The organism is Bradyrhizobium sp. SPXBL-04, assembly GCF_051853035.1.
GTDB lineage: Bacteria > Pseudomonadota > Alphaproteobacteria > Rhizobiales > Xanthobacteraceae > Bradyrhizobium > Bradyrhizobium zhanjiangense.
This window is the reverse complement of sequence record NZ_CP182472.1, coordinates 4,644,103-4,696,510: the sequence shown is the minus strand read 5'-3', so window position 1 is coordinate 4,696,510 and position 52,408 is coordinate 4,644,103. Positions and strand designations below refer to the sequence as shown.

63 protein-coding genes and 2 tRNA genes (2 of these 65 running past the window's edge) are annotated in these 52,408 nt (G+C 63.2%); 41 read left to right on the top strand and 24 right to left on the bottom strand.

The window, feature by feature from the left end; translation table 11 throughout:
- From ACNJX8_RS22255 to ACNJX8_RS22240, 4 genes are all read left to right on the top strand, one after another.
- Positions 1 to 1,207, top strand: partial view of an AAA family ATPase gene (locus ACNJX8_RS22255; RefSeq protein WP_439356762.1) — the 3' end only. The gene continues 2,207 nt to the left of window position 1, outside the view; the window shows 1,207 of its 3,414 coding nt (coding positions 2,208–3,414); its start codon lies beyond the left edge, outside the window; the stop codon is at positions 1,205 to 1,207.
- Between the two features lie 202 nt (positions 1,208 to 1,409).
- Positions 1,410 to 2,351, top strand: coding sequence for a non-homologous end-joining DNA ligase (gene ligD, locus ACNJX8_RS22250; protein ID WP_439356761.1), 942 nt, complete (start codon positions 1,410 to 1,412; stop codon positions 2,349 to 2,351).
- A 39-nt stretch (positions 2,352 to 2,390) separates the two neighbouring features.
- Positions 2,391 to 2,573, top strand: coding sequence for a hypothetical protein (locus ACNJX8_RS22245; protein ID WP_128934033.1), 183 nt, complete (start codon positions 2,391 to 2,393; stop codon positions 2,571 to 2,573).
- Positions 2,545 to 2,676, top strand: a complete 132-nt coding sequence (locus ACNJX8_RS22240; RefSeq protein ID WP_256477664.1) for a hypothetical protein — start codon at positions 2,545 to 2,547, stop codon at positions 2,674 to 2,676. The genes ACNJX8_RS22245 and ACNJX8_RS22240 overlap by 29 nt, the downstream gene beginning before the upstream one ends.
- Before the next feature lie 208 nt (positions 2,677 to 2,884).
- On the opposite strand, the gene ACNJX8_RS22235 is transcribed toward ACNJX8_RS22240, so the two are convergent.
- Positions 2,885 to 3,097 carry a hypothetical protein gene (locus ACNJX8_RS22235; protein ID WP_128941616.1) on the bottom strand — a complete coding sequence of 71 codons (213 nt, stop codon included), beginning with the start codon at positions 3,095 to 3,097 and terminating at the stop codon, positions 2,885 to 2,887.
- Positions 3,098 to 3,314: 217 nt separating this feature from the next.
- Here ACNJX8_RS22235 and ACNJX8_RS22230 point away from each other — a divergent pair, with 217 nt between their 5' ends.
- The 3 genes from ACNJX8_RS22230 to ACNJX8_RS22220 all read left to right on the top strand — a co-directional run bounded on the left by ACNJX8_RS22230 (position 3,315) and on the right by ACNJX8_RS22220 (position 4,013).
- A complete protein-coding gene (locus ACNJX8_RS22230; protein WP_091887825.1) occupies positions 3,315 to 3,548 on the top strand; it encodes a hypothetical protein in 234 nt (77 codons plus the stop codon).
- Positions 3,542 to 3,769, top strand: a complete 228-nt coding sequence (locus tag ACNJX8_RS22225) for a hypothetical protein (RefSeq protein ID WP_091887823.1) — start codon at positions 3,542 to 3,544, stop codon at positions 3,767 to 3,769. The genes ACNJX8_RS22230 and ACNJX8_RS22225 overlap by 7 nt, the downstream gene beginning before the upstream one ends.
- A gap of 76 nt (positions 3,770 to 3,845) precedes the next feature.
- Positions 3,846 to 4,013 (top strand): hypothetical protein, encoded by a 168-nt coding sequence (locus ACNJX8_RS22220; protein ID WP_439356760.1) that lies wholly within the window; start codon positions 3,846 to 3,848, stop codon positions 4,011 to 4,013.
- A 107-nt stretch (positions 4,014 to 4,120) separates the two neighbouring features.
- Here the strand turns inward: ACNJX8_RS22220 and ACNJX8_RS22215 are convergent, their stop codons facing one another.
- Both ACNJX8_RS22215 and ACNJX8_RS22210 read right to left on the bottom strand, forming a co-directional pair.
- Complete coding sequence (locus ACNJX8_RS22215; RefSeq protein WP_091887822.1) at positions 4,121 to 4,423, bottom strand: hypothetical protein; 303 nt, start codon at positions 4,421 to 4,423, stop codon at positions 4,121 to 4,123.
- Between the two features lie 116 nt (positions 4,424 to 4,539).
- Positions 4,540 to 5,031: a hypothetical protein gene (locus ACNJX8_RS22210; protein WP_439356759.1), complete on the bottom strand. Its 492-nt coding sequence runs from the start codon at positions 5,029 to 5,031 to the stop codon at positions 4,540 to 4,542.
- Between the two features lie 354 nt (positions 5,032 to 5,385).
- Between ACNJX8_RS22210 and ACNJX8_RS22205 the strand changes: the two genes are divergently transcribed.
- Positions 5,386 to 5,682 carry an HU family DNA-binding protein gene (locus ACNJX8_RS22205; protein WP_008558895.1) on the top strand — a complete coding sequence of 99 codons (297 nt, stop codon included), beginning with the start codon at positions 5,386 to 5,388 and terminating at the stop codon, positions 5,680 to 5,682.
- Positions 5,683 to 5,726: 44 nt separating this feature from the next.
- Here ACNJX8_RS22205 and ACNJX8_RS22200 read toward each other — a convergent pair whose 3' ends face one another.
- The gene (locus tag ACNJX8_RS22200; protein WP_164939282.1) at positions 5,727 to 5,864 is read right to left on the bottom strand and encodes a hypothetical protein; all 138 of its coding nucleotides are present in this window, start codon (positions 5,862 to 5,864) and stop codon (positions 5,727 to 5,729) included.
- Positions 5,865 to 6,144: 280 nt separating this feature from the next.
- On the opposite strand from ACNJX8_RS22200, the gene ACNJX8_RS22195 reads away from it, so the two are divergent.
- Together ACNJX8_RS22195 and ACNJX8_RS22190 are read left to right on the top strand one after the other, a co-directional pair.
- Positions 6,145 to 6,282 (top strand): hypothetical protein, encoded by a 138-nt coding sequence (locus ACNJX8_RS22195; protein WP_008558897.1) that lies wholly within the window; start codon positions 6,145 to 6,147, stop codon positions 6,280 to 6,282.
- A gap of 490 nt (positions 6,283 to 6,772) precedes the next feature.
- Positions 6,773 to 6,970, top strand: coding sequence for a hypothetical protein (locus tag ACNJX8_RS22190; protein WP_249761396.1), 198 nt, complete (start codon positions 6,773 to 6,775; stop codon positions 6,968 to 6,970).
- Here ACNJX8_RS22190 and ACNJX8_RS22185 read toward each other — a convergent pair.
- Entirely contained in the window at positions 6,967 to 7,275 is a 309-nt protein-coding gene (locus tag ACNJX8_RS22185) for a hypothetical protein (RefSeq protein WP_439356758.1), read from the bottom strand. The genes ACNJX8_RS22190 and ACNJX8_RS22185 overlap by 4 nt on opposite strands.
- 198 nt (positions 7,276 to 7,473) lie before the next feature.
- On the opposite strand from ACNJX8_RS22185, the gene ACNJX8_RS22180 reads away from it, so the two are divergent.
- Positions 7,474 to 7,761 (top strand): hypothetical protein, encoded by a 288-nt coding sequence (locus ACNJX8_RS22180; protein WP_128934027.1) that lies wholly within the window; start codon positions 7,474 to 7,476, stop codon positions 7,759 to 7,761.
- A gap of 87 nt (positions 7,762 to 7,848) precedes the next feature.
- Here ACNJX8_RS22180 and ACNJX8_RS22175 read toward each other — a convergent pair whose 3' ends face one another.
- The gene (locus ACNJX8_RS22175; protein ID WP_164935006.1) at positions 7,849 to 8,013 is read right to left on the bottom strand and encodes a hypothetical protein; all 165 of its coding nucleotides are present in this window, start codon (positions 8,011 to 8,013) and stop codon (positions 7,849 to 7,851) included.
- A 262-nt stretch (positions 8,014 to 8,275) separates the two neighbouring features.
- Between ACNJX8_RS22175 and ACNJX8_RS22170 the strand changes: the two genes are divergently transcribed.
- The 5 genes from ACNJX8_RS22170 to ACNJX8_RS22150 all read left to right on the top strand — a co-directional run bounded on the left by ACNJX8_RS22170 (position 8,276) and on the right by ACNJX8_RS22150 (position 11,327).
- Positions 8,276 to 9,037, top strand: coding sequence for an SIR2 family NAD-dependent protein deacylase (locus ACNJX8_RS22170; RefSeq protein WP_439356757.1), 762 nt, complete (start codon positions 8,276 to 8,278; stop codon positions 9,035 to 9,037).
- Positions 9,038 to 9,235: 198 nt separating this feature from the next.
- Positions 9,236 to 9,865, top strand: coding sequence for a cold-shock protein (locus ACNJX8_RS22165; protein WP_164935008.1), 630 nt, complete (start codon positions 9,236 to 9,238; stop codon positions 9,863 to 9,865).
- Positions 9,866 to 10,082: 217 nt separating this feature from the next.
- Entirely contained in the window at positions 10,083 to 10,568 is a 486-nt protein-coding gene (locus tag ACNJX8_RS22160) for a DUF192 domain-containing protein (protein WP_128934024.1), read from the top strand.
- Between the two features lie 74 nt (positions 10,569 to 10,642).
- Positions 10,643 to 10,719: transfer RNA gene (locus ACNJX8_RS22155), tRNA-Pro, on the top strand.
- A gap of 251 nt (positions 10,720 to 10,970) precedes the next feature.
- Positions 10,971 to 11,327 (top strand): hypothetical protein, encoded by a 357-nt coding sequence (locus ACNJX8_RS22150; RefSeq protein WP_439356756.1) that lies wholly within the window; start codon positions 10,971 to 10,973, stop codon positions 11,325 to 11,327.
- Between the two features lie 250 nt (positions 11,328 to 11,577).
- Here ACNJX8_RS22150 and ACNJX8_RS22145 read toward each other — a convergent pair whose 3' ends face one another.
- Positions 11,578 to 11,895, bottom strand: a complete 318-nt coding sequence (locus ACNJX8_RS22145) for a hypothetical protein (protein WP_439356755.1) — start codon at positions 11,893 to 11,895, stop codon at positions 11,578 to 11,580.
- A 266-nt stretch (positions 11,896 to 12,161) separates the two neighbouring features.
- Positions 12,162 to 12,374, bottom strand: coding sequence for a hypothetical protein (locus tag ACNJX8_RS22140; protein ID WP_249761400.1), 213 nt, complete (start codon positions 12,372 to 12,374; stop codon positions 12,162 to 12,164).
- Positions 12,375 to 13,387: 1,013 nt separating this feature from the next.
- Here ACNJX8_RS22140 and ACNJX8_RS22135 point away from each other — a divergent pair.
- Positions 13,388 to 14,095, top strand: coding sequence for a hypothetical protein (locus ACNJX8_RS22135; protein ID WP_249761401.1), 708 nt, complete (start codon positions 13,388 to 13,390; stop codon positions 14,093 to 14,095).
- A 347-nt stretch (positions 14,096 to 14,442) separates the two neighbouring features.
- Here ACNJX8_RS22135 and ACNJX8_RS22130 read toward each other — a convergent pair whose 3' ends face one another.
- Positions 14,443 to 14,664, bottom strand: coding sequence for an RNA-binding protein (locus ACNJX8_RS22130; protein WP_439356754.1), 222 nt, complete (start codon positions 14,662 to 14,664; stop codon positions 14,443 to 14,445).
- 862 nt (positions 14,665 to 15,526) lie between these two features.
- Between ACNJX8_RS22130 and ACNJX8_RS22125 the strand changes: the two genes are divergently transcribed.
- On the top strand, positions 15,527 to 15,721 hold the full coding sequence (locus ACNJX8_RS22125) for a hypothetical protein (RefSeq protein WP_091894901.1): 195 nt from the start codon (positions 15,527 to 15,529) through the stop codon (positions 15,719 to 15,721).
- Positions 15,722 to 15,745: 24 nt separating this feature from the next.
- Here ACNJX8_RS22125 and ACNJX8_RS22120 read toward each other — a convergent pair whose 3' ends face one another.
- The gene (locus ACNJX8_RS22120) at positions 15,746 to 16,915 is read right to left on the bottom strand and encodes an OpgC domain-containing protein (RefSeq protein WP_091894900.1); all 1,170 of its coding nucleotides are present in this window, start codon (positions 16,913 to 16,915) and stop codon (positions 15,746 to 15,748) included.
- Positions 16,916 to 17,171: 256 nt separating this feature from the next.
- Here ACNJX8_RS22120 and ACNJX8_RS22115 point away from each other — a divergent pair, with 256 nt between their 5' ends.
- The 3 genes from ACNJX8_RS22115 (at position 17,172) to ACNJX8_RS22105 (ending at position 18,681) form a co-directional block, all read left to right on the top strand.
- On the top strand, positions 17,172 to 17,477 hold the full coding sequence (locus tag ACNJX8_RS22115) for an ETC complex I subunit (RefSeq protein WP_128933979.1): 306 nt from the start codon (positions 17,172 to 17,174) through the stop codon (positions 17,475 to 17,477).
- A gap of 205 nt (positions 17,478 to 17,682) precedes the next feature.
- Positions 17,683 to 18,174 carry an Lrp/AsnC family transcriptional regulator gene (locus ACNJX8_RS22110; protein WP_128944372.1) on the top strand — a complete coding sequence of 164 codons (492 nt, stop codon included), beginning with the start codon at positions 17,683 to 17,685 and terminating at the stop codon, positions 18,172 to 18,174.
- A 207-nt stretch (positions 18,175 to 18,381) separates the two neighbouring features.
- On the top strand, positions 18,382 to 18,681 hold the full coding sequence (locus tag ACNJX8_RS22105; RefSeq protein ID WP_439356753.1) for a DUF3551 domain-containing protein: 300 nt from the start codon (positions 18,382 to 18,384) through the stop codon (positions 18,679 to 18,681).
- 87 nt (positions 18,682 to 18,768) lie between these two features.
- Here the strand turns inward: ACNJX8_RS22105 and ACNJX8_RS22100 are convergent, their stop codons facing one another.
- The gene (locus tag ACNJX8_RS22100; RefSeq protein WP_439356752.1) at positions 18,769 to 19,797 is read right to left on the bottom strand and encodes an AraC family transcriptional regulator; all 1,029 of its coding nucleotides are present in this window, start codon (positions 19,795 to 19,797) and stop codon (positions 18,769 to 18,771) included.
- 87 nt (positions 19,798 to 19,884) lie between these two features.
- On the opposite strand from ACNJX8_RS22100, the gene ACNJX8_RS22095 reads away from it, so the two are divergent.
- The 4 genes from ACNJX8_RS22095 to ACNJX8_RS22080 are packed head-to-tail and all read left to right on the top strand — an operon-like array spanning position 19,885 to position 25,631.
- Positions 19,885 to 21,081, top strand: coding sequence for an isovaleryl-CoA dehydrogenase (locus ACNJX8_RS22095; RefSeq protein ID WP_439356751.1), 1,197 nt, complete (start codon positions 19,885 to 19,887; stop codon positions 21,079 to 21,081).
- A gap of 24 nt (positions 21,082 to 21,105) precedes the next feature.
- Positions 21,106 to 22,710, top strand: a complete 1,605-nt coding sequence (locus tag ACNJX8_RS22090) for a carboxyl transferase domain-containing protein (protein WP_439356750.1) — start codon at positions 21,106 to 21,108, stop codon at positions 22,708 to 22,710.
- Positions 22,711 to 22,714: 4 nt separating this feature from the next.
- Positions 22,715 to 24,718 carry an acetyl/propionyl/methylcrotonyl-CoA carboxylase subunit alpha gene (locus tag ACNJX8_RS22085; protein ID WP_439356749.1) on the top strand — a complete coding sequence of 668 codons (2,004 nt, stop codon included), beginning with the start codon at positions 22,715 to 22,717 and terminating at the stop codon, positions 24,716 to 24,718.
- 1 nt (position 24,719) lies between these two features.
- Complete coding sequence (locus ACNJX8_RS22080) at positions 24,720 to 25,631, top strand: hydroxymethylglutaryl-CoA lyase (RefSeq protein ID WP_439356748.1); 912 nt, start codon at positions 24,720 to 24,722, stop codon at positions 25,629 to 25,631.
- Between the two features lie 108 nt (positions 25,632 to 25,739).
- Here ACNJX8_RS22080 and ACNJX8_RS22075 read toward each other — a convergent pair whose 3' ends face one another.
- From ACNJX8_RS22075 to ACNJX8_RS22060, 4 genes are all read right to left on the bottom strand, one after another.
- Positions 25,740 to 26,666 (bottom strand): dihydrodipicolinate synthase family protein, encoded by a 927-nt coding sequence (locus ACNJX8_RS22075; RefSeq protein ID WP_439356747.1) that lies wholly within the window; start codon positions 26,664 to 26,666, stop codon positions 25,740 to 25,742.
- Positions 26,667 to 26,752: 86 nt separating this feature from the next.
- A complete protein-coding gene (locus ACNJX8_RS22070; RefSeq protein ID WP_439356746.1) occupies positions 26,753 to 27,736 on the bottom strand; it encodes a TRAP transporter substrate-binding protein in 984 nt (327 codons plus the stop codon).
- A gap of 24 nt (positions 27,737 to 27,760) precedes the next feature.
- Positions 27,761 to 29,026, bottom strand: a complete 1,266-nt coding sequence (locus ACNJX8_RS22065) for a TRAP transporter large permease (RefSeq protein WP_128933971.1) — start codon at positions 29,024 to 29,026, stop codon at positions 27,761 to 27,763.
- Complete coding sequence (locus ACNJX8_RS22060; protein WP_439356745.1) at positions 29,026 to 29,634, bottom strand: TRAP transporter small permease; 609 nt, start codon at positions 29,632 to 29,634, stop codon at positions 29,026 to 29,028. Before ACNJX8_RS22060 ends, ACNJX8_RS22065 begins: the two co-directional genes overlap by 1 nt.
- A gap of 209 nt (positions 29,635 to 29,843) precedes the next feature.
- Here ACNJX8_RS22060 and ACNJX8_RS22055 point away from each other — a divergent pair, with 209 nt between their 5' ends.
- Entirely contained in the window at positions 29,844 to 30,527 is a 684-nt protein-coding gene (locus tag ACNJX8_RS22055; RefSeq protein ID WP_128933970.1) for a GntR family transcriptional regulator, read from the top strand.
- 139 nt (positions 30,528 to 30,666) lie between these two features.
- Here ACNJX8_RS22055 and ACNJX8_RS22050 read toward each other — a convergent pair whose 3' ends face one another.
- Genes ACNJX8_RS22050 through ACNJX8_RS22040 form a run of 3 tightly spaced genes read right to left on the bottom strand, consistent with a single transcriptional unit; the run spans position 30,667 to position 33,595 of the window.
- The gene (locus ACNJX8_RS22050) at positions 30,667 to 32,025 is read right to left on the bottom strand and encodes a TRAP transporter large permease (protein ID WP_128933969.1); all 1,359 of its coding nucleotides are present in this window, start codon (positions 32,023 to 32,025) and stop codon (positions 30,667 to 30,669) included.
- The gene (locus ACNJX8_RS22045; protein WP_439356744.1) at positions 32,022 to 32,576 is read right to left on the bottom strand and encodes a TRAP transporter small permease; all 555 of its coding nucleotides are present in this window, start codon (positions 32,574 to 32,576) and stop codon (positions 32,022 to 32,024) included. Before ACNJX8_RS22045 ends, ACNJX8_RS22050 begins: the two co-directional genes overlap by 4 nt.
- A complete protein-coding gene (locus ACNJX8_RS22040) occupies positions 32,573 to 33,595 on the bottom strand; it encodes a TRAP transporter substrate-binding protein (RefSeq protein ID WP_439356743.1) in 1,023 nt (340 codons plus the stop codon). Before ACNJX8_RS22040 ends, ACNJX8_RS22045 begins: the two co-directional genes overlap by 4 nt.
- Before the next feature lie 313 nt (positions 33,596 to 33,908).
- On the opposite strand from ACNJX8_RS22040, the gene ACNJX8_RS22035 reads away from it, so the two are divergent.
- Positions 33,909 to 34,151: a pentapeptide MXKDX repeat protein gene (locus ACNJX8_RS22035; RefSeq protein ID WP_439356742.1), complete on the top strand. Its 243-nt coding sequence runs from the start codon at positions 33,909 to 33,911 to the stop codon at positions 34,149 to 34,151.
- A gap of 119 nt (positions 34,152 to 34,270) precedes the next feature.
- On the opposite strand, the gene ACNJX8_RS22030 is transcribed toward ACNJX8_RS22035, so the two are convergent.
- Positions 34,271 to 34,618 (bottom strand): DUF6481 family protein, encoded by a 348-nt coding sequence (locus tag ACNJX8_RS22030; protein ID WP_091894872.1) that lies wholly within the window; start codon positions 34,616 to 34,618, stop codon positions 34,271 to 34,273.
- Positions 34,619 to 34,881: 263 nt separating this feature from the next.
- On the opposite strand from ACNJX8_RS22030, the gene ACNJX8_RS22025 reads away from it, so the two are divergent.
- The 3 genes from ACNJX8_RS22025 (at position 34,882) to ACNJX8_RS22015 (ending at position 36,346) form a co-directional block, all read left to right on the top strand.
- On the top strand, positions 34,882 to 35,118 hold the full coding sequence (locus ACNJX8_RS22025) for a hypothetical protein (RefSeq protein ID WP_164935010.1): 237 nt from the start codon (positions 34,882 to 34,884) through the stop codon (positions 35,116 to 35,118).
- Positions 35,119 to 35,194: 76 nt separating this feature from the next.
- Entirely contained in the window at positions 35,195 to 35,407 is a 213-nt protein-coding gene (locus ACNJX8_RS22020; RefSeq protein ID WP_128933965.1) for a hypothetical protein, read from the top strand.
- A 183-nt stretch (positions 35,408 to 35,590) separates the two neighbouring features.
- The gene (locus ACNJX8_RS22015) at positions 35,591 to 36,346 is read left to right on the top strand and encodes a hypothetical protein (RefSeq protein WP_439356741.1); all 756 of its coding nucleotides are present in this window, start codon (positions 35,591 to 35,593) and stop codon (positions 36,344 to 36,346) included.
- A gap of 296 nt (positions 36,347 to 36,642) precedes the next feature.
- Here the strand turns inward: ACNJX8_RS22015 and ACNJX8_RS22010 are convergent, their stop codons facing one another.
- Positions 36,643 to 36,804, bottom strand: a complete 162-nt coding sequence (locus ACNJX8_RS22010) for a hypothetical protein (protein WP_164935011.1) — start codon at positions 36,802 to 36,804, stop codon at positions 36,643 to 36,645.
- 136 nt (positions 36,805 to 36,940) lie between these two features.
- On the opposite strand from ACNJX8_RS22010, the gene ACNJX8_RS22005 reads away from it, so the two are divergent.
- Positions 36,941 to 37,129 carry a hypothetical protein gene (locus tag ACNJX8_RS22005; protein WP_091894863.1) on the top strand — a complete coding sequence of 63 codons (189 nt, stop codon included), beginning with the start codon at positions 36,941 to 36,943 and terminating at the stop codon, positions 37,127 to 37,129.
- A 124-nt stretch (positions 37,130 to 37,253) separates the two neighbouring features.
- Positions 37,254 to 37,706 carry a hypothetical protein gene (locus tag ACNJX8_RS22000; protein ID WP_439356740.1) on the top strand — a complete coding sequence of 151 codons (453 nt, stop codon included), beginning with the start codon at positions 37,254 to 37,256 and terminating at the stop codon, positions 37,704 to 37,706.
- Positions 37,707 to 37,837: 131 nt separating this feature from the next.
- On the opposite strand, the gene ACNJX8_RS21995 is transcribed toward ACNJX8_RS22000, so the two are convergent.
- Positions 37,838 to 38,065, bottom strand: coding sequence for a DUF2171 domain-containing protein (locus ACNJX8_RS21995; protein ID WP_439356739.1), 228 nt, complete (start codon positions 38,063 to 38,065; stop codon positions 37,838 to 37,840).
- 125 nt (positions 38,066 to 38,190) lie between these two features.
- Here ACNJX8_RS21995 and ACNJX8_RS21990 point away from each other — a divergent pair, with 125 nt between their 5' ends.
- The 4 genes from ACNJX8_RS21990 (at position 38,191) to ACNJX8_RS21975 (ending at position 40,946) form a co-directional block, all read left to right on the top strand.
- Positions 38,191 to 39,474, top strand: coding sequence for a hypothetical protein (locus tag ACNJX8_RS21990; protein ID WP_439356738.1), 1,284 nt, complete (start codon positions 38,191 to 38,193; stop codon positions 39,472 to 39,474).
- 325 nt (positions 39,475 to 39,799) lie between these two features.
- The gene (locus tag ACNJX8_RS21985; protein WP_439356737.1) at positions 39,800 to 40,156 is read left to right on the top strand and encodes a hypothetical protein; all 357 of its coding nucleotides are present in this window, start codon (positions 39,800 to 39,802) and stop codon (positions 40,154 to 40,156) included.
- The gene (locus ACNJX8_RS21980) at positions 40,153 to 40,515 is read left to right on the top strand and encodes a hypothetical protein (RefSeq protein ID WP_439356736.1); all 363 of its coding nucleotides are present in this window, start codon (positions 40,153 to 40,155) and stop codon (positions 40,513 to 40,515) included. The genes ACNJX8_RS21985 and ACNJX8_RS21980 overlap by 4 nt, the downstream gene beginning before the upstream one ends.
- Positions 40,512 to 40,946, top strand: a complete 435-nt coding sequence (locus tag ACNJX8_RS21975) for a hypothetical protein (RefSeq protein ID WP_439356735.1) — start codon at positions 40,512 to 40,514, stop codon at positions 40,944 to 40,946. The genes ACNJX8_RS21980 and ACNJX8_RS21975 overlap by 4 nt, the downstream gene beginning before the upstream one ends.
- A 648-nt stretch (positions 40,947 to 41,594) precedes the next feature.
- Here the strand turns inward: ACNJX8_RS21975 and ACNJX8_RS21970 are convergent.
- Positions 41,595 to 41,816, bottom strand: a complete 222-nt coding sequence (locus ACNJX8_RS21970; protein ID WP_439356734.1) for a hypothetical protein — start codon at positions 41,814 to 41,816, stop codon at positions 41,595 to 41,597.
- A 54-nt stretch (positions 41,817 to 41,870) separates the two neighbouring features.
- On the opposite strand from ACNJX8_RS21970, the gene ACNJX8_RS21965 reads away from it, so the two are divergent.
- Positions 41,871 to 42,194: a hypothetical protein gene (locus ACNJX8_RS21965; RefSeq protein WP_128955989.1), complete on the top strand. Its 324-nt coding sequence runs from the start codon at positions 41,871 to 41,873 to the stop codon at positions 42,192 to 42,194.
- A 247-nt stretch (positions 42,195 to 42,441) separates the two neighbouring features.
- Here ACNJX8_RS21965 and ACNJX8_RS21960 read toward each other — a convergent pair whose 3' ends face one another.
- Complete coding sequence (locus ACNJX8_RS21960; protein ID WP_439356733.1) at positions 42,442 to 42,648, bottom strand: hypothetical protein; 207 nt, start codon at positions 42,646 to 42,648, stop codon at positions 42,442 to 42,444.
- A gap of 35 nt (positions 42,649 to 42,683) precedes the next feature.
- Between ACNJX8_RS21960 and ACNJX8_RS21955 the strand changes: the two genes are divergently transcribed.
- Positions 42,684 to 43,103 carry a hypothetical protein gene (locus tag ACNJX8_RS21955; protein WP_439356732.1) on the top strand — a complete coding sequence of 140 codons (420 nt, stop codon included), beginning with the start codon at positions 42,684 to 42,686 and terminating at the stop codon, positions 43,101 to 43,103.
- A 486-nt stretch (positions 43,104 to 43,589) separates the two neighbouring features.
- Here ACNJX8_RS21955 and ACNJX8_RS21950 read toward each other — a convergent pair.
- Positions 43,590 to 43,666 (bottom strand) — tRNA-Arg (locus ACNJX8_RS21950).
- A 405-nt stretch (positions 43,667 to 44,071) separates the two neighbouring features.
- Here ACNJX8_RS21950 and ACNJX8_RS21945 point away from each other — a divergent pair.
- The 3 genes in view from ACNJX8_RS21945 to ACNJX8_RS21935 are tightly spaced (at most 50 nt apart) and all read left to right on the top strand, a layout consistent with a single transcriptional unit that may run on beyond the window.
- Complete coding sequence (locus ACNJX8_RS21945; RefSeq protein WP_439356731.1) at positions 44,072 to 49,276, top strand: alpha-2-macroglobulin family protein; 5,205 nt, start codon at positions 44,072 to 44,074, stop codon at positions 49,274 to 49,276.
- 11 nt (positions 49,277 to 49,287) lie between these two features.
- On the top strand, positions 49,288 to 51,396 hold the full coding sequence (gene pbpC, locus ACNJX8_RS21940) for a penicillin-binding protein 1C (RefSeq protein ID WP_439356730.1): 2,109 nt from the start codon (positions 49,288 to 49,290) through the stop codon (positions 51,394 to 51,396).
- Between the two features lie 50 nt (positions 51,397 to 51,446).
- Positions 51,447 to 52,408, top strand: partial view of an ArnT family glycosyltransferase gene (locus tag ACNJX8_RS21935; protein WP_439356729.1) — the 5' portion only. The gene runs 781 nt beyond the window's last position; the window shows 962 of its 1,743 coding nt (coding positions 1–962); it begins with the start codon at positions 51,447 to 51,449; its stop codon lies off the right edge, out of view.

The following is a 52,408-nucleotide window of genomic DNA, read 5'->3' as shown; positions in this document are numbered from 1 at the left end:
AAGATGGCGGCGGGAACTCGAACTGCAAGTCGCCCTCGGTGTCGCCCTGATGGCTGCAAAGGGCTGGGCCGCACCGGAGGTCGGGCGGGCTAACGCGCGGGCACGAGACTTATGCGAGCGCCTCGGTGACACGTCGCGGCTTTTCCCTGTTCTCTATGGGGAGTGGGTTTTTCACGTCGTGAGGGCAGAGCTCGAGGCTGGTCGAAGTGCAGGCGAAGATTTACTCCGCCGCGCTCAGGAACAGAACGATGCTGCCGCCGAAGCCATCGGCAACCGCATCGTCGGAACCGCTGAATTGCTTCGCGGCGAGCTAGTGGCTGCGCGCGCCCATCTAGAGCGGACGCTCGCTCTCTATGATCCGGCCGCCCATCGGTCGCTTGCCTTCCTGTTCGCACAAGATCCAAGTGTTGCAGGACTGTCCGTTTTATCCTGGGGATTGTTCGCCCTTGGCTATCCCGAGCAGGCCCGGGCGAGGAGCGAACAGGCATTGAGAGACGCGACGGAATTATCCCACCGCAACACCCTCGGCTATGCGCTGCTTTACGCCTGCATCCTGTCGCAGCTCCGCCAGAACCACGACGAGGCCCGAGATCGGGCGAATGCGCTGGTCGCGCTTGCTGCCGAGCAGGATTCCCCACATTTCCTCGGAGCCGGCATCATCATTCGCGGCTGGACGCGGGCCGAGGCTGGGGATTTTGACGCTGGTATTGCGCAGATCCGAGAGGGACTTGCGATGTGGCAGGCGACCGGAGCGGGCTTCCTGGTACCCTATTTCCGAAGCCTGCTTGCTGAGGTCCACGGTCGGTGCGGCGCCGTGAACGAGGGTTTGGATCTCATTACCGAAGCGGTCGACCGCGTCGAAGAAACCGGCGAGCGGTGGTTCGAGGCCGAGCTCTATCGGATAAAAGGCGAACTGATGCTGTGGCTGCCGAGGCCTGACCCGACCGCCGCGGAAGCACAGTTCGGGCATGCGGCCGCAACTGCGCACCAGCAAGGCGCCAAGCTCTGGGAGTTGCGCGCTGCGACACACCTTGCACGACTTTGGATAGAACAGCGCCGGCGCGGCGAGGCTCACGATCTGCTTAGTCCGATCTATGGCCAGTTCGCTGAGGGCTTTGAGACACCAGATCTTCGGGCTGCTAGAGCAGTACTTCAAGAGATCACTGCCAGCTCCGAGAAGAACCCGATCCCAGGTCCCAGCGGTTGATTCTGCATACGAGCATCGCAGCTCCCTGGCCAAGTCGGCCGCGCCGGAGACCGCGTCCTAGTTGTCCGCCAAACTCCGCCCAACCGCAGCCAGAATTTCGGAACGCGGAGATCGCCTCGGCGTTTGCGACTCGCAAGTAAGGCAGGTGCACTGCCCGCCGTTAGCTCCCAACGCCTACCGCGGGCTCTCGTGAGTTGCGTCAGTGGCGAAGCGTACCAAGGCACCTCCGGCCAAAGCGCCGGAAGCCGTGCCCATGCCGGGCTTCATCAGCCCGCAGCTGGCGACCCCGAAGATGAAGCCGCCTTCGGGGGCTCGCTGGATTCACGAGATCAAATATGACGGTTACCGCATCCAGCTCCGGATTGACGGCGACGACCGCAGAGCCTTGACGCGGAATGGTTTGGACTGGACGAACAAGTTTTCCACCATTCCGGGCGCCTTCGACATCCAGGGGCAGGCGATCGTCGATGGCGAGGTCGTGGTCATCCATGAGGATCGTCCCAGCTTCGCCGAGCTGCAGGCCGATCTCGCGAGGGGCGATCAGGATCGACTGTTGTACTTCGCCTTCGATCTCCTGTGGCTCGATGGGCAAGACCTTCGGAACTTGTCCCAGCTTGCCCGCAAGGAGCTGCTGAAGCAGCTGATCGAGAGCCACAAGCTGGAGAAGCCGATCGTCTACAGCGAGCACCATGTCGGGGACGGGCAGGCGTTGTTCGAGGCCGCAAGCAAGCTCAACTACGAAGGCATCATCTCGAAGCGGGTTGACGCGCCGTACCGGTCGGACCGGGTCGAAGCCTGGCAGAAGATCAAGGCTGTCCAGCGCGAGAAATTTCCCGTGGTCGGGTTCATCAAAGATCCCTCCGGCGTCGCGGCGCTATACCTCGGCAAGCAGGAGGGCAAAGAGCTGCGCTACATGGGCAAAGTCGGGACCGGCTGGTCTCGAACCAAGTCCGCGGAGATCCGCAAGGCACTGGAGACCGTGGTCAGCCCCAAAACCAAGCTCACCAAGCCCGTCAGTAAGCCGAAGGCCACCTGGGTCGAGCCGAAGTTCTACGCTGACGTGGAGTATCGCGACATCACATCCGAAGGGTTGTTGCGCGCCAGCTCATTCAAGGGGCTGAGCAAAGGAACGCGCCGTTCCTAGCTGCGTTTTAGCTTCCACAGTATGCGTGGAGTACCGGCCGTGAAACCGGATCGCGTGAGGGCAGCCGTCAAGCAGGCCCAGGCCATTCTCGCAAGCTATGTCGAGCCGGGGGCGCGCGACGGCAACAAGACAATCAATGATCTGCTGGATGTTCTCGATGACGAAGAGCTGATCGAGGCCATGGAGAGGGAAGATGCGCAAGGCACTGGCAGAACTGAGTGAGGACGAACGTGACGTGTTGCTTTATCTGGCCGACCTCGGCACTGCAGCATGTCTCTCGGGCCTGATCGTCAGCATCCTCAAGCTCATAGGCGATCTGTTCTGACAAAGCCTGATTGCCCGATCTGGCTTGGCATCGGCTTTGTGTGCGAGAGCCATCCCGGTCGCGCTCGGAGTCCTTTTAGGAGGCCTCTAATAGTGGTCGCTGGCCAACAAGCGGGAGCCGGCCGGACTTGCACCGTGCTCGTCGACCTCATGAGTTCGAGCAACATGGGTTCGAGCAAGTCGGCGTGGGGCGACCACGGGAAAGTCCGCTAGCGAACAACGCCTGCCGCATCGTCGTCCTCGTTCGGCAAGAGCCAATCGATCGCAAGCAGGCCGGCCTCAAGTAGAACGAAGGCAACAATGCCGCCGAGCAGTCCGAAGAACACAATCGAGAAGGTCGCGAGCATGATCGCGCAGAAGACGTCGGCAAGCACCTTGTAAGTGCGTTGCGCCTGGTCCTGCGTGGGCATGAAGTACGGCATCCGGCTCCTCCAGCATTTGGGTCAGCCTAGTCAAAACGAGCGGCGATTGTCTGTTCCCGATGGAAGGTAGGACTACCCGCGCACTCGCACGCGTGCATCCGTTCTGGGCGGTGCGACGTAAGGGCGGCGCAATTCCTCCTTCTCAGTCCAACGTCGGACTCGACTTTCCGTTCCGTTTTTGTTCTCATGGACCATATTCAAAATCGCGGGGCTGAACATGCCGGACCTGGACGTTGTCAGGCGGGAGATCGAACGGATGCGCATCCGGATGGGAAGGCAGAGGAAGGAGATCCTCCAATTGCAGCGGGCGGGAGTCGGGACGGCCTCGGCCGAAGCGCTGCTGTCGCGGATGGAAGCGAAGATTGAAAGTCTTTGCGCCCAGCGGGACGCGCTGAAGAGCGCGCAGCCGCGCCAGACCAAGGGCAGGGTGCTCGGCGGGAGGACATGGTGAGCAGGCGTTGGTTCGACGATGAGAGAGAGCTATCGCCCTTCCTGACCGCGCTCGAGGATGTTCGCCGAAGAGCGACACGGGAAGGGTGGTGCTATGCCCACGTCCAGGCCATCATCGTGGCCATCGACCAGTACGCGGAAGCTGCGACCGGTAACCGCGAGTATTTCCTGAACAAGCCGGTTTCAATTGGTGAGAGCCGGAAGGCCGGGGACGTTCGGTGAGGGACGGTTCTACTGCGGGACAGGCCGAGCGGTTACGGCGGTTGAACCCCGCTGACGACCGACGCGACCTATTGCCATGCTTCAAGGCCTGCTCAGCGCGATCGCGGAGATGCTCCTGTCTGCCGCATGGAGCGCCACCGCCCGATTTTTCGGTCTGGAAAACGTCGTCGAAATCGTGACGGCGGTCTTCGGGCTCGGCTGCATCGTGATTGGCTTCACGGTGTTCGTGCTGGGCGGCCAGTGAATGTGGGAAGGCTCGCCCACCCGGATCGCATCTTGCGATGCGATCCGACCTCTCCCTAGGGGAGAGGTGCTCACGGCCCGCACCGATTCAATCAAAACGCATCCGCTTCAGGCTGCGATCCGTTGCTCGACCGGCGCCGTCAGGTATTTGAGCACTTCTGCGTGCTCGAGGTCAGGGACCGCGATGGCCGTGTGGCTGTACATCGCATGGCTCCGCGAGTTTGCAATCTTGTCCAGGATCTCTTTGCCTTTGATGACGTGGAGGCCCATGCCGTCACCAGAGGGGAAGATCGCGAGCACGACGTCATAAGCTGCGATGACGGCTCGCAGCGCTTCGGCCTTGTCCTCGGCGATATCGACAAAAACGCGTACATCAGCCGCGAGTTCACGCAGCTCGTTAAAATCCAGCACTGTGAGGATACTCCAACGCAACGATACTGATGCGAGATTGGAGGCGTTAGGTTACCGAAGTCTCAACAAGGCGTGCCCAGTCACAAGTTTCACGATGAGGTGACTCGTCGTGCTCGCTAGCGCCTGGCTTCGTCTTTGCGAAGCTTGGCCTCCGCAGCCTCGTCCACGAGGTTCAAGGCGAGGCCGTCATAGCTCAGCTTGAGCTCACGGCCGACGATCCATGTCCATCCCGCGTGGACCTTGATCGGCTGGGCGTTGAACTGGTCGGAGATCGATTTGACGGCGGCTTCCTGCGGCCCCGGATTGTTCAACTCCGCATGGACACGCCAGATCGGGTGCTTGGCGTCAGCGTCGTCACTGTGGACCGTGACCTTGGCGCCATTGATCTCGCATTCGAGGGTGTACGAGCCCGGGATCTGGCGGCAGAGGTAGCGACGTTGACTGACGAGCTTGCTGGTCTCGTCGAACGTCATCCCGGGCGAGAAACCGAAGATGTCGGATTTCTTCACGAGTGCCAGGGACGCGGGCTTCAAGAAGCTCGGCTGGATGGCGACGAAGGCGGCGATTGCAACAACGATCAAGCCGGCGATGACGATAGCGACCTTCATGAGTCCCCCACGAGAAACCTTTCGACCATATAGCAGCCGCGGCGCTCTATCAGGCCGGCAAAAGCGAAAACCCCGCCTGGGGGAAGCGGGGCTTTCTGGTGGGGTGAAGCTTAGGGACTTCAATGAGTAAGACGCGCCAGGGGGCAAATGGTTCAAAAAGAATCGGCAAATGCTGCAACATCTTTCACAGGAAGTCGGGAACCCTAGAGAACCCCTGCTTGCGTTTTGGGCCTCGATAGGCTCTAAGCCCGGTCACTTCATGACCTCTGGCATGAATTAGAAGCGCGCCTCCGCGGTCCGGCCGCGTCCACAGCAGAGTTTACGCACGCGCATCCCTTCAAAGGAATTCAGAACATGGCGAAGATGACGAAGACCCAATTGATCGATGCAATTGCGGAAGGCACGCAGCTGTCGAAGAACGACGTGAAGTCGGTGATCGAATACATGGCGACGGTGGGCTACAAGGAGCTCAACGAGTCCGGCGAATTCGTCATTCCCGGCTTCGTCAAGATGTCGGTGGTGAACAAGCCCGCGACCGAAGCCCGGATGGGCATCAATCCCTTCACCAAAGAGCCGATGCAGTTTGCGGCCAAGCCGGCGAGCAAGTCGGTCAAGGCCTCGCCGCTGAAGGTGGCCAAGGACGCCGTCTAAGGCGCCGGCGAGGCCGGGGCCACTTCGCGCAGCATCGCAACGGATCAGCGGCTGAAGTCGAGGTGGTGCTCGGCGACGGCAATGCCGAACATCACCACGACGATCAGGAGAAACCACAGGGCCCGCCGGCCGTCGCCTGCCGCGCAACCGCGGCTGACAAGAAAAACCCCGCGCTTTCGCACGGGGGCTCTCTTGGCCGACGGCGTTGGGATTTCAGCGCCTGGCCGCCGGCTACGTTCGTAACGTAAGGTTGAAAATCCAAAAAGCAACAGCGCCGCGATGACGGAGTATGTTCGTCAGGCGGCGCTGCCGTATGACTGGGCCCTGAAATCCCCAACCTCCATGGGTCCCGCGCAGCGCGGAAAAGGTTCAAGCCGCCGTGCCCCTGTGGAATTTCGGGGAGGGGCTGGACTTTTTGTTCTCATTTTGTTCTAGTCAATCATCTTCTCTTGGAGGTGATTCATGACCGTCGAGAAACAGCGCGAAGTGATCAGGCTCTGGAACGAGCTCAGGAAGCTCGAAGGCCCGGCTGCAGAGGAGCTGCGCATCCAGATCCTGGAATGCTTTTCGGAGAAGGGCAAAGCAAAGCGGGCGGCGTGAGTGGATCGGCGAGAGTGGACGCAACGTGCGACGGAACGAACGTGTGAAGTCACGCGTTCGTGCAGCATGACGTGCCCGCAATGCGCCAAGCCAATGACGGCAAACTCACCCAACAGCTTTCGGTGCGAGTCGTGCCGCGAGATCGTCATCATGTTCACAGTCGCCTCTAAATTCTTGCCGTCGAAAATTTTGCCGCCGAAGAGTCCTGTGCCGGTGGCGGCGCCCGCTTTCATCGATCGTTAGGATTCGCGTCTCTCTGATTTTTCCGACTCCGATTTGTTCTTTGCGAACGAAAGGGAGTCGAAGCTGGAACAAAGGCGGTCGCGCGGCGCACCGAGATCTTGGCGCAACGTCTAACGAAACCTTGTCCGAAAGCCGATAACCCTATTCGGTTAGGTTAAAAGCCCAATCGCGTTGCGCTTGCCGCTACTTGGGATAGGTGTGTGGCAACGACAATCAAGAAGCGATTTTGCGAAGAAGCCATTTTGTCATGACGCCATTTTCAGAGCCGTCCTTTCATCAAGGCGATCGCCACACCTACCGGCGCGTCGCCATCGTCGGCACGCTCTTCTGTCTCGCTTTCGTGGGGATCAGCTTTTCGCTGCGGCCGCAGGCCGAGGACACCCGTGTCGCGGTCAAGGCCGATCGGTTGGTGCGCACGGCAGGGCAGGCGCTGCACGCGAACTAGCGCTTCTCGCCCCAGATCCGGTCGTTCGCGGACGTATCCCGGAACGTGCCGCCGCGCGTCGCGAGCGCCACGAAACCGGCATAGCCGCACAGGTTGAGCAGGACTTCGAGCCACGCGGGCATGTCGGGCCTCTTCTGCCTGAAGACGACTTCAACGTGTGCGCGAAAATCTTGTTCCGCGCTCACAAAGAGAAACGTCTTTCGGTGCCGCGAGGAAGGATCGAACTGCCGGCCGAAGGCCGCAACGCTGGCAGCCGCTATGGTCTGCTGCATCTCTCCTGCGAAACTAAAAAACCCCGCCAGCACCGCGGAGGATGCTGACGAGGTCTTCGTGCTGTCGCCTCAACCCGGATGGCGGAGGCTTCCGCACTTACGATGTCAATCCGCGCCGCGAGCGTTCGTTCCCGCGGGTTCATTGTTTTTTGACCGTTTTCGGTTCCGCACTGCGCGCAACCATCGCAGGCCCTCGCGGTTATTCCGCGAGACGCGCGAAGGAGGAAAATCATGAAGAAGACACTGGCAGTTCTGGCCACCGTCGCAGCCGTCGGCGTAACCGCGGTCGCGGCGCCTGCGCCAGCCGAGGCGCGCGGCCGCGGCATCGGACCGGGCCTCGCATTCGGCCTTGCCGCCGGCGCAATCACGGCGGGCGCGGTCGCAGCATCGCATCCCTATGGCTATTACGGGCCGGGCTACGGCTATTATGACGACCCGGGCTACTATTACGGACCGGGTCCCTACGCCTATTATGGCGGCGGACCGTACTACCGGCACCACTACTGGCGGCACTGGTAGCGAGTTTTAAAGCTAGCGAGTTTTAAAGCGAAAAGCCCGGAGCGAGGCTCCGGGCTTTTTTCGTTCGTGTGCACGTGACGTCACGCCCTACGGCCAGAGCGAGGGACGTTCGACCTTGCGGGCATTCTCGAGCGTCGACACGAAATATTCCTCGCGCTCGCGCTTGAACTTCTCCTGGGTGGCGCGGAAGGCGGCAACACGGGTGGCGATCTCCTCGCGTTCGCGCGCTTTGCGTTCTTCATCTTCGGTCATATCCATCCCCTCTGTTCGCACCTGTTTCCACTGACCTCGAGCACTGCCGCCGCATCGCGCTGCGAGTCGGATTCGATACATCCATTGGGGCTCCCGAATGGGGCGTCAATGGGGAGGAGGCATTGCAGGATTGTGATATGCGATGGGCGGCAGGAATTGCCGAGTCTGTTTCTCTTCGCTCTTTTCGCCACGGTGGATAAGAGCGTCAATAATCTTGGCGCTTGTGCCATGCAGAGAGCGCAAAACACATCGGGAGCAACGCGTGATAGCATTGGACCTTGGCAGCGGCGTTGAACGGCTCGGCGACATGATCGCCGAAGCCAAGCGAATCGTGCCGTTCACCGGTGCCGGCATCTCGACCGAATGCGGCATCCCTGACTTCCGCTCGCCGGGCGGAATCTGGACGCGCAACCGTCCGATCCCGTTCGAAGAGTTCGTGGCGAGCCAGAAGGCGCGCGACGAATCCTGGCGCCGGCGCTTTGCGATGGAGGAGGTGTTCGCGGCGGCAAAGCCGGGACGCGGCCATCGCGCACTGGCCTCGCTCTACCGCGCCGGCAAGGTTCCCGCCGTCATCACCCAGAACATCGACAATCTGCACCAGGCCTCGGGGCTGGCTGCCGAGCACGTGATTGAACTTCACGGAAATACTACTTATGCGCGATGCATCGGATGCGGGCAGGCCTATCAACTCGACTGGGTGAAGCGCCGGTTCGATGCGGAGGGCGCCGCGCCCAATTGCACCATGTGCGACGAGCCGGTGAAGACCGCCACGATTTCGTTCGGCCAGATGATGCCCGAGGATGAAATGCAGCGCGCAGCTGCGCTGTCGCAGACCTGCGACCTCTTCATCGCCATCGGTTCCTCGCTGGTGGTGTGGCCGGCAGCGGGCTTTCCGATGATGGCGAAGAACGCCGGCGCACGACTTGTGATCATCAATCGCGAGCCGACCGAGCAGGACGACATCGCCGACCTCGTGATCCATCACGACATCGGCGAAGCGCTCGGGCCCTTTGCCGGCAATTGAGGCATCAATTTGATTCGCGGCTGTGCAAGCTGTTCATAGGTTCCGGCGAATCTCTTTTTTGTCTATGCCTCGCAACCGGGAGTGTTATCTTTTGAGTCGAAAGATTCGCGTCGCGTCGAATTGAGAACATTCTCTTAAGACGCGTGATTCGAGCGCCGCCAAAATGGCGGGTTGCATGGCAGTGTGGGGTCCGGGGTTATGGGGTCGTCGGACGGATTTGAGTCCAAGAAGGTCGGAGTTCCCGTGGGCGAGCACGGCAGCGGTCGCGACAGCGCGCTCAGCCCCTTCACCGGACTGGGTGAAGGCAGCGCCAACCTCGTCGAGGTTCACGGCGTCATCAAATGGTTCGACGCCTCAAAGGGCTACGGCTTCATCGTGCCCGACAATGGCTGGCCCGACGTGCTGCTGCACGTCACCGTACTCAGGCGCGACGGCTTCCAGACTGCTTACGAGGGCGCCCGCATCGTCGTTGAGTGCGTCCAGCGCGCCAAGGGCTATCAGGCATTCCGCGTGGTCTCGATGGACGAATCCACCGCGATCCATCCGGCGCAGATGCTGCCGCCGCGCACCCACGTCACGGTCACCCCGACCAGCGGCCTGGAGCGGGCCCAGGTCAAATGGTTCAACCGGCTGCGCGGCTTCGGCTTCCTGACCTGCGGCGAGGGCACGCCCGACATCTTCGTGCACATGGAGACACTGCGCCGCTTCGGCATGACTGAGCTGCGCCCCGGCCAATATGTGCTGGTCCGATTCGGGCCCGGCTCCAAGGGCATGATGGCGGCCGAGATCCATCCCGAGACCGGGTCGCCGGGCTTGCAGTCGCACTAGAGCCTTATCGGTTCTGATTGATTCAGAACCGAAGCTCTAGATTCTTGTTTTGACGCGTTTTCTTCACGCGAACCGGTATCCACTTCGCTCGAAAACGCTCTAAAGGCATCAATTCCCGCAATCGTGAGCAGAGGCGTGCCGGCCAGCCAGCGCGCCTCTGGCTTTTCCGGCGACTGTTGCGTAAGGACTGTTCCAGTCCCACGCCCCGAGAGTCCCCATGAATTCTGATCGAAAGGCCGTCTGGTCCGTTGCGAAGGGCTGTCTTGCCGCCATCCTCGTCGTTGCCGGCATGGCGGTCGCAATCGGATCTGTCCGCGCCGCGAGCTTCCAGCCGCTCGAGATCGTCACCAGAAACGGCGTGCAGGTGTTCTCGGTCGAGATGGCGACGACCGAGCAGGAGAAGCAGACCGGCCTGATGTACCGCAAGGAACTGGCCGACGGCAAAGGCATGCTGTTCGACTTCAATCCCGAGCAGGAAGTGTCGATGTGGATGAAGAACACCTACGTCTCGCTCGACATGATCTTCATCCGCGCCGACGGCCGCATCCTGCGCATCGCCGAAAACACCGAGCCGATGTCGACCAAGATCATCTCGTCCCAGGGGCCGGCCCGGGCGGTGCTGGAGGTGGTGGCGGGAACAGCGCAGAAATACGGCATCCGTCCTGGCGACCGGGTCGCCCATCCGCTGTTCGGCAGCAAATAGGCGCCCGGGAACGGCGTCATTGGCGCCTTGCTGGCGCGCCGGGAAGCGTGTATCGACGGGGCTCGCCGGACATTCGGGGTATAGCGCAGCCTGGTAGCGCGGCAGTTTTGGGTACTGCAGGTCGTTGGTTCGAATCCAGCTGCCCCGACCAATAAAATCAATCACTTAGCGTAATATTTTGCAGCTTTGTCTTCCCAGATTTTCCGATTGGGAAGATTATGGGAAGACTGGAACGCCGGTTGATATCGCGGAGATCTCGGACCTGATTGCCGAGGGACGGAAGTTCACCTGGGACAACTTCGCGGAAAAGAGCCCTCGCCATGGTGGCGCCGACATACTTTCCATCGCGTGGCTTGTCTGGCTGGACCGCGTGAACGCGGTCACCCACAGATGGAGCCCTCTGTGATCAGCTCGATGATCGTAGAAGGCTCTAAGATGGTCCTGGTTGGATACCTTGACGATCGTTTTGACCGTGCCAAGAAGCTGCTTCTCAATGGCCTGGAAGCTGTGCTGGTTCGCGCGAACCGAACGATCCCCGCGTCAGATCGTGTTGTCTCGCTGAGCCACAACTCGCCTGAGCAGCAACAGGCGCTTGAAAAGCTCGATGAGCTCGTCGCCGCCGTCAAAGAGACGAACGATTTTCCGGGCGAGCCAGAGGAGAGGGAGCAGATCGTCGCCGAGTTATCTGCCGGCCGTCGGTTGCTGGAGGCGGCGCGAGTGCGCGTCGCTGCGTGCGCGAGACACTTGCTCCAACCTTGAAGTGGATCGGAGAAAAGGCGGGCGGGGCGGTTATCGACAAGCTGGCCGCAGACGTTTGGCAATACCTTGCCCACCTTCACATCTTCTAAGTGAGTCAATTTGACTCAGGAACATCGCGTCCGCCGGTTCTCATGGTGCCCTCGGGTCAGAGGGGGCAGATCATGGATGCGGTGTCGACGGTGGGATGGATCGTCCTTGCGGTCGTTTTCGTGGGAGTTGTGGCCGCCGCCGGCCGGCGAGGGTGAGGGGCCTAAAAGTAGGGCCAGACCACTGAGCGGCCTGTTTTGGTGTCGAGCACCTTCACGCACTCATCGGCGCTCGCGGTATCGTCGCAAACCCACTTGAAGCGTCCGGGAGGGTATTTCGACATCTTTGAGAGTCCGCCCTCGTACGGGAGGTCATGGGCTTCATATGCCTGTTCGGCGAGCTCCAGTGCCCGATAGATCCCCCCTTTGTCGATCGTGTTGGTTCTACCCGCGGTCCAAGGCGCATCATGTACAGCCCTGTTGCACGCCTCCACGTAGAGCTTGGCCTTTGCCCGCCTGATCTCCGGCTCGTGCTTGACCATGAGTGCGACTCCTTGAACGGAGCCTATCACGAAAGAAAACGCGGGACCGAAGCCCCGCGCCCTTCTTCTGAGCCTAAATGCGCCTCTTCAGTGGAGGGGACTTCGGCTGGCTGAGAGCCTTCCTGAGCCGAACCTCTGCGTCGCGTAGCTGCTGCTCGGCTTTCCACTTCTCGATAATGGCGTCGAGCGCCTGTTGGCCCGCCCGATTAATCCTCATTTGACCTCCTCATCTGAATGATTGGGCCTCCTATAGGGTGCACGGGAAGTCAGAAATCAAGCAACATGACGATCGCGCCGATTGCGAAATCACGTGTTTGGGCTCTGCGCGAAGCCCGCAAACGCCGATACATGCAGTCCGGCTGGTCCTGGAGATAAGGAAGGCCCGCCAGCGCGGCGGGCCTTCCGTTCATCGCCTCGCGGTCGTGCGCAGCCAGCCGCTGCCGGTTGCGCTTCCTGTGCGATCGGCGCCGGCGCTTCATGGCTTGCCCCCATTCCGTAGGCGTCCCGGAAGCGCGTGCGCGTGGTCCGAGATGATCTGCGTGACGCGGTGCATCCCATCGATGGCCATACCCGCATCAGGTTGCGCCAACATCACGACGAGCAAATCAAAATGCTTCAGGAACTGGAGGATCTAAGAGAGAAGGTCCGGCTCGGCGAGGCCGCACGAGTGTTGCACCAAGCCTTTACGGTCCGGCCCTTCTGGTGCCCCAGGTAGGAACGCTGCAGCCTGGTACCGCATTCGGCTGGTATGGAGCGGTTCTCTGTACCTTTCATAGTGGCCGCCGCATTCATCATCGGCGTCATCGCTGGCTATGCCATTAGGGCGCTCATTTCCGCAAGGCATCGAGCAGCGGCCCGCCGCCGGCGCCGTGATTTCAAATGACGCATAGTGGGTAGCCATGCAGAAGCCGGCTGCAGCCCCAAAGCCGGCGAAGCGGCTCCTGAGTCGCGGCAGATCAAAGGACCAATCAATCCACCGCTCGTTGCCCCGCGTTGCCCTTGCGCTCGCCCCGCTGATTTTCTTCCATCCGCGTCCAGGGGGCGCTCGGCGCGTTTTAGTCTCTCGCCGCCCCCCGTAAATTTCCCAATATCGCTCGCATCGAGCTCATTCGATCATTGCGAGATGAGATCGTCGAAGCCAAAGGGATGGACTGAGGCTGAGCGGAAGCGGCTTGCGTGGCTGGCGCGTCGTCGCGTCGTATCGGAGATAGCGGCGGCGCTCGGTCGGCACACCGGCTCCGTGAGGCGAATGGCGCGCGCAATGGGACTTATTCTGAAAAAATAATCTAGCCCACCTTCTAGCCTTATCCTTGCGCCCGGCCTCGGTCATACCCGTGAATAGGTAGGATAAGCGGGAATCCCTCTGCTTGTATACGCCGCCGCGTGTCATGCTCCGTCGCGAGTCGCGGGCGGATATATGACCGAAAGTGCTATCTTCTCCAGGAAAGCAAGGCGGATGTGGGGGCTCGACTTACATGGCTGGGAGACGGCCATGCTCATATCACTGGGATTTGCCGCACTGGCCGCCGTCGCGGTTGGGATAGCAACCACGGCTGTAGTGCGACTGCAACATCTCGAAGCCGAAGAAGCTACGAGACAACTGGAAGCCTACAAATCCGAGGCCGCGACAAAGATCTCGGCAGCCGATGCCAAAGGACAAACCGCCGAAGCGGAGGCGGCAAAGGCGCAAGCGCAGATCGAGGAAGCGCGAGCGCGCCAAAAAGAGGCAGAGCTGAAGCTGGAGCAATTGCGTAAACAGATCGCTCCGCGGCGCTTGAACCGTGAAGAGTTTATCAGCGATCTCAGTACACAGCCCAAAGCACCGACTGAAGTCATGTACCTGCGCGATGATCCGGAAAGCTTCGAGTTTGCGCAGGAGATTGCCTTCGCGATGCAGGAAGCGGGATGGGAAATCACATCGAGGCGACCAATCCCGCCCTCCATGGACCCTGACGCCATAACCGCGATGTCTGTTGGCGGACAACCTTCGGGAGTGACCGTGGTTACCAGTTCCCTGGGAGAAGGAGAAATCACTGCGAGCTTTAACGCGATGGTTGGGCGACCTTGGGTGAAAACTGCGTTCACCGTGCTGTCGAATGCTCTTCAGAAATCGCTCGGCGGAATAGCAACGAGCGCGGGCGGACCAAATAGCCCCGCTCCTGGGACGCTTCGAGTCGTGGTGGCTCCGAAGAAACGCTAACGAAACTCCCCTTGCTCGCGGGGCGGTTGCTCTTGGTAGCGATTCAGGATGGAATCGGGGACGGAGCGAGCACCGGTCCACATCACTGCGTGCCGACGCAGATGATCTCGACGGTTGCCGGATCGTAGGCGCTGCCCGCCAAACTGACGGCGTAGAATGGAAAGGCGCTCCCCGAGCGCCCGGAGGGGGTGCTCGTCCATTGTCCCGTAATGGCCGCCTTGTCCACCGGAACTGCCTGCTTTGGTACTGCAGGTCGTTGGTTCGAATCCAGCTGCCCCGACCAGTTCCGACATGTACCCCAAGAATGCCCAGGCCGATGCCTCTTGCCTCGGGATTCGGGGGCCGCCTCAAGACAGCAGCCAATCGACGAGGCGCCAGGCGAACCAGGCGAGGGCGCAAATCCAGCCCAGCATCGCGATTGCCGCGAGGCCGAGTCCGCCGAGTGCGAGCAGCGAGCTTCCGGCCTCCGGCGTCTCGACGCGTTCCTCAGGCGTATCGACCTGGCTCACGGCCTCCGCTGGCCTTGCCTTCTGCCGTTCATTGATCTCTGCTCGTTCGTGGAAATTCACCGGCCGCTCCAGTTCACATGGACGTGAGACGCCGTCCGTGCAGGCGGGCGCACGCTGATCGCGGACACTCTCGGATGCCCCGGACAGGCGGGAAAAAGCTGCAACGCGTGGCGTAGTGATTGGTTGCCGTCGTCTGGGCCGAAAGGCGCGGCGGAAGCCTTCGCACATTCTCCTTTCAGCGCGACTTCGGCGCGATCTTTCAAGCCATTGCAGCCCTCAGAGCAGCGCAGAATTGCCGGACGCTCATCGAACCTTCTACGCGGCGCCACAGACATATGCGTGTTGGGGATTTCAGCGCCCAATGCCTAAACGGACGCCGCCAAGCGATGATACTCCGCTTGCGCGGCGTTGCGCTTTTCAGGCGTCACTTTTTCAGATCTGGCCCGTCAGCTCGAGGCGTGCCAGCCGGCTGGAAACGGCACGAGCGGCCAGACTGTCTCGTTGTCGTTGGCGGCCTTCGGCGGCTGCTGGGACGGTGTCTTTGCGATCGGGACAGACGTTGTCGATCGCAGCGCCAAGCGCAGACATGCACATTGCAAATTCATTGTGGTCGTCCTGGCCAGTCAATTCTTTTGAAAATATGTGTCGGCTTAAAAACACCGCGCGTCCTCAAAACCGCGCGCTCTCAAATCGCGCACGCACTCTAGAAAGTCGACGCCGGCTTTCAACCAATCTCGCCGTTTGCGCAAGAGAAGTAAGGTTGATCGGTTAGGTTAAGGGCGACCGGTTGTTGCGGGCGCCTTAGTCGCTGTTATCAGATCGAGCACGGCTCGCGATGGGCTGCCTGAAATCCGTGCTCACACAAGATCACTGTTCGTGGCAGCGCGCGTAGCAGCCGAGCTCTGCGCCAGTGAGTTCTGCCATGTCTTCCGATCGCAACTCCAAAACCGCCGGTCCGCAGTCGAGTTGGACCGAGATTTGGCATCTCTGGACCGTGATCGTGCCGCGCCGCTCGATCAACGGACAGCTCGTCTACGGCAAGGTCTGGCGCCGCCACGACGGCCGCGACTGGATCTACAAGAAGTTCACCGAGTTCGACGGCGAAGAGGCGGCCTGACGCGGCATCGGCGCCGCGTCACCATCAGGCGGCCTTCGCCGCAGCCGGCTTTGACGGCGGCGGCTTCAACGGCTTGTCCTGCTTCTTCGACCACGAGATGTAATAGGCTACCGTCGTCATGATCGCGACGCCGGCGATGCTGACGAAGAGCTGCGCGAACAGCGAGCCTGAGCTCATCGACAGCTCGAAATGGCCGACGAAGGATAGGAACACGCCGACGCAGAACACCGCGAGCGACTGCTGACCGCAGACGATCAGCGGATCGAACACCTTCCACTCCAGGCCCGGCCATTCCTTCGGCACGAAGCGGATCACCAGGATCACGATCACGACGAAGTGGATGAAGCGGTAGGGCGCGAGGTTGGTCTTGTCGTTCGGGTTGAAGGCCGAGAACAGCCATTGCGGGAGCATGCCGCCCAAGGTCGGGAAGCGGCCGGCCATGGTCATGATCAGCGCGAAGGCGAGATAGGCGAGGCAGAGATAGAGCGTGATCGGCGCGTTGATCAGCGTCATCGAGCGCCGCGCGCCGCCCATGGCGCACCAGGCCCCGAACACGAACAGCACCTGCCAGCAATACGGGTTGAAATACCACTGGCCGGCCGGATAGGCCGTCAGATTCCAGCCGAAATGGCGCGCGGCCAGCCACAGCACGATGGACAGCGCCATCGTCACGTCGGGCTTGCGCAGCATGAACCAAAGCACTGGCGGGAACAGTCCCATCAGCACGATGTAGAGCGGCAGCACGTCGAGATTGAGCGGCTTGAAGCGCAGGAACAGACCCTGGCGCAGCGTCTCGGTGGCGTTGTCGACGAGGCCAGCGACGTTGAACTCGTTGATCATCTCGGAATCGCCGAAGCGCAGCGCGAGATAGCTGATCGAGGCGATGTAGATCACGAACAGGATGATGTGGGCGACATAGAGCTGCCAGACCCGCTTGGTCAGCCGTGTGGCGCCGACGACGAAGCCGCGCTCCAGCATCATCCGCGCATAGACGAACGAGGCGGTGTAGCCGGAGATGAAGACGAACAGGTCGGCGGCGTCGGAAAAGCCGTAATTGCGCGTCGTGACCCAGTTCACGACGTTGTCGGGGATGTGGTCGAGGAAGATCGCCCAGTTCGCGACACCGCGAAACAGGTCGAGCCGGAGGTCGCGCCCCTTTTCGGGAAGCGTTGCGCTGATGTTCAGGAAGGCCATGCGACGGGAGCTTTCGGAAGGAACAAATACGCTGATGTCGGGGAGCCAGTGCCGCCGGGCGGGGTCCCGGCGCGGAAGGCGGGTACGCAATTGTCACGGTGCAGCATAATGACTATACCCGTAGGTAGGGCACCCGGGGAGCCGGAATCACCGAACACTTCCCGAACGGTGTCTCTATACTATCCCTGAGATTTCCACCAACTGCCACCGTGACGCATCCAGTTCGAACGAAAAGACGAAGAGGCCCGGACCACCCATGACCGCACGCATTTTCAAGCCCGCCAAGAACGCGATGCAATCCGGCCGGTCCAAGACGAAGGAATGGCAGCTCGATTACGAGCCGGAGCAGCCGCGTTCGGTCGAGCCGCTGATGGGCTGGACCTCGTCCGGCGACATGAAGCAGCAGATCACGCTGCGCTTCCACAGCAAGGAAGAGGCGGTCGCCTATTGCGAGCGCAAGGGCATCGCTTACCAGGTGATCGAGCCGCAGGAGGCGGTACGCCGGCCGGCCGCCTATGCCGACAATTTCTCGTTCCGCCGCGGCGAGCCCTGGACGCATTGAGGGCCCAACCCGGCGCCAAAGACTTCCGTCATGGCCGGGACAAGGCCTGGCCATGACGGCGGGAAGATATTCCGCCCACACATTATAAACCTCGCATCCGACCATCCCACGCCGCGGATCAGCTACCACGCCGGCTCCGGCCCTTGGCAGCTATTCCGCCGCATGCTTCGCTGCCGCACATGACAAGCTCATGGGCGAGGTGGGTATGGCGGGGCGTGACCAGCTCGACGGCGTCGATCTGAAGATATTGTCCGAACTGCAGCAGGACGGGCGGGTTCGCAACAATGAGCTGGCGCTGCGGGTCGGGGTGTCCGCACCCAACTGCCTGCGGCGGCTGAAATCGCTGTTCAGCCGCGGCGTGATCCGGGCGGTGCGCGCCGTCATCGACGAGCGGCGGCTCGGCTATGAGGTGGTATCGTTCGTCTCGATCCAGCTCGGCAGCCAGGCCCAGCCCGTGCTGGAGGCGTTCGAGAGCTCGATTGCCGCGATCCCGCGCATCCAGCAGTGTTGGCGGATTTCGGGCGACACCGACTATCTCCTCAAATGCGTGGCGCCAAGCGTCGAGAGCATGCGCCAGCAGCTCCTGCATTTCGCTGCGATGCCGAATGTGAAGAACGTCCGCAGCTTTCCGGTGCTGGGCGTCGCGAAGGACGTGCCTCTGCCGTTGCAGGAGGTCGCCGCGGTATCGGCGGGCTAGCTGCGTTCCAGGCGCCGCCACACGCCCGACGCCAGCACTATGATGCTGAGTAAATCACCTAACTGTGACATGTGATTTCGGAAGTCCTGCGATGCGCTGAGCCGTGATTGTCGGCTCGGGACCGCCGCCTAGATCCAAGGTGTGAACCTCGGCCTGCATCGCGTGCCGAGGACTCTTTTGTGGGACCCTGAGCCAGGAAAAGACACCATGACCTCGACCTCGAAGACGTTTGTCGCATCCGCTGCGACGCTGTTTGCATCCGCGTTTCTCATGATGACCGCACCCGCCGCGCGTGCAGACGATTTCTGCATTACCAACGGTGCCCAGGCCGCTCACGGTTGCGGTTATCCGACCATGGAAGCCTGCCGGGCCGCTGCCGGCGGCATCGGCGGCACCTGCTCGCAGAGCGGTGGTGCGAAGACCTCGAATGACGCGCTGGCCTACCAGCCCAAGCAGACGCGGTCGCGTGCCAAGCTTCGCCCGGGCGCGCAGACCAACTCGAACTAACGGCTGAATTCGAACCGGTTTCGAAAAACACGGCCTCCGGGGGTCATCTCGGGGGCCGTCATTTTGTGACAGTGAGGCGACAGTCCCTCAGCGATACCGCCCGCGAAACTCGCGCGGGGAGGCGCCGGTCCAGGTACGGAAGGCACGCGAAAAACTCTTCTCGTTGCGGAATCCGGCAATTTCCGCGATCCGCTTGATCGGCGTGCGGCCGCGCATCAGCTCCTGCTTGGCGAGCTCGAACTTTGCCTCTTCCTTGAGTTCGCGCAGCGAGGTGGCCTCTTCGCGCAGGCGCCGATGCATGGTGCGGGTGGACAGCGCCAGCTCGCGCGCGACATCCTCGGCGCCGAGACTGCGTCCGCGCGCGTTGCGGAGCACCCGGCGCACGCGCTCGACAAGAAGCCGGTCGCGCCGATAGGGCAGCACCGTCAGCCGCAAAGCGCCTTTGAGCATGTTATCGAGGTCGGCGGCGCTGCGCGTGAGCGGCAGCGAAAGATAATGCTTGTCGAAGATGATCGCGGTGCGGTCGGCGTCGAAGCGGATATTGCGGCAGAAGATGGTCGGGTAGACCGAGACGTGGCTGGGCTGGGGGTAAGGAAATTCCGCCGCGCGCAAGGCGATCGCGGAATCGACCGCCCAGCAGGAGAAGCCGAGGACGTAGCGGAGCAGGGTGACGAGGCAGAATTCGCGTAAGCCGCCGAGATCGCGCAGCTCCCGGATGGAGACGACCGCAGTCTCCTCGCCAACTGCCAGATCGAGCACGACATCCTCGGTGAGCAGGCGGTGATGCCGGCACCAGCGCTTGAGCGCCACCTCCAGCGTCGGCGCCGTGATCGAGGCGCGGCACAGCATGCCATAGGTGCCCCATGGCAGCCGGCGCGAGAACCAGCCGAGCGCCTCGTCGTCGAGCTCGCGCATGGCATGGCCCGCCAGGGCCTCGAACTGGGCGGCCGTGATCCGCCCATCCGGAGAATTGACAAGGTCCGGCACTACCTGACCCCGGCTCAGCGCCTCCGCCGGATCGCGGCCGTATCGTTCATAAGCGGCGACCACACCGCGGACGAAGGCGGCAGGGGTCATGGCACGGCGCGGGATCGCGGTGGCGGCTTGAAAAGGCATCGGAATTCCCTCGGAAAATCCTCGCCAAGTTTGGCGGAAAATGCAACCTTTTCGACCGCAAGAGCGCCGGGGCCGCGCTAGGTTCGGATGCCAAAATACGGAGGAATCGCCTTGAACATCCCGAGCATCGACTTCGATCTGGGCGAAGACATCGGCATGCTGCGCGACACGCTTCGCGCCTTCGTGGAGGCGGAGATCACCCCGCGCGCTGCCGACATCGAGAAGGCCAATCTATTCCCCGCAGACCTCTGGAAGCGCTTCGGCGACCTCGGCCTGCTCGGCATGACCGCGCCGGAGCAATATGGCGGGTCCAACATGGGCTATCTCGCCCATATCGTCGCCATGGAGGAGATTTCGCGCGGCTCGGCTGCCGTGGGGCTCTCCTACGGCGCCCATTCCAACCTCTGCGTCAACCAGATCCGCCGCAACGGCAACGACGCGCAGCGCCAGCGCTATCTGCCGAAGCTGATCTCCGGAGAGTATGTCGGCGCGCTCGCGATGTCCGAGCCCGGCGCCGGTTCCGACGTGGTCTCGATGAAGCTGCGTGCCGACAAGCGCGGCGATCGCTACGTGCTCAACGGCTCGAAGATGTGGATCACCAATGGCGGCGATGCCGACGTGCTCGTCGTCTACGCCAAGACCGATCCGGAGGCCGGTCCGCGCGGCATGACCGCCTTCCTGATCGAAAAGGGCTTTAAAGGGTTTACCCACGGCCAGCATCTCGACAAGCTCGGTATGCGGGGCTCCAACACTTATCCCTTGTTCTTCGACGAATGCGAGGTGCCGGAGGAGAACGTGCTCGGCAAGATGGGCGAGGGCGTCAAGGTGCTGATGTCCGGCCTCGACTATGAGCGCGCGGTGCTGTCAGGCGGTCCGCTCGGGATCATGGCGGCCTGCATGGATGCGGTGGTGCCCTACATGCACGAACGCAAGCAGTTCGGCCAGCCGATCGGCGATTTCCAGCTGATGCAGGGCAAGCTCGCCGACATGTATTCGACCTGGCAGGCCACGCGCGCCTATGTCTACGCCGTGGGGCGCGCCTGCGACCGCGCCGACCACGCGCGCAGCTTGCGCAAGGATGCGGCTGCCGCGATCCTCTATTCCGCGGAAAAGGCGACGTGGATGGCGGGCGAGGCGATCCAGGCGCTCGGCGGGGTCGGCTACACCAGCGAATTCCCGGTCGGACGTCTGTGGCGCGACGCCAAACTCTACGAGATCGGCGCCGGCACCTCGGAGGTTCGCCGCATGCTGATCGGCCGCGAGCTGATGGCCGAGACGGCTTAAAGCGTTCACCTCATTGGAATCACCATGCCGCTTCATTCCAGCATCGATCCGTCCTCATCAGACTTTGCGCGCAACTCCGAGGCCATGCGCAACCTCGTCGCGGACTTGCGCGAAAAGCTCAGCCAGGTCGCCGGCGGCGGCGGTGAGGCCTCGCGCAATCGCCACACAGCACGCGGCAAGATGCTGGCGCGCGAGCGCGTCGACCTGCTGGTCGATCCCGGGACGTCATTCCTGGAGCTGTCGCCGCTCGCGGCCTATGGCCTCTATGGCGGCGACGTGCATTCGGCGAGCGTCGTCACAGGGGTGGGGCGCATCTCGGGCCGCGAATGCGTGATCGTCGCCAACGACGCCACCATCAAGGGCGGCACCTATTATCCAATGACCGTGAAGAAGCATCTGCGCGCGCAGGACATCGCGCGGCAAAACAACCTTCCCTGCGTCTACATGGTCGATTCCGGCGGCGCCTTCCTGCCGCTGCAGGACGAGATCTTTCCGGACGAGCGGCATTTCGGCCGCATCTTCTACAACCAGGCGCAGATGTCCTCACAGGGGATTCCGCAGATCGCGATCGTGATGGGCTCCTGCACCGCCGGCGGCGCCTACGTCCCGGCGATGTCGGACGAGAGCATCATCGTCCGCAACCAGGGCACCATCTTCCTCGGCGGCCCGCCGCTGGTGAAGGCTGCGACCGGCGAGGTGGTGAGCGCGGAAGAGCTCGGCGGCGCCGACGTGCATTCGCGCCAGTCGGGTGTGACCGATCACTACGCCCAGAACGATGCGCACGCGATCGGCATCGCGCGGCGTATCGTCGGCACGCTGAAGCCACCGACGCGACCGAACCTCAATATGCATGCGCCGCGCGAGCCGCTGTTTGCGGCCGAGGAAATCTATGGCGTTGTCCCGGTCGATGGCCGCAAACCGTTCGACGTGCGCGATATCATCGCCCGCATCGTCGACGGCTCCGAATTCGATGAGTTCAAGAAGCTCTACGGCACGACGCTGGTGTGCGGCTTCGCGCACATCTGGGGCTTTCCGGTCGGCATCATCGCCAATAACGGCATTCTCTTCAGCGAGAGCTCGCTCAAGGGCGCGCATTTCATCGAGCTGTGCTGCCAGCGCGGCATTCCACTGGTATTCCTGCAGAACATCACGGGCTTCATGGTCGGCAAGAAGTACGAGGCCGGTGGCATCGCGCGCGACGGCGCCAAGCTGGTGACGGCGGTTGCGACCGCCTCGGTGCCGAAATTCACTGTCGTGATCGGCGGCTCCTACGGGGCCGGCAATTACGGCATGTGCGGCCGCGCCTACGCGCCGCGCTTCCTCTGGATGTGGCCGAATGCGCGCATCTCGGTGATGGGCGGCGAACAGGCCTCGATGGTGCTGAGCCAGGTCCGGCGCGACAATATCGAGTCCAAGGGCGATAGCTGGTCGAAAGAAGAGGAAGAGAAATTCCGCAGCCCCATTCGTGCGCAATATGAGAGCCAGGGGCATCCCTATTACGCGACCGCGCGGCTCTGGGACGACGGCGTGATCGATCCGGCCGACACGCGGCTCGTGCTCGGGCTCGGCCTTTCCGCGGCGTCGAATGCGCCGATCGAACCGACGAAATTCGGCCTGTTCAGGATGTGATGCGATGGACCGCTCGAAGCTCTACCGGCGATTTCGCACGCTCCTGATCGCCAACCGCGGCGAGATCGCCTGCCGCGTCATCCGCACTGCGCGGGCCATGGGCCTCCGCACGGTCGCGGTCTATTCCGAGGCCGACCGCGACGCGATGCATGTCGCGCTCGCCGACGAGGCCGTGCTGCTCGGGCCGGCGCGTGCCCGCGACAGTTATCTCAGTGTCGAGCGGCTGATCGAGGCCGCGCGCAAGACCGGAGCGGAAGCTGTGCACCCCGGCTACGGTTTCCTGTCGGAGAATGCCGAATTCGCGCGGGCCTGCTTCGATGCGGGGCTGGTCTTCGTCGGCCCGACCGCCGGGATGATGACGGCGATGGGCTCGAAGTCCGGCTCGAAGGAGTTGATGGAAAAGGCCGGCGTGCCGCTGGTGCCCGGCTATCACGGCGAAGCCCAGGACGAGGCGACGCTTTCGAAGGCCGCCGAGAGGATTGGCTTCCCCATTTTGGTGAAGGCGTCGGCCGGCGGCGGCGGCCGCGGCATGCGCATCGTGCGTTCGGCCGCCGAACTTGAATTGGCGATCGTCAGCGCCAAGCGCGAGGCCAAGGCTGCGTTCGGTGACGATCGCATGCTGATCGAGAAATACGTCGACAATCCCAGGCATATCGAGGTGCAGGTGATCGGCGACAGCCACGGCAATCTGCTCTCGCTGTTCGAGCGCGAATGCACGCTCCAGCGCCGGCATCAGAAGGTGATCGAGGAGGCGCCGTCGCCGACGCTCAATCCTGCCCAGCGCGAGACCGTCTGCGCCGCCGCGCGAAAGGCGGCGGGCGCGGTGAACTATGTTGGCGCCGGTACCATCGAGTTCGTCTCCGATGGCAAGGATGTGTTCTTCATCGAGATGAACACGCGCCTCCAGGTCGAGCATCCCGTGAGCGAGCTGATCACCGGCATCGACCTCGTCGAATGGCAGCTGCGCGTCGCCTTCGGCGAAGCGCTGCCTTTGAAGCAGAACGAGATCCGGCTCAACGGCCATGCGATCGAGGCGCGCGTCTACGCCGAGAACTCGACCAAGAACTTCATGCCGTCGGTCGGAAAGATCTCGACCTGGCGTTTGCCGGCGGAGACCGGGGGCTTGCGCATCGATGCCGGCTATCGCGAGGGCGACAGCGTATCGCCCTATTACGATGCGATGCTCGCCAAGATGATCGCGTGGGCGCCGACGCGGGACGTCGCGATCGAGCGGCTGAACCGGGGGCTGGAGGAATCCGACGTCCGCGGCATCGTCACCAATATTCCATTCCTGTCGGCGCTGATGACGCATCCAAAAGTGCGCACCAATGCAGTCGACACCGGGTTCATCGAGCGCGAACTGGCGGTCCTGACGCAGGCCGCACCGGCCCCCGGCGAACTCGAGCTGTGCGCCGCCGTGGCCGCTGTTATCAACGAGGAGCAACAGGCCTCACGCGCGCAGGCGAATTCGCCCTGGCAGACCTTCGGCTGGCAGCCGGTCGGCCGCCGCCAGCGCAGTTTTGCCTTCCGCGTCGGCCACGGGGCGGAGCAGAAGATTATGCTGAATTACGGCAGTGGCCCCTCGACGCTGCTGATCGGCGAACGCGAGCTGGCGTTCACGATTGCGCAGCACGACGGCGGATTCGATCTGACGCTTGATGGCTTGAAATCTTCCGTTGCGGCCGTGATCGACGGCCATGAGCTGTATTTGCGCACGCGCAACGGCCGCTTCGACCTGCACTGGGTTGATCCGTTCGGCGGCGAGAGCGAGGAGCATGCCGGCGAGGACAAGATCGCGGCGCCGTTGCCGGGCACCGTCGTCGCCGTGCTGGCCGAGGAGGGCGCCAAGCTCGACAAGGGCGCGCCGATCCTCACCCTCGAAGTGATGAAGATGGAGCAGACGCTGCGGGCGCCCTATGCGGGCGTGCTGAAGTCCATCAAATGCAAGGTCGGCGACATCGTGCAGGAGGGCGTCGAGCTCGCCGTGGTCGAGCCTTCGGGAGAGTAAGATGAGCGACCAAGTCCGCATCATCGAGATGGGGCCGCGCGACGGGCTCCAGAACGAGAAGACGCCCGTGAGTGTCGAGGCCCGCATCGCCTTCATCGAGGCGCTGGTAGAGGCCGGCCTCCATACAGTCGAGGTCGGTGCCTTCGTCTCGCCCAAGGCGATCCCGCAAATGGCGAGCTCGGACGCCGTGCTGCGCGGCGTCAGTCACCTGACGGATGCCGAATTCCATGTGCTGGTGCCGAACGAAAAGGGCTATGATGCCGCACGTGCTGCGGGCGCGCAGGTCGTCTCGGTGTTTGCGGCAGCCTCTGAAGGCTTTTCGCGCGCCAACATCAATTGCACGGTCGCGGAGTCCATCGAGCGGTTCAAGCCCGTGCTCGCGCGCGCCAAGGCCGACGGCGTTAGGGTGCGCGGCTATATCTCCTGCGTGCTCGGCTGCCCGTTCGACGGCGAGATCAAGCCGAAGGCAGTCGCCGATCTCGCCAACACGCTATGGGAGCTCGGCTGCTACGAGATCTCGCTCGGCGACACCATCGGCGTCGGCACGCCTGATAAAGCGAAGCAGATGCTGCGCGCGGTAGCCGCCAACATCCCGCCCGCAAATCTGGCGATGCATTTCCACGACACCTACGGCCAGGCGCTCGCCAACCTCTATGCGGGGATGGAGGAGGGCGTCCGCGTCATCGACGCCGCCGCCGGCGGCCTCGGCGGCTGCCCCTACGCGCCCGGCGCGACCGGCAATGTCGCGACCGAGGACGTCGTCTACATGCTCGAAGGCATGGGCATCAGGACCGGCGTCGATATGGACAAGCTGCTGGCGGCGACCAACGAGATGAGCGGCGTGCTGGGCAAGCCGCCGGTGAGCCGCGTGGCATCCGCGCTGAACGCCAAGCGGAAGCGCGCTGTTTCCTAGTCCTCGTCATTGCGAGCGTAGCGAAGCAATCCAGCGTCCCTCCGTGGAAAAATTCTGGATTGCTTCGTCGCAAGAGCTCCTCGCAATGACGACGGAGAGAGCTTTCGCCTAAGCCGCCTTCAGGCCCACATCCGGCAGGCGCGGCCGGTTCTTCAGCGCCTTGGCCATCATGGCCTCGATCTCGGCCTTCTCCTGCGGCAGCAGCGCCAGGCGAGGCGGGCGCGTCAATGCCGTGCCGCGGCCCATGATGTGCTCGCACAGCTTGATGCACTGGACGAGGTCCGGGCGTGCGTCCAGATGCAAGAGCGGCATGAACCATTCGTAGAGCGGCATCGCCTCCGCGAAGCGGCCCGCCTTGGCGAGGCGGAACAGCGTCTCGCCCTCGCGCGGGAAGGCATTCGACATGCCCGAGACCCAGCCCACGGCGCCCATGGCGACGCTCTCGACGATGACGTCGTCGAGGCCTGCGAATAAGACGAAGCGGTCGCCGACCATGTTGCGGGTGTCGATGAAGCGCCGCGTGTCGCCGGAGGAATCCTTGAAGCAGACGACCGTGTCGACGTCGGCGAGCGAGACCAGGATGTCCGGGGTGACGTCGTTCTTGTAGATCGGCGGATTGTTGTAGAGCATCACGGGCAGGTCGGTCGCGGAGGCGACAGCGCGGAAATGCGCGGCGGTCTCGTGCGGCTTGGAGGAATAGACCAGCGCCGGCATCACCATCACGCCGTCGATGCCAACGCGCGCGGCTTCCTTGGCAGTCTCGACTGCAAACGCCGTGGTGAATTCGGCGATGCCGCACAGCACGGGCACACGGCCGGCCGCAACCGACTTCGCGGCCTCCATGATCGCGACCTTCTCCTTGCGCTCCAGCGAAGTGTTCTCGCCGACCGAGCCGCAGACGATCAGGCCGGAGACGCCGTCGCGGATCAGGCCATCCATGACCTTGGCGGTCGCATCGATATTGAGCGACAGGTCGTGATTGAATTGCGTGGTAACGGCCGGGAAGACGCCTTCCCAGGAAACGCGGCGGCTCATGATTTCACTCCAGGTAAATTTGCAAGGTAGATTGCGCCGGCGGGGGCTGGATCCGCCGGGTGTTGTGAAGAGGATGGCGGCTAAGATCAGAGCGTCGCGCCGACCTTGCGCAGTTCGGCGAGGACCGGGGCTTTGGGCAGCCAGATCTTGTCGAACTCGGCAATGACGGCCTCAGTGTCCTTGGCATCGACTTGGCGGATCGGGATCGGCGCGTTCTTGAAGTTTTCGATCAGCGCTGGCTCATTGCCGGCGAGCTCGTCGATCTGCACATCCAGCGTCGACCTGATCGTCTTGGTGATCAGCTCGCGGTCAGCTGCGGGCAGCGACTGCCAGACCCGACCGGAGACGACCGCCGCCATCGGCATGAAGACGGCATTCATCTGAAGGATCACCTTCGACACCTTGTCGAAGCGCTGGTTCCAGGAGAATTCGAGATCGGCCTCGAGGCCGTCGACCTGGCCGTTGGCCATGGCGTCGAACACCTGCGGCGTCGGGATCGGCGTTGGCGCTGCTCCCAGCGAGGAATAGAAATCGCGATAGACCGGCGTCGGATTGATGCGCAGTTTCATGCCGCGAATGTCGGCCAGCGTGTTCAGATCCTTTGACGAGAACACCGCGCGCATGCCGGTGATGCCCCAACCGAGCCCGATCGTGCCGGTCTCCTGCGGCAGCACCTCGAACAGCTTCATCGCCGCCGGATGCCGCACGAACTTCGCGACTGCAGGCGTCGAGCGGACGATGTAGGGCGCGTTGATCGCGGCGATGTGCGGCACGCGCGAGCCGAGCTCGGCGGCCTGGATGAACCCCATGTCGAGCGCGCCGGACTGCAATTGCTGCATCATCGCCGGCTCGTTGCCGAGCTGGCCGGAATGGAACACGCTTACGGTCAGGCGGCCGCTGGTAGCGGCCTTGAGATCGTCGCCGAATTTGAGCGCGGCCTTGTTCCAGGAATGGCCGTTGGGCGTGATCAGGCCGAGGCGGAATTCCTTGGCCTGGGCGAGCGCCAGCGACGGCGCGAACACCGATGCGGCGGCACTGGCGGCGAGAAAGCGGCGGCGTGAAAGCGGCATGGTCGGGGCTCCTTTTTGATGGGCCTATTTGACGAGGATCAGCGAGAGCGACGGGTAGAGCGAGAGCAGCACCAGGAGGACGCAGGCGATGACGAAGAAGGGCAGCGTCACCATGAACATCTTGCCGGGCTTGGCGCCGGTGACGGCGGCTGCGACGAAGAAGCAAAGGCCGACAGGCGGCGACAGCAGGCCGAGCACGAGATTGATCACCACCACGACGCCGAAATGCCGGGGGTCGATGTGATAGACGTCGGTCGCGACCGGCAGCAGGATCGGCACCGTCATGATCAGGCCGGGAATGCCGTCGATCACCGTCCCGATCACCAGCAGGATGACGTTGCAGATCAGCATGAAGCTGACCGGGTCCTTGGCGGCCGTCTGGATCCACGCGGCAGTCTCCTGCGGCACCTTGCCGAAGATCAGGACCCAGGAGAACACCGCCGCGGCCGCCACCAGGAACAGCACGATCGCCGAATAGATGGCGCTGCGCAGCATCATCTGCGGCAGCTGGGAGAACTCGAACTCCTTGGTCCAGAATTTTCCGACCAGTGCTGCTGCGACGGCCCCGACGGCGGCGGATTCGGTCGCGTTGGCGAGACCGCCGAGAATGGTGCCGACGATGACGATCGGGATCAGCAGTGTCGGAGACGTCCGCAGGATCGTCATGATGCGCTGACGCGGCGTCTGATAATCCGCGCGGGGATAGTTGTAGACGTAGCCCATCAGCGCGATGACGAGGCAGAACATCACCGTGAGGATGACGCCCGGCACGATCCCGGCGATCAGCATGTCGCTAACCGAGACCTGCGCCAGCACGCTGTAGACCACGAACATCACCGAGGGCGGGATGATCGGCCCGAGCATGCCGCCATAGGCGGTCAGTCCCGCGGCGAAGGTCTTGTCGTAGCCCTTCTTCTCCATCTCCGGCACCATGATCTGGGCCATGATCGCGACCTGCGCGGTCGCAGAGCCCAGGATCGAGGAGATGAACATATTGGCGAGGATGTTGACGTAGGCGAGCCCGCCCTTAAACGAGCCGACGAATGCCATCGCCATGTCGACGATGCGCCTTGTGATGCCGCCGCCGTTCATGATCTCGCCGATCAGGATAAAGAGCGGAATGGCGATCAGGCCGTAGCTGTCGACGCCGCCGAACAGCTGGAGTGGGTAAGACTGGAACAGCACCGGGTTGCCGGATGCGGCGATGTAGACGAGGCCGGCGAGGCACAGGCAGAGGCCGATCGGCACGCCGACCAGCATGAACGCCATGAAGGCCGCTGACGTGATCATCAGTTGACCCCGTCCAGCTCGGAGAGCTGAAAGCCCTTCGGTGTGACGCGCGGGACCAGCCCGAGATCTTCCAGCAAATTGGCGAGGCCGTGAATGGTCATCGACGCCGCGAAGATCGGCAGCGTCAGATAGAGTATCCAGGTCGGCCAGTTCAGCGTCTGGGTGTGCTCGGTGTATAGGAAGTTGAAGGTTTCGGCCGCGAGCTTACGCCCGTCGAAGCCGGCGCGGGCGAGACCTACCGGGTCCATCCAGAGCACGCAGGTGACGATCAAGGCGGCGCCAAACACGACGACGAGGCCGGTCGAGATCACCTTGGCGAGCTTCTGGTGCTGCGGCGAAAGCCGCTCCGTCAGCATGGTCACCGCGAAATCGAGCCGCAGCCGCGTCATAACGGAGGCGCCGATGAAGGTCAGCCAGACCACGCAATAGACCGCGGATTCGTCGATCCAGTAGATCGGGAAATGCGAGTAGCGGGTGACGACGTTCACCAGGATCAATCCGGTGAGCAGGTACATCAGGCCCATCAGCGCGAGGCGCTCGACCGCGAGCAGGGCGCTGGACGCGCGGACAAAGAAGCGTCGAACGCTGAATGCGCGTGTGGCCGGCATCGTCTGCTCGATCATGGAGGCCCCAACCCCGAGATTTGTCGTGCTATCGCCAGGTGTATAATTTATACATTTGGGGTGTCAAACGGAGATTGCGGTCATTTCGGCGGCAGTCCGCGCTCTTGCTGGGCACCGGCTTTTGCTGGGCCCTTCAACATGCAAGAGAGGGACCGCTTCGGCCGGATGAGTCGCGAAGGAAGACAGAAGGTGAGATGAAACAGCCTCTGAAGCATCGCACGCTCTCGGCTGCGATCGTCGACCAGCTCAGGCAGGCGATCCTCGACGGCACATATCCGGCGGGATCGCAGCTGCGGCAGGATGCGCTTGGCGATGCCTATGGCGTCAGCCGTATTCCCGTTCGCGAGGCGCTATTCCAGCTAGAAGCCGAGGGGCTGGTGCGCATCGTGCCGCAAAAGGGCGCCATCGTCTCCGAGCTGTCACTGGATGAGATCAACGATGTGTTCGACCTGCGCCGGATCCTGGAGCCGCGCCTTCTGGCGCAGTCCGCGCCGCGTTTCACCGCTGATGATTTCGACGGGCTTGCCGACATCCACCGGAGCTTCGAGAAGGCGATCAAGGCGAGGAACGTCAGCGAATGGGGGCAACTCAACGCCGACTTCCACATGGCGCTCTACGTTCATGCCCCGCAGCCGCGCACGCGCGCGATCGTGCTATCACTGCTCCAGACCAGTGATCGCTACACGCGTCTCCAGCTCTCCAACACCAAGGCGATGGGGATCGCCGAGAAGGAGCACGCCGAGTTGATCGCGCTGTGCCGTGCGCAGAAGATCGAGGAGGCCTGCCGCTTCCTGGAGCGGCACATCGAGGCCGTGCGCAAGGATCTGTTGCAGGTGGTGGCGATCGCGCCGAAGCAACGCCGGAAGGAGAATTCGTAGGGTGGGCAAAGGCGCATTTGCGCCGTGCCCACCATCTGTCCGCAGTCGCATTCACGAGTGGTGGGCACGCTTCCGCCTTCGCTCTTCGAGCTACGGCGGACAAGCCGCTTTGCCCACCCTACGGCAATTGCGATTGTCTCTACCTGCTCCCGTCCGGCCCCATCACTAGATCAGGCAGCCAGGTCGATATCTCCGGCACGAAGCAGAGCAGCAGCACCGCGGCCATCATCAAGAGCACGAAGGGCAGCGTGCCCCAAATCACCTCGCTCAGGGAAATGTCGGGCGCGACGTTGCGGATGACGAAGATGTTGAGGCCCACCGGTGGATGGATCAGCCCCATCTCCATCACGATGGTCATGACCACACCGAACCAGATGATGTCGAAATTGGCGGCGCGGAGCGGCGGCAGAATGATCGGCGCCGTCATCAGGATGATCGAGACCGGCGGCAGGAAGAAACCGAGCACCACGACCATGACGAGGATCGCGAACAGCAGCTCCCAGCGCGGCAGGTGCATCGCGACGATGGATTCGGCGACCGATTGCGAGATGTGCAGATAGCTCATCACGTAGGAATAGAGCAGCGACATGCCGATGATCATCATCAGCATGGTCGATTCCCGGATCGTCGACCGCATGATCGGAGCAAGATCGCTCGGCCGCCACACGCTGTAGATCGCCGCGATCAGCGCCAGCGCCAGGAGGCCGCCGAGGCCGGCGGTTTCCGACGGCGTGGCGTAGCCGCCATAGAGCGCGATCATGACGCCGGTGAGCAGCAGCACGAAGGGAATGACGCGCGGCAGCACGCTGAAGCGTTCAGCGAGCGTATACTCGTCGCGCGTGAGGATCGCGGCCTGCGGTCCGCCGTTCTTGTAGATCGCTTCGGCCGCCTTGTATTCCCGGCGGAAGCGGATCACGGCATAGGCGCCGAACAGGGTGACCAGCAAGAGGCCGGGCCCAATGCCGGCGAGGAATAGCCGCCCCAGTGACTTTTCGGCGGCGACCGCGAACAGGATCATGGTGATCGAGGGCGGCAGCAGGATGCCAAGCGTGCCGCCGGCAGCGATGATGCCGGCAGCAAAGCCGCCGGAATAGCCGCGCTTGCGCATCTCGGGGATGCCGGCCGAGCCGATTGCCGAGCAGGTCGCAGGCGAAGAGCCCGCCATCGCCGCAAACAGTGCGCAGGCGAACACGTTGGCGACACCGAGCCCGCCGGGCACGCGATGCAGCCAGGCATGCAGCGCCGAATAGAGATCCTGGCCGGCGCGCGACTTGCCGATCGCGGCACCCTTGAGGATGAAGAGCGGGATCGACAAGAGCGTGATGGAAGCCATTTCCTCGTAGACGTTCTGCGTCACCGTATCGAGCGAAGCGGCGGGCATGTAGATGCCCATGAACACGACTGCGACCGCGCCAAGCGCGAACGCAATCGGCATGCCCGAAAACATCACGAGCAGCGTCGCGATGCCGTAGGCGAGGCCGATACCGAAAACGCTCATGGACGCTTGGCTCCTGCGAAAGGCAGCGCAAGCTGCACGATGATCTGGACGCAAAGCAGGCTCATGCCGAGCGCCATCAGCGAATAGGGGATGGCGAGCGGCGGCGACCACATCGAGTTCGAGACCTGACCGTCGACATAGGCTTCATGGGCCAGCGTCCAGGACTTCCAGGTGAAGAAGGCGCAGAACAGGAACGTTGCGGCGTCAACCAGCCAGAGGCGGACCTTGTTCGCGAACGGCGAGAGCAGGCCGACGAAGGCCTCGATGCCGATGTGGCCGCGGTTCTGCTGCACGTAGGCCGCCGTCATGAAGGTCGCGCCGACCAGCAGGAACACCGCGGCCTCGTCCTGCCAGTAATTGGCGGCCTTGAACAGAGCGCGGCTCAGCACGCTGTAGCTCAGGATCGTACACGCCGCGACCAACGCGATCGCGGCGAACACGATGATGATGCTGTTGAGGACGGCGAGACCGCGATCGATCGCCGCCGCAAGGCCCGTCCTTGCGGCAGCGTGCGCCTGGTCATCACGATCCGGAAGCGGACCGTGGCTCATGCCGCGACGTCGGTGGCGAGCTTGAGCAGGTTCGCAGCGGTCGCTGTCTTGGCGCTGTAGTCCTTCCAGGCGGTGTCACGGGCGATATCGCGCCACTTGCCGACGGTCGCCGCATCGAGCACCGAGACCTTGGCGCCAGCCTTCTCATAGACCTTGGCGACCTCGATGTCGTCGTCCTGCGCGCCCTTGCGACCGAAGGCCTCGAGCTCTGTGCCGACCGCGAGCAGGATGTCCTGATGGTTCTTCGGCAGCTTGTCGAAGATCGCCTTCGACATCATCAGCGGCTCGAGCATGAACCAGTAGGAGGCACCCGCGCCTGAGGTCAGCGACTTCGCGACCTCTTCGAGACGGAACGAGATCAAGCTGGTCGAGGACGTGATGCCGGCATCGCAGGCGCCGGTCTGCATCGCCGCGTAGATTTCGTTCGATGGCACCGACAGCACCGAGGCGCCTGCGGTCTGGAGCACCATGTCCATCTCGCGCGAGCCGCCGCGCACTTTCATGCCCTTGGCGTCTTCCGGCGCGACGATCGGCTTGGAGCGGCTGGCGACGCCGCCGGCCTGCCAGACCCAGGTGAGCAGGATGATGCCCTTGTCGGCGAGGAAGTCGGTCAGCGCCTTGCCGACCGGCTCCTTCTTCCAGCGCAGTCCCTGGTCGTAGGTGGTCACGAGGCCCGGCATCAGACCAATATTGGTCTCCGGCAGCTCGCCGCCGGCATAGGGCATCGGATAGAGGCTGATGTCGAGCGCGCCCTTGCGCATCGCGGAGAACTGCGCGTTGGTCTTGATCAGCGAGGAGTTCGGATAGATTTCAGAGGCGATGTCGCCATTGCTGCGCTTGGCGACTTCGGCGGCGAACATTCGGCAGAGCCGGTCGCGGAAATCGCCCTTGTCGATGGTGCCACCCGGGAACTGGTGCGATATCTTCAGCGTGGTGGCGGCCTGCGCCGTACCGGTGCCAAAACGAAGAATGGCGGGTGCGGCGACGGCAGTCGCGATCAGATGGCGGCGCGTAAGCATGGTGTGATCCCCTTGGACGTTCTTGTTTGGTGATTTGGGTCGGGTCTGGTCTTTGAGACCGGCGCGTAGGCCCATCCTAGCCGGTCTTTCACCCGATGATCTCTCATCTGATAGTTCGAGACCGAATGTCGCGGCAAGTGCCGGTCGTGCTGCGCTGCACACTTCCGATCCGCGCGGGACGACGCCAGCCAAAGGATGGCACGGGACCGCAGAAATTTATCGGCGAGCGCGTAACAACGCTGCGTGGCAATCCGTCGAGACAGGATAGCGGCATCCGTCGCTGACAAACACCATCTCGAAGGGAAGACTGCTCATGACCATTCGCACCCGCATCGTGCTCGGCGTTTCGGCTGCCGCTCTGTCGCTTGGTCTCGCACTGTCGCCGGCCGCCTTTGCTCAGGACGAGATGGGCAAGGACGACGGCATGATGAAGAAGGACACGATGTCCAAAGACGGCATGAAGAAGGATACGATGTCCAAGGATGACGGCATGAAGAAGGATCACATGTCGAAGGACGGAATGAAGAAAGACGACGGGATGATGAAGAAGAATTGATCCCCGTCCTCGTCGCGCAACGCTAGCCTGAGACGAGCCGCGCGATTTCGAATTCCGGGTGCGGCCCCCACGGACCGCCCCGGAGTGGTTCAATTTCAATTGAACGTTACTTTTGAGCGTTACTTGCGCTTGGCCTTGCGGGCCGCGTAGCGGGCATCGCGCTTGGCCTTCTGCTCGGCTTCCAGGGCTGCCTGCCTTTCGGCGGCTTCCTGGGCCTCGCGTGCAATTCGCGCGGCCTCGGCGGCCTTGGCTTCTTCCTCGAGGCGCTTCTGCTCGGCCTTTTCGGCTTCGCGCGCAGCCTTTGCCTCGGCACGCTTGGCCGCGAGGGCCTCGCGCTCGGCGCGGCGTGCCGCAACGGCCGGATCATCGGGACCCGGCTGCGACTTGAACTTGTTCAAAAGATTTTTGCGGGCGTCCTGTGCCGCCTTTTGCCGGTCTGCGAAGCCGGGTTCCCTGAATCCACTCATTACGAGCCTTGTCTTCCTCGCTTTCAATCCTACATCAGTGCCTGTTGGTACGTCGGCTGGGCATAGCAGGCGCCACGCGACGCAGAAGCGTGTACATCGGCGCGCGTCGCGAAGCCACCCATAATCGCAGCCGACCAGGTCAACGAAAAATCGCCAGCCCCGACGATCTCGTAGCCCGGAAAAACTGCCGAATTGTGATGTCCCTCATAAGGGAGCATGCGGCGCGGCGCCTAGCGTCCGCCCCAACGAGACGGAGCACGGGCATGACGATCTTCCGACCGAGCCTGAAGGCGCTCGCAGCGGCCTTCGTGGTGGCAGCGCTGGCCGGCGCCGCGTTGCTGCTAGCCCGTCCGCAGCCGATCGAGAGCGCCGTTCTCGGTGCGGATTGGGAATGCACCCAAACAGCGTTCGTGCTCACAACCTGTGCACCACGGGTCCAGGAGGCAATTCCGGCCGTCGAGACCTCGCGCAAGGATGCGATCCGGCAGACCCGGGGCTGAGCGTGAGAGGCTGACCGGGATGTGACGGGCTGCCGCAGAGGTGATAAAGCCAGTCCGGTTGCGCAATCAGGTAGCCATGCCCAAGCCTGAACCGGGCCAGAAGCCCAAATCCCCTAGAAGACCTCCACCCCCTGACAGCCGCCGCGGCGCGATTGCCGGCTTGATCATCGCGCTTCTGATCCTCGGCGTCGGCTGGTGGCTTGCCCGCGACCTCACCTCGGCAAGCAAGATGCAGGACTGCCTGATGTCGGGGCGGACCAATTGCAATGTGATCGAGCCGGCGCGCTAGGAGCGGTCCAGCGCGACCCTCTGCTGCCCTTTGGGGTCGAAAAATTGGCCTGATCTTAATCATTTGTAACGGGACTTAGCCGATCAAGCAGGTCAGTTATGTCGGCCGGCATCAGCCCAGCGTGAGGCGAATCGTCTATCGCGCCAGGGACCACGGCAATCGAGAGTAGGGGGTCAAGCACGCATGAGTGCGTCCAGCCGCATGAAGATCATCATTCCCTTGGTTTCGGCCATGTCGTTGCTCGCGCTGTCGGCGCAGGCGCAGGAGGCCAGACCGCCGAAGGAGGCCGGCCAACTGCCGGCAAGGCCGAGCGCAGGCGCGCCGTCCCAGACCAATCAGAACATGCGCAATGGTCCTCCGCCGCAGCAGGCGGCCCGGCCCGCGCTGCAGCCCCATGCCGGTCCCGGTCCGCGCAACGCCGGCGGTCCGCCGCCGGGACGTTATGCGCGCGGTCCCGCTCCGGCGCGCGATTGGGGCGGACACGCCTATCGCGGCAATCTCGCCTGGGACGGCGGGCGCTGGCGTCACGAAGTCCGCAACGGTCGATCCGGCTGGTGGTGGGACGTTGGCGGCGTCTGGTATTATTATCCGCAGCGGATGGCGGGCCCGCCGGCCTACATTTCAGAGGACTACATCGACGATGAGCCGGTGGCCTATGCCCCACCTCCGGTCGCCTATGCGCCGCCACCTCCGCCTCCGCAGCCGGCCGATCCCGGCGCAAGCGCACTGGGCGGCGCCATCGTCGGTGGCGTGCTAGGTGGCCTGCTCTCGGGCAACGCAACGGGAGCTGCCGCAGGCGCGGTTCTCGGCGGGGCGACCGGAGCAATTGCCGGCGCTACAGCCGCATCTCAGCCCGGTTATTACTGGGCGCAGGACACTTGCTATTACCGCTATCCGAACGGCCAGTATGTGCAGGCCGATCCCCGCGCGTGCTATTGAGCTTTCCAAGCTGGATCTGAAGCAGCAGAGGCGGGCCGAGGCCCGCCTCTTTTTTTACGCGCCGGCGATGGCTTCAAATTAGCGCTGGTACTCGTTCCCGCCTCGCGCAAGTCTCAAAAGAAAAAACGTCGGGATGATTCGCGGGGGATGTGGGACATGCTGGATGCCATCCAGATCAGCGTGGCGTTGTGGGCCATCATCGTTTGCGGCGGGATCAAACTCTCGCAGATGCTGCCCCATTTGTTCTAGCGCACGGCCCCTGTCGCTCGCTCGCGGCAGGCTCGGCGCCTTGCGCGTCAAGACACCAGCCAGTTGAAGAACGCCATCGCGGCCCAGACCAGGCCGCCGATCCAGGCCAGCATCACGATCGTGATGGTGCCGAGATAGGCGATGCCGAGCAGGTCGGACCTTTGTCGTTGCGTCGGGACGACCACTTCGGCTGCTGCTTTGTGTGTCATGACCTGAACACCACCGTGGAGCGTTGGAGCGCTGTTTAGCGGAGATACGGGGTGCAGGCTGTGACGCAGTTCACAGACCCTCAAACGAGCCTTGGATGCCGAGGAAGTACCCCGCAATCATACGGGCGAAATTGCCATGCGCTTGTCCAGATCGGCCGGTTATAGGGTCAGCCTCATGTGCAGCAAGTACGATCCACAGCACGAGGCCGAGGCCGCGATGAGGCGGGCCGCAGCGTCCGAAGGCGCCGATCGGCAACGCCTGATCCAGCTGGCCCTGGCCTGGCACCAGCTCGCCCGCGATCGGCGTGAGGAGCGGACGGACTAGCCGCATTGCGGCCGGCAGCCTCATTCGCGACGAGAAAAACCCCGTGCTCGGGGGACAAGCACGGGGTCCTTCAAAGCCGACCGGGGCTGGTAGGTCGGCACCACCTTATTTCGCCACATCCAACGTGCCGGTGGTGGTCTCGTTCCACGACGCCAGCATTTTTCACAAGGATTTAGCCCGCTTCATCCTGAACAGGATCGACCGCATGATGCTGCGCGGGCGGCAGCGCCAACTGCTGCCGTCAAACGCCGCGATCGATGCCTCCCGGCTGCGGCCTGTGCTCGTGACGCTCGATGCATGTTTGATAGGCGGCCGGACGATGCGTCTGGTCGCTTCCACGCGCCCAGGCCCGAACGGCGAAGGCCAGTTGATGGTGACCGACTGCGGCGTCCGTAAGAGAAGCTTGTACCACTTCAAGGCGCTTTGCGATGCCGCCCGGGCTCACATCCACGGCAGCGTCAATCGCCAAAAACGCCATGGCGGTGGCGGCAACCCCGGATGTGATGGCCATTCTTGTCCAATCGGATGGCGGCATCACAATATCCTTCGACAGCTCTTTTGCATGCCGGATAGGTAGGGCTCTTCGGGCCGCCGCACAGGTCTGCGCACGCTTTCTTGAAGTGTGCGAAGATTAGAAGGCCCCTCGAATCGGCGAGGCTCGAAGCGGCTCTGTGAACTAAGAAAAAGCCCCCGAAGGGGCTTATTTTCTTATGCCGCTTCCGTCTTCGGCACGGCGTCGGCATTCACCGACAGTTTGACGACGTCGCCCTCGACGGCGCCGACATATTTCATGTCAATATAGTGATGATGGTCCTTGTGACCCTCGGGGCTGTCCTTCCGGGTCAGCTTGATGCGGTTGCCCTCGACGCGGTCGACGGTGCCGACATGGGCACCGTCCCTGCCAATGATTTTCATGTGCTCTCTGATATTAGCCATGATGACCTCCTTGCACAGTCTTTAACTGCGAAGAGGGGCCTTCGTTGCAGACCGCGCGGGCAGATGCTGGACCCAACGTAGGGCCCGGACGTTGACGTTGCAGATGGCACCTGTCCAAGATCCGCATGGAGACGCTTGCAGCCTATCTGGAACGAAAGCATCAGGAACTCAGGCTGTTGAATGATTGTCTGAGGAACCGGCTCGATTTGGCACGTCCGCGATCCGTCGACGAGGTCGTCAGGTCCAAATTCCAGATCACTGCGGCGCTGAGGGCGGAGCATGAGTTGCATGAGTGGAAGGCGACGGAGACGGCCTGGTCGCATACGGCCGATCCTGCCAGCGGACCGTTCGAGTTCAGTTACGACTACCAGCGCGCCGATCTCAGGGTACGCGGTCCTTCGTTCTATGAGCTCGAGTGCGGCTGCACGAGCACGGCGATCTACACCGCGTCAGGCATGGCAGCGCTCTCCGCCGTGCTCCTTGCCACCGCGCAGATCGTCGACAAGGCTGACATTATCGTGCTCCCAGGCTCCTACGGCGAGACGCTGGAGCTGATCCGGAGCTTTATCTCTCATCTGCAGCTCGTAGACTTGAAGCTTCCGCTAGGCGATGGGTTTGCCAGAGCGAATTCTCCGCGCATGCTTCTGCTGGATTCCTGCTCCTTTGCCGGCGCTTTCGAGGCCGCGCTGCGTAGTGATGGCTCGGGGCTCGATCTCCTGGTTTTCGACACGACCTGTTTCGCCGGCAGATCGGGTCGCATCAGGCGAGTCCTGCGGTGGGCCCGGCGATACGGAATTCCGCTGGTGCTGGTGCGAAGCCACAACAAGCTCGATTCGCTCGGAGCGGAATATGGCCGGCTCGGCTCGGCGGTTTTCGTGCACGGCAGTGAGCACGAGCAGCGGGCGGGGCGCCTTGACTGCAAAGGGCTCGCCGCCGAAACGCGTAACGCGGTGCGGCTGCTCGGCGGCGCGGCGTTGCCGGCACACTTCCCGCCCTTTGCGGGCAGTGTGACCTATTGGGCTCTGACGAAAAGGCGCGTTGCAGCGATCTTGCGCAACGGACGAAGCACGGCACGATATTTTGCCGCAAAGCTCCCGGCGCTCTCGGCCGAGCTCCATTTCACCCACGGCCTCTACGTGACGCTTCGAGGCAGGCGCCGGCTCGACGAGGCGAGGGCGCGACAGGCCGCCGAAGACATGAGCAACGAACTGCACGGAGAGGGCTTTCCCATCCGTCACGCCGGCAGCTTCGGTTTCGACTTCGCCGCGACCGAGTGGTTTCACGATGCGACCACGGACCAGTATAGCGTCCGGGTGGCGGTCCCGGATTTGCCGACAGAGCTGTGGAATAATCTGGCCGCGGCCATCGCCCGGTGGTGGACGATGCATCAGGCTGAGGTTGGAAGATGAACGCAGCTGGCGATCCCGGCAGAACGGGCATAACAGCCAAAATCAATTAGATGTCGAGGCTCACCTGCCTAACCGCGACGACGGGTAGGGAAGGGGCTTTATCGGGATTGGCTCACCGACCAGCCGCACCCCGCTGACCATTGCCGATCCGGTGGCCCTAGGCTTCTTCCCCTCCCGAACATGAGAGTCGAGATAGCAGAAAGTGCAGCAACGCTTACATGAATAACAATTCGAGCCGAGACCCACGTATCGGGGACGAGGATACCGGGCGGCTCACCAGCGACCTTCTGACGCCGGGGACGGGCACCGAGGACTGCGCGTCGCGATGGTGCTGGCGAAGAAACTGCACAGCAAGCCGGGCGATCAGCACTTCACGGCCTGGCTATTCCAAAGAACGATCGCCGCCGATCTCGAGGTCACTGATCGCGCCGTTCGCACCGCCATCGCCGCTCTTGTGGTTGGCGGCCATCTCGAAGTCACCCAGCGCGGCCATCATCAGTCAGCGGTCTATCGACCAGTCTTAAAGCCCGATCAGTCCGGAATGGATTTTCCGGTCTCAGGCCGTCAGGCCGGAAGTTTGACGACAGTCAGACCGGAACGAAACTTCCTACAGAAGAGGATGATGAAGAGGATGATTCAGTTGAAGAGGATAAGAGGGGCACAAAACCCAGAGGGAAGGTGACGCGACCGAAGAATGGGCGGCGTCGACCACAGACTCCATGGCCGGAAGGATTCCAGCTCACCGACGATCTCGCCAATCACGCCGCTCAGAAAGTTGGTTGGAGCCATCGGCACGCGCTCGCCGAGTTCGAGCGGTTCGAGAGCTACCATCGCTCCAAGGGCAGCGTGTTCGCTGATTGGCAGGCCGCATGGCGGACCTGGGTGCACAACGGCATCCGCTACGCTCGCGAGCGGTCCCAGCAACAGGACGGCATCGTCATCGAACAGGACGGCAGCCGAATCGCCCCGCCCATCCAGCCACGCCAACCCTGGCGCAGACGCAGCAATACGGCGATGGCATTCGAGGGAGGCGACGAATGACCAGGCTCGTCAACCCCATGAGCGCCAACGCGCCTGCTGCGCCGCGCCGTCCTGACGTTGCGACCGCGATGCACAGCGCGCTCGCGCCGTACAAGATCCTCGACCAGTTCTCGCAAGCCCGCGGGACCCTCACGACCTTGAAATATACGCTGCTCCGGCGTGAGGGGCGCGAGCTGACGGTGCTCAAACATCTGCCGACCGATCGCAAGCAGCGCTTCGAGCTGCACTGTCTCGCGCACGAAGCACTCGACCAGATGCCGCAGCACACCCAGTTGGTCGCCGCGCACAAGACCATCACCGGGCTCGTCATGACCAAGCCGAACACCAGAGAGCTGTCCTGGTTCATCGGAGCGATGCTCGACGGTCTCAGCATCCGGGCCGGCGACGACACAGACGGCTCTGCGGTTTCTCCAACGCGACAATATCGGTGATTTCCTTGGCTGCGTCGTCCGGCAATCCAGCCTTTGCAAGCTCACTCACCATCGAGACGGTGTCGCCGGCCGTGATTGCAAGGGTCACTTGAGCGCCATCTGTTGGACGGACGCGCGTCCGCCCTCACGGTTTTTTTCTAGCGCACCAGCACTGCTATCGCGGCAATAAAACCGAGGACCAGAAGGGTGCCGGCCGCGAGGGCAACCAAATCGACCGAAGGGGTATGGAGGTGAAGGCGCATTGTTGCCTCCTACGCAGTAACGCCATGATTCAATCGGCAATCGCCAAAACAGTTCCTCAAGTCCGGCGGGACGCGGCATCCAGCAATGTCCGAGTTTGCGAAACTTATAATTGATGCGCGATTGAAACGCGCACCGCCGCTCGTTGGTTGGAGGGTAATCGAAACTGTTCTCGGAGATCCCCATGACCGACGAGGATATGCTCGTCCTGGCCGGATTGGCCGGCTTCGCCTGGTGGACATACGTCTTTCTGCCTCTGGTCTATTTCTATTCCTGAGGACGGGTTGTTTGGTGGACGTTGTGCCGCTCTTGGAGCTCTTCAAGCTACGCTCCGAGCGCCTCGCGGCGGCGCGCTGATCGCGCTCTGGGCCCTCCCTAGGTTCCCCATATGGGGACGGCCCAGCTATTTTAACGAAGCGTTACTTTCCAACTGACCCGCTTCTTCTTCGCCGGCTTAGCCTTCGGCTCGGCTGGCACGAAGACGCCGGCGGTCATCCAGTCGTTACCGATCCGGTTGACCTGGCATTTCTTGGCCAAGCGGCTCGCAAAGCTGTTGCGGCTCTGAGTGCTGTCATTCAGGCGCACCATGTGCCGGCCGCCGATATCGGAGAAATCCTTCACCTTACCCATGGCATTCGACTCGCCAGCGCCTCCGAGAGGGTTGCCTTTCGCCTCGAGGCCTTCTTGGGGACGCCGATCGACGGCGGAATGGCGCGCCATGCCCGGGAGCTGGTCAAGGATCTAATCGACTTCCTCGACAGCTTGGAGGCCGATCCGGACCTTGAGCCATCGTGCGGCGTGGCTTATGGCCAGCCGCCCGGCGCCGACGAATGCGAGCCGCCGGAGGATGCCGAGCCGTCCTTGGGCAGTTTCGATCGCATCATAGATCAGGCCCACGCGTGGCGGTCGTCTGGCTATAACGACCTTGAGCAGAACGACTGTGACCGGGAGGACGATGATCCGGAAGAGGCCAAGCAGCAGTCCCCGGAGATGTGCCCATGCGCCTGATGCCGGAAGAGCGCCGCTGAGGATCTGTCCCACTCGTCCTAAAACAAGACGCTGCCGGGCTCGAAATACATGTCCCGGCAGCGTTTCATTCTCAAACTGAGCACTGAAATCCCAGTTGGTTTCGACTGTGCAATGGCCATGCCACAGGTGTGTGACACGTGCCCGCCGGTTCACGCTGGCGGGCCACCCAGGCGTACTGGCCTAGAAGGCGCATCCACGTCGGCGAATGCGCGTTTATTCGAGAACCTCATATTCGAACGCTACGTCCTCGGGGTGGTCCGCCGCTCTCGGCTACCAGGATCAGCGCTTCCACGGCTGCTTGCCATTCCGGCGCGTCGTGCTCGGCCTTCGGAAGCCCTGCGATGTACTCACCGGCGTCGCGCAACGTCACCAGCTTGCGGCCGCCCACCTTAATCGGATCCTCGAAAGGCCGCCCCCAGCCTTGTGCAACCATGTCTATCCCCCAGCCCGGCAGGCTGGAGGGTAAGCGTGGCCGAGCGCAAGATAAGGGAAGTCGGCTCTTCGCGCGCACTTCTGGGAGCTGTATGCTGCAGCTTTGACAGTGTGCCGTCGTGGCGCCGACGTTCCCGCCTTATCTCCGAGGCCTACGACCGCACGGTTGTGGAGGAGAGCAAAATGCGCGTGTTGTCGGTGGCGTTCTTCGCGTTGGCCTCGCTGGCCCAAGCTCACGCACAAGAGAAGATCAAGACGCCTGAGTCGGCGTGCAGCTACACGACAAGCCGCGGGGATACGTACACAGTGCCCGGCGGTAAGGCTCTTTGCTGGCGCGTGCCAGCGCCTTCTTATAAGGAATACACGCTGCTCCACTGTGACGGGCCGATGTTCCGGGAGCTTGTCCGGGTGAAGCGAAGCGATCCTCGCTGCGACAAATACGAAGAGCGGCAATAGGTCTCGGCTAGACCAGGACGCCGCACAGCCCCGTCTCGCGCATCTGGCCGAAGCTGATCTTGAGCGGCCGGCCGTCTGCGAGCGTAGGCGTGTGACGTTTGATCGGGCGAGGCATGCCGCCATCAAAGCGGCATCGTAAGTACCTCGCAAATTATCGATTCCTAGCGGCTCGGAATGCGCGCGAGCTACGGCCTGTCGTGGGTGTGGACAACGGCTATGCGCGTGGCTTGTTGTCGATGCACAACGTGACCGCCAGCGTAACGGCCAGCAAGATCCAGCCGACGATATCGACAGCACTCATTGCTTCCCCCACGTCGTGAACAGAAGGCGAAAGGGCGGTGTTGCGCCCGTGTTGCGTGGAGCAGTTGGGAATGCCGCGTATCGCGTTGAAATTGCCGCAAGCGACAGAGAACGCCGCGCAACACGAAAGGGCTCGCAGAACAGAGCCGATACGCGCGTAAGATTCTGAATTGTCAGGTAAAAGGCTGGCGATCCCGGCAGGACTCGAACCTGCAACCCGCGGAGTAGAAATCCGCTACTCTATCCAGTTGAGCTACGGGACCGTCTTCGGCCGCCCCGGTTCGGGGGCTGGCTGTTCATCTACCATGCCAATATGAAAAATCTGGCGTTTCGCCAAGTCTGAACCGAACCGTTTTCCTCAGAGCCGCGACAAAGCGGAACGGTGGGGTGTCAGGGTGCCGGGTTGAGCGGCAGTGTACTGGACGATGGATCACATCGCCGGGAGCGCTGGCTAGCTTCCGGGACACGGCCACCGGTCGACTGGTCTGGTATTGCTGCGCCATCAGGACGGCGTGCGCGGCGGTATCTTGATCGGTCTCCTCTGGGCTTGCCTTTGTCATGGCGAATGCGACGATTTGCACCTTTGGTTCCATCGCCTTGAGTCCGTCACCATTCCGCGCATTTCATTTACCGCCGCGGCGTTCGTCCGCGATTTCCGGGAGTCCATCATGATCGGTCTGATCCGCGCCGTCACACTCTGCGCCACGCTGGCGCTCGGCCTTAGCGCAGCACAGGCCGCCGACAAGGCGTTCAAGCGGGACGATCTCGCCGATTCCGCGATCAAGCTGGAGGCCCAGATCAAGAGCGAAGCGGGCCCGGTCGCCAAGACCAGCGCGACGCTGCGTACCGATGCCGACGCCGCCTTCCGGCGCAACGACTATCGCACCGGCCTCTCGGTGCTCGGGCAGATCGCGGCGACCACGCCGGAGGATGCCGGCAACTGGCTGCGGCTCGCCAAGGTCATCTTCCAGATCTCGCCGAAGACGTCGAGCGAGCAGACGTTCCTCTGGGAGCGTGCTTCGACCGCGGCCTACATCGCCTATATGCGCGCCGGCAATCCGGGCGAGGAGGCCGACGCGCTCGCCGTGCTCGGCAAGTCAATGGCCGAACGCAACCTGTGGCGGCCGGCGCTGGATGCAATGCGGCTGTCGCTGGACATGCGCGAGGTCGCCGAAGTCCGCGGCCAGTATGAGAAGCTGCGCGACGAGCACGGCTTTCGGCTGCTCGACTATACCGTGGACTCGGATTCGGCGAGCCCGCGTGCCTGCTTCCAGTTCTCGGAAGAGCTTGCCAAGCGCACCGACTTCGCGCCGTTCCTGGCGCTGGCGGGACAGGACAAGCCGGCGCTGTCGGCCGAGGGCAAGCAGCTCTGCGTCGACGGGCTGAAGCACGGCGAGCGCTACAACATCAACCTGCGCGCCGGCCTGCCGTCGGCCGTGAAGGAGGGCCTGCCGAAATCGGCCGAGTTCAACGTCTATGTGCGCGACCGAAAACCCTTCGTGCGCTTCACTAGCCGCGCCTATGTGCTGCCCAGGACTGGCCAGCGCGGCATTCCCGTGGTCAGCGTCAACACGCCCGCGGTCAGCATCAACGTGTTCCGCATCGGCGACCGCAACCTGATCAACACGGTCGTCGACAGCGACTTCCAGAAGACGCTGTCGAAATATCAGCTCTCAGATCTCGGCGACGAGCGCGGCGTCAAGGTCTGGTCCGGCGAGCTTGCGACCGCGATGACGCTGAACCAGGACGTCACCACGGCTTTCCCGGTCGACCAGGCGCTCGGCGAGCTCCAGCCCGGTGTGTACGTCATGACCGCTGCGGCCAAGGGGCCGGGCTCCAACGACGAGTACCAGCTCGCCACGCAATGGTTCATCGTCTCCGACCTCGGCGTGTCGGCCTATTCCGGCAATGACGGCATCCACGTCTTCGTCAACTCGCTGGCCTCGACCGATCCGGTCGGCAAGGCCGAGGTGCGCCTGGTTGCCCGCAACAATGAGATTTTGGCCACCCGCAAGACCGACGACAGCGGCCATGTGCTGTTCGAGGCGGGGCTCGCGCGCGGGGAGGGTGGGCTGTCGCCGGCGCTGCTGACGGTCACGGGCGAGAAGGCCGATTATGCCTTCCTCAGCCTGAAGACCTCCGCCTTTGACTTGTCTGACCGCGGCGTCTCGGGGCGCGCAGTCCCGGCCGGCGCAGATGCCTTCGTCTATGCCGAGCGTGGCGTCTACCGTTCCAGCGAGACCGTCTATCTCACCGCGCTGCTGCGTGACGGGCAGGGCAATGCGGTCACCGGGGGGCCACTGACGCTGGTGATCGAGCGTCCCGACGGCGTCGAATTCCGCCGCGCTGTGCTTTCCGACCAGGGTGCCGGCGGCCGCACCCTCGCCGTGCCTCTCAACTCGGCCGTCCCGACCGGGACCTGGCGGGTGCGCGCCTTTACCGACCCAAAGGGCACATCGGTCGGCGAGACCACCTTCATGGTCGAGGATTACGTCCCTGATCGGATCGAATTCGAACTGTCCGCCAAGGACAAGCTGATCAAAGCTAATGCTCCAGTGGAGCTGAAGGCGGACGGTCATTTCCTCTATGGCGCGCCGGCTTCGGGCCTTCAGCTCGAAGGTGATATGTTGGTCGCCCCCGCGAGCCAGCGCCCGGGCTTTGCCGGCTACCAGTTCGGCGTCGACGACGAGGAGACCACCTCGAACGAGCGCACGCCGCTGGAGAACCTGCCCGAAGCTGACGCCAACGGCGTTGCGACCTTCCCGGTGACGCTGGACAAGCAGCCGGCCTCGACGCGGCCGCAGGAGGCACAGATGTTCGTCCGCATGGTCGAGACCGGCGGCCGTGCCGTCGAACGCAAGCTCGTGCTGCCGATCGCGCCGGCGACCGCCATGATCGGCGTCAAGACGCTGTTCGGCGACAAGAACGTCGCCGAGGGCGACAAGGCCGAGTTCGACGTCGTGTTCGTCTCGCCCGATGGTAAGACACTCGCCCGCGATGGCCTGCGCTACGAGCTCCTGAAGATGGAATCGCGCTACCAGTGGTACCGCCAGAACAATTACTGGGAGTACGAGCCGGTCAAGTCGACCTCGCGCGTTGCCGATGGTGATGTTGTGATCGCCGCCGACAAGCCCTCGCGGATTTCGCTGAACCCCCAGCCCGGCCGCTATCGGCTGGATGTGAAGTCGAACGACGCCGACGGCCCGGTGACCTCGGTGCAGTTCGACGTCGGCTGGTATTCCGACGGCAGCGCCGACACGCCGGACCTGTTGGAGACCTCGATCGACAAGCCGCAATACGCCTCCGGCGACACCATGACGGTGTCCGTCAATGTGCGCAGCGCCGGCAAGCTGACCATCAACGTGCTCGGCGACCGCCTGCTGACGACGCAGACCATCGACGTCAAGGAAGGCACAGCGCAGGTGAAGCTTCCAATCGGCAAGGACTGGGGCACCGGCGCCTATGTGGTGGCGACGCTGCGCCGTCCGCTCGATGCGGCCGCGCAGCGCATGCCGGGCCGGGCGATCGGCCTGAAATGGTTCGGCATCGACAAGCAGACCCGCACACTCCAGGTGAAGCTGACGCCACCGGCGCTGATCCGGCCGAATTCGACCCTGAAGATCCCGGTTAGGCTTGACGGACTCAATCCGGGCGAGGACGCCAAGGTCGTCGTCGCCGCGGTCGATGTCGGCATCCTCAACCTCACCAACTACAAGCCGCCGGCACCGGATGAATACTATCTCGGCCAGCGCCGCCTCAGCGCCGAGATCCGCGATCTCTACGGCCAGCTGATCGACGGCATGTCGGGCACGCGCGGTCAGATCAAGTCCGGCGGCGATGCCGGTGCGGGCGAACTTCAGGGCTCGCCGCCCACGCAGAAGCCGCTGGCCCTGTATTCGGGCATCGTCACCGTTGCTGCTGATGGCACAGCCGAGGTGAGCTTCGACATTCCGGAGTTCGCCGGCACCGCGCGCGTGATGGCGGTGGCGTGGACCGCCACGAAACTCGGTCACGCCAACACCGATGTCGTGATCCGCGATCCCGTGGTGCTGACGACGACCCTGCCGCGCTTCCTGCTCAACGGCGACCGCGGCACGGTCAATCTCGAGATCGACAATGTCGAGGGCCAGGCCGGCGACTACGTTATCAACGTGAAGACAGCCGGCCCGGTGAAGATGACCGGCAACCCCGCGACCACAGTCAAGCTCGCCGCCAAGCAGCGCAACGCGTTCTCGCTGGCCATCGACGCGACGGCGGCGGGGCAGGCCACGCTCGACGTAGATATCAAGGGACCGAACGGCCTTACGCTCGCGCGTCACTATGCGCTCGACGTCAAAGCAGCGACGCAGGTGCTGGCACGGCGTTCGATCCGCACGCTGGCGAAGGGCGAGAGCCTGACGCTGACGCCGGACATGTTCTCCGACCTCGTGCCGGGCACCGGCAGCGTCTCGGTCTCGGCGAGCCTGTCAACCGCGCTCGATGCGGCGACGATCCTGAAAGCGCTCGACCGCTATCCCTATGGCTGCTCGGAGCAGATCACGAGCCGCGCGATGCCGCTGCTCTACGTCAACGATCTCGCCGCCGGCGCGCACCTCGCCATGGACACCGAGGTTGACCAGCGCATCCGCGACGCGATCGAGCGGCTCTTGGCGCGCCAGGGTTCGAACGGCTCGTTCGGACTGTGGTTGGCGGGCGGCGACGATGCCTGGTTGGATGCCTATGTGACGGACTTCCTGACCCGCGCCCGCGAAAAGGGCTTTGCGGTGCCGGATGTGCTGTTCAAGAATGCGCTCGACCGCATCCGCAACTCCGTCGTCAATGCCAACGAGCCGGAGAAGGACGGTGGCCGCGAGCTCGCCTATGGCCTCTACGTGCTCGCACGCAATGGCGCGGCTCCCATCGGCGATCTCCGCTATCTCGCCGATACCAAGCTGAGCAACCTCGCAACCCCAATCGCGAAGTCGCAGCTTGCGGCGGCGCTGGCGCTGGTCGGCGACCGCAACCGCGCGGAACGCGTCTATGGCGCAGCCCTCGACAGTCTCGCGCCGAAACCCGTGCTGGAGTTTGGCCGCACCGACTATGGCTCGCAGCTTCGCGATGCCGCGGCGCTGGTGTCGCTCGCCAGCGAAGGCAACGCGCCGAAGGCAACGCTGACGCAGGCGGTGTCGCGGGTCGAGACCGCGCGCGGGCTCACGCCCTACACCTCCACGCAGGAGAATGCTTGGCTGGTGCTGGCGGCGCGGGCGCTGGCCAAGGAGAACTTGTCCATGGAAGTGGACGGCCAGCCGGTCAAGACCGCGCTCTATCGCAGTTACAAGGCCGCGACGCTGGAGGGCAAGCCGCTGAAGATCACCAACACCGGCGATGCGCCAGTGCAGGCGGTGGTCTCGGTGTCGGGCTCGCCGGTCACGCCGGAGCCGGCGGCGTCGAACGGCTTCAAGATCGAGCGCAATTACTTCACGCTCGACGGCAAGCCCGCCGACATCAGCAAGGTCAAGCAGAACCAGCGCTTTGCGGTGGTGCTGAAGATCACCGAGGCGAAGCCCGAATACGGCCACATCATGGTGTCGGACTATCTGCCGGCGGGTCTCGAGATCGACAACCCGAAGCTGGTCTCCTCCGGCGACAGCGGCACGCTGGACTGGATCGAGGATGGCGAGGAGCCTGAAGACACCGAATTCCGCGACGACCGCTTCACCGCGGCGGTCGACCGGGCCTCGGATTCCAAATCGGTCTTCACCGTCGCCTATGTCGTGCGGGCGGTCTCGCCCGGCAAATACGTGCTGCCGCAGGCCTATGTCGAGGACATGTATAATCCCTCGCGCTACGGCCGCACCGGGACGGGGACCGTCGAGGTGCGGGCGGCGAAGTGAGTGAGAATGGGATGAACGAAGTCAGCAAGGGCGGCGGTAGGGCAGGGCGAGGCGGCGTCATGCGTGCCCTGTCGGCCGTCGCCTTTGCCTTCATCCTCGCTATCGTCGGGTTCGTCGCCTGGGTCTACTCCCTCGGTCCTTTGCCGCTCGACGAGGCGCGGCAGGTCTCCACCACCATCGTCGACCGCAATGGCAAGCTGCTGCGCGCCTATGCCATGGCGGATGGGCGGTGGCGGCTGCCGGTCGATGCCAGGACGAACGTCGATCCGACCTATCTAAAACTGCTGCTCGCCTATGAGGATCAGCGCTTCTACGCCCATGACGGCATCGATCCGCTGGCGCTGGGCCGGGCCGCATTGCAGCTTGCAACGCGCGGCCACATCGTGTCGGGCGGCTCGACCATCAGCATGCAGCTTGCGCGGCTGATGGAGCCGCGACGACAGCGTTCGCTTTATGCCAAGCTGCGGCAGATGGTGCGGGCCATCGAGATCGAGCGAAGCTTGAGCAAGGAGCAGATCCTCGATCTCTATCTCGCGCTCGCCCCTTACGGTGGCAATCTCGAAGGCATCCGGGCCGCGTCGATCGCCTATCTCGGCAAGGAGCCGAAGCGGCTATCGTTGGCGGAGGCCGCGCTGCTGGTGGCTCTGCCGCAATCGCCGGAGACGCGCCGGCTTGATCGCCATCCCGAGGCCGCCCGCATCGCGCGCGACCGCGTGCTCGACCGGATGGTCTCCGAGCATCAGGTCAGCGTGGAGGACGCGAAGCAGGCCAAGGCCGTTGCCATTCCGAAGCTGCGCAAGCCGATGCCGATCCTGGCGCCGCATGCCTCCGACACCGCGCTTTCGATCGTGAAGGACGCGCCGGTCATCAAGCTGACGCTGGATGCGAACTTGCAGAAGGTGCTGGAGCCGCTGGCGCGTGATCGTGCCATCGCGCTCGGGCCCAATATCTCGGTCGGCATCATCGTGGTCGACAATGAGAGCGGCGACGTGCTCGCCCGCGTCGGCTCGGCCGATTATTTCGACGAGAACCGGGCAGGGCAGGTCGACATGACCCGCGCCATCCGCTCGCCGGGCTCGACCCTGAAACCTTTCATCTACGGCCTCGCCTTCGAGGATGGCTTTGTCCATCCGGAGAGCCTGATCGACGACCGGCCGGTCCGCTTCGGCTCCTACGCGCCGGAAAATTTCGACATGACGTTCCAGGGCACGGTACCGGTGAGGAAGGCGCTGCAATTGTCGCTGAACGTGCCCGCCATCGTGCTGCTCGATCGCGTCGGCGCCAGCCGGCTGGCCTCCCGGTTGCGGCAGGCTGGCGGCAATCTCGTGTTGCCCAAGGACGAGGCGCCGGGGCTCGCCATGGGTCTCGGCGGCGTCGGCGTCACGCTCCAGGACCTCGTCCAGCTCTATACGGGTTTCGCCCGGCTCGGCACCACCAAGCCGCTGCGCGAGATCATCGTTGACAGGGATGACCGTGAGCCGTTGCGGCTGCTGGATCAGGTTGCGGCCTGGCAGGTCGGCAACGTGCTCTTGGGCACGCCGCCCCCGGAGAATGCCGCCCATAACCGTATCGCCTTCAAGACCGGCACCTCCTACGGCTATCGCGATGCCTGGTCGGTTGGCTTCGACGGCCGCATGACCATCGGCGTCTGGGTCGGCCGGCCCGACGGTGCGCCGGTTCCCGGCCTGATCGGGCGTGTCGCCGCCGCGCCGATCCTGTTCGACGCCTTCGCCCGGACCGGCAAGACTCTGGTTCCATTGCCGAAGCCGCCGAAGGGAACCCTGGTGGCCAGCAACAGCAAGTTGCCGCTGCCGCTGAAGAGGTTCCGTCCGGTCGGGGAACTGGTGCGCACCGGCGGCGAGCAGGCGCTGCACATTCAGTTTCCGCTCAACGGCTCGCGGATCGACGTCGATCGATCGGGTGGTCGGGAGAGCGCAGCCATGCCAGTCAAAGTCGCCGGCGGCGTTCTACCCATGACCGTCATGGTTAATGGAACCGCGCTCGGCGAGATCGACGGCCGTCGCCAGCGGCTGATCGACCCGCCCGGTCCGGGCTTTGCGCGGCTCACCGTGATCGACGCCACGGGCGCGGCGGACACAGTTGTCATTCGAATTCAATGAGCCCGGCTTAAGCGGTTGTGGCGATGGCGGTTTCAGCGTAAGCGGAACCAATGGCCGAGACCTACCCAACTCCCCGTTTTGGGACCCCCCGCGAGCCGAAATCGCCCGTCAATCCAGGCAGCGGGCTCGTGCGCATGCTCGATATCGTCACGGCCAGCCACGCTCGTGCGGTCGTTTTCCTGGTGCTGTGCGCACTGCTGCTATTCCTGCCGGGCTTCTTCACCATCCCGCCGATCGACCGCGACGAAGCGCGCTTTGCCCAGGCCACGAAGCAGATGGTCGAGAGTGGCGACTATGTCGACATCCGCTTCCAGGAGGATGTCCGCTACAAGAAGCCGGTCGGCATCTACTGGCTGCAATCGGCCGCGGTCGAAACCGCTGCGGCGCTCAAGCTGCCGAAGGCCGAATTGCGCATCTGGGTCTACCGGCTGCCATCGCTGTTGGGAGCGATCGGTGCCGTGCTCATGACCTATTGGGCCGCGCTTGGTTTCGTCACGCGGCGCGCCGCGGTGCTGGCGGCGCTGATGATGTGCGCCTCGGTGCTGCTCGGTGTCGAGGCGCGTCTCGCCAAGACCGATGCGATGCTGCTGCTCTGCGTGGTCGCCGCGATGGGGGCGATGGCGCGGGCCTATCTGTCCTGGCAGCGAGCGGAAGATGAGACCCATCCGCCCTGGAGCTGGCCGGCGATCTTCTGGAGCGCGCTTGCCGTCGGCATCCTGATCAAGGGTCCGCTGATCCTGATGTTTGCCGGCCTGACCATCGTGGCGCTCGCGATCCAGGACCGCGACGCCTCCTGGCTGTGGCGGCTGCGCCCGGTCTGGGGCCTGATGTGGATGCTGGTGCTGGTGCTGCCCTGGTTCGTCGCGATCTTCTGGCGCGCGGGCGATGCCTTCTTCGCCGATTCCGTCGGCGGCGACATGTTGAGCAAGATAGGCGCCCAGGAATCCCATGGCGCGCCTCCAGGGCTTTACCTCGCGCTGTTCTGGATCACCTTCTGGCCCGGCGCGCCGCT

Excerpts from the sequence above, each read along its gene's own strand:
- ACNJX8_RS22055 (WP_128933970.1), top strand. The coding sequence starts at position 29,844 with ATGAAACAGCCTCTGAAGCATCGCACGCTCTCGGCTGCGATCGTCGAC.
- ACNJX8_RS22180 (WP_128934027.1), top strand. The coding sequence starts at position 7,474 with ATGAAGAAGACACTGGCAGTTCTGGCCACCGTCGCAGCCGTCGGCGTA.
- ACNJX8_RS21970 (WP_439356734.1), bottom strand. The coding sequence starts at position 41,816 with ATGGGTAAGGTGAAGGATTTCTCCGATATCGGCGGCCGGCACATGGTG.
- ACNJX8_RS22065 (WP_128933971.1), bottom strand. The coding sequence starts at position 29,026 with ATGATCACGTCAGCGGCCTTCATGGCGTTCATGCTGGTCGGCGTGCCG.
- ACNJX8_RS22235 (WP_128941616.1), bottom strand. The coding sequence starts at position 3,097 with ATGCCGTACTTCATGCCCACGCAGGACCAGGCGCAACGCACTTACAAG.
- ACNJX8_RS22085 (WP_439356749.1), top strand. The coding sequence starts at position 22,715 with ATGGACCGCTCGAAGCTCTACCGGCGATTTCGCACGCTCCTGATCGCC.
- ACNJX8_RS22030 (WP_091894872.1), bottom strand. The coding sequence starts at position 34,618 with ATGAGTGGATTCAGGGAACCCGGCTTCGCAGACCGGCAAAAGGCGGCA.
- ACNJX8_RS21995 (WP_439356739.1), bottom strand. The coding sequence starts at position 38,065 with ATGGCTAATATCAGAGAGCACATGAAAATCATTGGCAGGGACGGTGCC.
- ACNJX8_RS22190 (WP_249761396.1), top strand. The coding sequence starts at position 6,773 with ATGACGCCATTTTCAGAGCCGTCCTTTCATCAAGGCGATCGCCACACC.
- ACNJX8_RS22020 (WP_128933965.1), top strand. The coding sequence starts at position 35,195 with ATGCCCAAGCCTGAACCGGGCCAGAAGCCCAAATCCCCTAGAAGACCT.
- ACNJX8_RS22205 (WP_008558895.1), top strand. The coding sequence starts at position 5,386 with ATGGCGAAGATGACGAAGACCCAATTGATCGATGCAATTGCGGAAGGC.
- ACNJX8_RS22160 (WP_128934024.1), top strand. The coding sequence starts at position 10,083 with ATGAATTCTGATCGAAAGGCCGTCTGGTCCGTTGCGAAGGGCTGTCTT.
- ACNJX8_RS22080 (WP_439356748.1), top strand. The coding sequence starts at position 24,720 with ATGAGCGACCAAGTCCGCATCATCGAGATGGGGCCGCGCGACGGGCTC.
- ACNJX8_RS21960 (WP_439356733.1), bottom strand. The coding sequence starts at position 42,648 with ATGGTTGCACAAGGCTGGGGGCGGCCTTTCGAGGATCCGATTAAGGTG.
- ACNJX8_RS22110 (WP_128944372.1), top strand. The coding sequence starts at position 17,683 with ATGGCGGGGCGTGACCAGCTCGACGGCGTCGATCTGAAGATATTGTCC.
- ACNJX8_RS22210 (WP_439356759.1), bottom strand. The coding sequence starts at position 5,031 with ATGAAGGTCGCTATCGTCATCGCCGGCTTGATCGTTGTTGCAATCGCC.
- ACNJX8_RS22240 (WP_256477664.1), top strand. The coding sequence starts at position 2,545 with ATGCGCAAGGCACTGGCAGAACTGAGTGAGGACGAACGTGACGTGTTG.
- ACNJX8_RS22010 (WP_164935011.1), bottom strand. The coding sequence starts at position 36,804 with ATGACACACAAAGCAGCAGCCGAAGTGGTCGTCCCGACGCAACGACAA.
- ACNJX8_RS22120 (WP_091894900.1), bottom strand. The coding sequence starts at position 16,915 with ATGGCCTTCCTGAACATCAGCGCAACGCTTCCCGAAAAGGGGCGCGAC.
- ACNJX8_RS22015 (WP_439356741.1), top strand. The coding sequence starts at position 35,591 with ATGAGTGCGTCCAGCCGCATGAAGATCATCATTCCCTTGGTTTCGGCC.
- ACNJX8_RS22230 (WP_091887825.1), top strand. The coding sequence starts at position 3,315 with ATGCCGGACCTGGACGTTGTCAGGCGGGAGATCGAACGGATGCGCATC.
- ACNJX8_RS22075 (WP_439356747.1), bottom strand. The coding sequence starts at position 26,666 with ATGAGCCGCCGCGTTTCCTGGGAAGGCGTCTTCCCGGCCGTTACCACG.
- ACNJX8_RS22100 (WP_439356752.1), bottom strand. The coding sequence starts at position 19,797 with ATGCCTTTTCAAGCCGCCACCGCGATCCCGCGCCGTGCCATGACCCCT.
- ACNJX8_RS21945 (WP_439356731.1), top strand. The coding sequence starts at position 44,072 with ATGATCGGTCTGATCCGCGCCGTCACACTCTGCGCCACGCTGGCGCTC.
- ACNJX8_RS22220 (WP_439356760.1), top strand. The coding sequence starts at position 3,846 with ATGCTTCAAGGCCTGCTCAGCGCGATCGCGGAGATGCTCCTGTCTGCC.
- ACNJX8_RS22125 (WP_091894901.1), top strand. The coding sequence starts at position 15,527 with ATGTCTTCCGATCGCAACTCCAAAACCGCCGGTCCGCAGTCGAGTTGG.
- ACNJX8_RS22195 (WP_008558897.1), top strand. The coding sequence starts at position 6,145 with ATGACCGTCGAGAAACAGCGCGAAGTGATCAGGCTCTGGAACGAGCTC.
- ACNJX8_RS22175 (WP_164935006.1), bottom strand. The coding sequence starts at position 8,013 with ATGACCGAAGATGAAGAACGCAAAGCGCGCGAACGCGAGGAGATCGCC.
- ACNJX8_RS22095 (WP_439356751.1), top strand. The coding sequence starts at position 19,885 with ATGCCAAAATACGGAGGAATCGCCTTGAACATCCCGAGCATCGACTTC.
- ACNJX8_RS22025 (WP_164935010.1), top strand. The coding sequence starts at position 34,882 with ATGACGATCTTCCGACCGAGCCTGAAGGCGCTCGCAGCGGCCTTCGTG.
- ACNJX8_RS22225 (WP_091887823.1), top strand. The coding sequence starts at position 3,542 with ATGGTGAGCAGGCGTTGGTTCGACGATGAGAGAGAGCTATCGCCCTTC.
- ACNJX8_RS21990 (WP_439356738.1), top strand. The coding sequence starts at position 38,191 with ATGGAGACGCTTGCAGCCTATCTGGAACGAAAGCATCAGGAACTCAGG.
- ACNJX8_RS22135 (WP_249761401.1), top strand. The coding sequence starts at position 13,388 with ATGCTCATATCACTGGGATTTGCCGCACTGGCCGCCGTCGCGGTTGGG.
- ACNJX8_RS22005 (WP_091894863.1), top strand. The coding sequence starts at position 36,941 with ATGCGCTTGTCCAGATCGGCCGGTTATAGGGTCAGCCTCATGTGCAGC.
- ACNJX8_RS22145 (WP_439356755.1), bottom strand. The coding sequence starts at position 11,895 with ATGGTCAAGCACGAGCCGGAGATCAGGCGGGCAAAGGCCAAGCTCTAC.
- pbpC (WP_439356730.1), top strand. The coding sequence starts at position 49,288 with ATGAACGAAGTCAGCAAGGGCGGCGGTAGGGCAGGGCGAGGCGGCGTC.
- ACNJX8_RS22060 (WP_439356745.1), bottom strand. The coding sequence starts at position 29,634 with ATGCCGGCCACACGCGCATTCAGCGTTCGACGCTTCTTTGTCCGCGCG.
- ACNJX8_RS22090 (WP_439356750.1), top strand. The coding sequence starts at position 21,106 with ATGCCGCTTCATTCCAGCATCGATCCGTCCTCATCAGACTTTGCGCGC.
- ACNJX8_RS22070 (WP_439356746.1), bottom strand. The coding sequence starts at position 27,736 with ATGCCGCTTTCACGCCGCCGCTTTCTCGCCGCCAGTGCCGCCGCATCG.
- ACNJX8_RS22050 (WP_128933969.1), bottom strand. The coding sequence starts at position 32,025 with ATGAGCGTTTTCGGTATCGGCCTCGCCTACGGCATCGCGACGCTGCTC.
- ACNJX8_RS22165 (WP_164935008.1), top strand. The coding sequence starts at position 9,236 with ATGGGGTCGTCGGACGGATTTGAGTCCAAGAAGGTCGGAGTTCCCGTG.
- ACNJX8_RS22140 (WP_249761400.1), bottom strand. The coding sequence starts at position 12,374 with ATGAAGCGCCGGCGCCGATCGCACAGGAAGCGCAACCGGCAGCGGCTG.
- ACNJX8_RS22105 (WP_439356753.1), top strand. The coding sequence starts at position 18,382 with ATGACCTCGACCTCGAAGACGTTTGTCGCATCCGCTGCGACGCTGTTT.
- ACNJX8_RS22040 (WP_439356743.1), bottom strand. The coding sequence starts at position 33,595 with ATGCTTACGCGCCGCCATCTGATCGCGACTGCCGTCGCCGCACCCGCC.
- ACNJX8_RS21975 (WP_439356735.1), top strand. The coding sequence starts at position 40,512 with ATGACCAGGCTCGTCAACCCCATGAGCGCCAACGCGCCTGCTGCGCCG.
- ACNJX8_RS21985 (WP_439356737.1), top strand. The coding sequence starts at position 39,800 with ATGGTGCTGGCGAAGAAACTGCACAGCAAGCCGGGCGATCAGCACTTC.
- ACNJX8_RS22115 (WP_128933979.1), top strand. The coding sequence starts at position 17,172 with ATGACCGCACGCATTTTCAAGCCCGCCAAGAACGCGATGCAATCCGGC.
- ACNJX8_RS22035 (WP_439356742.1), top strand. The coding sequence starts at position 33,909 with ATGACCATTCGCACCCGCATCGTGCTCGGCGTTTCGGCTGCCGCTCTG.
- ACNJX8_RS22045 (WP_439356744.1), bottom strand. The coding sequence starts at position 32,576 with ATGAGCCACGGTCCGCTTCCGGATCGTGATGACCAGGCGCACGCTGCC.